43 protein-coding genes and 4 tRNA genes are annotated in these 57487 nt (G+C 55.5%); 34 read left to right on the top strand and 13 right to left on the bottom strand.

The genetic code is table 11. From position 1 onward, the window contains the following. The first annotated feature begins 357 nt into the window (after nt 1-357). The 6 genes from LIO64_RS01570 to LIO64_RS01545 all read left to right on the top strand — a co-directional run bounded on the left by LIO64_RS01570 (nt 358) and on the right by LIO64_RS01545 (nt 9674). Entirely contained in the window at nt 358-528 is a 171-nt protein-coding gene (locus LIO64_RS01570; protein ID WP_290547695.1) for a hypothetical protein, read from the top strand. 400 nt (nt 529-928) lie between these two features. Next, entirely contained in the window at nt 929-2896 is a 1968-nt protein-coding gene (locus LIO64_RS01565; protein WP_290547694.1) for a glycosyltransferase, read from the top strand. A 298-nt stretch (nt 2897-3194) separates the two neighbouring features. Further along, a complete protein-coding gene (gene dnaK / locus LIO64_RS01560; RefSeq protein WP_290547693.1) occupies nt 3195-5123 on the top strand; it encodes a molecular chaperone DnaK in 1929 nt (642 codons plus the stop codon). An 87-nt stretch (nt 5124-5210) separates the two neighbouring features. Beyond that, nucleotides 5211-5501, top strand: coding sequence for a co-chaperone GroES (gene groES, locus LIO64_RS01555; protein WP_022396241.1), 291 nt, complete (start codon nt 5211-5213; stop codon nt 5499-5501). Nucleotides 5502-5543: 42 nt separating this feature from the next. Then, nucleotides 5544-7199, top strand: coding sequence for a chaperonin GroEL (groL, locus tag LIO64_RS01550; protein ID WP_290547696.1), 1656 nt, complete (start codon nt 5544-5546; stop codon nt 7197-7199). 243 nt (nt 7200-7442) lie between these two features. Then, complete coding sequence (locus LIO64_RS01545) at nt 7443-9674, top strand: inorganic phosphate transporter (RefSeq protein WP_290547692.1); 2232 nt, start codon at nt 7443-7445, stop codon at nt 9672-9674. Nucleotides 9675-9873: 199 nt separating this feature from the next. On the opposite strand, the gene LIO64_RS01540 is transcribed toward LIO64_RS01545, so the two are convergent. After that, a tRNA-Gly gene (locus LIO64_RS01540) sits at nt 9874-9947 on the bottom strand. A 143-nt stretch (nt 9948-10090) separates the two neighbouring features. On the opposite strand from LIO64_RS01540, the gene LIO64_RS01535 reads away from it, so the two are divergent. The 10 genes from LIO64_RS01535 (at nt 10091) to LIO64_RS01490 (ending at nt 20703) form a co-directional block, all read left to right on the top strand. Further along, nucleotides 10091-10164: transfer RNA gene (locus LIO64_RS01535), tRNA-Gly, on the top strand. Nucleotides 10165-10360: 196 nt separating this feature from the next. After that, nucleotides 10361-10879: a hypothetical protein gene (locus LIO64_RS01530; RefSeq protein WP_290547691.1), complete on the top strand. Its 519-nt coding sequence runs from the start codon at nt 10361-10363 to the stop codon at nt 10877-10879. 21 nt (nt 10880-10900) lie between these two features. Beyond that, nucleotides 10901-12115 (top strand): outer membrane beta-barrel protein, encoded by a 1215-nt coding sequence (locus tag LIO64_RS01525; protein WP_290547690.1) that lies wholly within the window; start codon nt 10901-10903, stop codon nt 12113-12115. A 92-nt stretch (nt 12116-12207) separates the two neighbouring features. Next, nucleotides 12208-14415: a polysaccharide biosynthesis tyrosine autokinase gene (locus LIO64_RS01520; RefSeq protein ID WP_290547689.1), complete on the top strand. Its 2208-nt coding sequence runs from the start codon at nt 12208-12210 to the stop codon at nt 14413-14415. A 13-nt stretch (nt 14416-14428) separates the two neighbouring features. Then, a complete protein-coding gene (locus LIO64_RS01515; RefSeq protein WP_290547688.1) occupies nt 14429-15034 on the top strand; it encodes a hypothetical protein in 606 nt (201 codons plus the stop codon). Between the two features lie 582 nt (nt 15035-15616). Continuing rightward, entirely contained in the window at nt 15617-16150 is a 534-nt protein-coding gene (locus LIO64_RS01510) for a hypothetical protein (RefSeq protein ID WP_290547687.1), read from the top strand. 66 nt (nt 16151-16216) lie between these two features. Next, on the top strand, nt 16217-16810 hold the full coding sequence (gene ruvA / locus LIO64_RS01505; protein ID WP_290547686.1) for a Holliday junction branch migration protein RuvA: 594 nt from the start codon (nt 16217-16219) through the stop codon (nt 16808-16810). A gap of 225 nt (nt 16811-17035) precedes the next feature. Continuing rightward, on the top strand, nt 17036-18058 hold the full coding sequence (gene gap / locus LIO64_RS01500) for a type I glyceraldehyde-3-phosphate dehydrogenase (protein ID WP_290547685.1): 1023 nt from the start codon (nt 17036-17038) through the stop codon (nt 18056-18058). Between the two features lie 168 nt (nt 18059-18226). Continuing rightward, complete coding sequence (locus LIO64_RS01495; RefSeq protein WP_290547684.1) at nt 18227-19441, top strand: phosphoglycerate kinase; 1215 nt, start codon at nt 18227-18229, stop codon at nt 19439-19441. Between the two features lie 263 nt (nt 19442-19704). Continuing rightward, nucleotides 19705-20703: a hypothetical protein gene (locus LIO64_RS01490; RefSeq protein WP_290547683.1), complete on the top strand. Its 999-nt coding sequence runs from the start codon at nt 19705-19707 to the stop codon at nt 20701-20703. Nucleotides 20704-20794: 91 nt separating this feature from the next. Here LIO64_RS01490 and mfd read toward each other — a convergent pair whose 3' ends face one another. The 4 genes from mfd to LIO64_RS01470 all read right to left on the bottom strand — a co-directional run bounded on the left by mfd (nt 20795) and on the right by LIO64_RS01470 (nt 28815). Then, the gene (gene mfd, locus LIO64_RS01485; RefSeq protein WP_290547682.1) at nt 20795-23971 is read right to left on the bottom strand and encodes a transcription-repair coupling factor; all 3177 of its coding nucleotides are present in this window, start codon (nt 23969-23971) and stop codon (nt 20795-20797) included. A gap of 125 nt (nt 23972-24096) precedes the next feature. After that, a complete protein-coding gene (locus LIO64_RS01480; RefSeq protein WP_290547681.1) occupies nt 24097-25278 on the bottom strand; it encodes an SHD1 domain-containing protein in 1182 nt (393 codons plus the stop codon). 30 nt (nt 25279-25308) lie between these two features. Continuing rightward, nucleotides 25309-27861, bottom strand: coding sequence for an MFS transporter (locus LIO64_RS01475; protein WP_290547680.1), 2553 nt, complete (start codon nt 27859-27861; stop codon nt 25309-25311). Between the two features lie 36 nt (nt 27862-27897). Beyond that, entirely contained in the window at nt 27898-28815 is a 918-nt protein-coding gene (locus tag LIO64_RS01470; RefSeq protein ID WP_290547679.1) for a hypothetical protein, read from the bottom strand. Nucleotides 28816-29009: 194 nt separating this feature from the next. Here LIO64_RS01470 and LIO64_RS01465 point away from each other — a divergent pair, with 194 nt between their 5' ends. Further along, nucleotides 29010-29870 (top strand): hypothetical protein, encoded by an 861-nt coding sequence (locus LIO64_RS01465; protein ID WP_290547678.1) that lies wholly within the window; start codon nt 29010-29012, stop codon nt 29868-29870. A 147-nt stretch (nt 29871-30017) separates the two neighbouring features. Here the strand turns inward: LIO64_RS01465 and LIO64_RS01460 are convergent, their stop codons facing one another. Further along, on the bottom strand, nt 30018-30821 hold the full coding sequence (locus LIO64_RS01460; protein ID WP_290547677.1) for a histidinol-phosphatase: 804 nt from the start codon (nt 30819-30821) through the stop codon (nt 30018-30020). 141 nt (nt 30822-30962) lie between these two features. On the opposite strand from LIO64_RS01460, the gene LIO64_RS01455 reads away from it, so the two are divergent. Then, nucleotides 30963-32054 (top strand): phosphate acyltransferase, encoded by a 1092-nt coding sequence (locus LIO64_RS01455; RefSeq protein WP_290547676.1) that lies wholly within the window; start codon nt 30963-30965, stop codon nt 32052-32054. On the opposite strand, the gene tilS is transcribed toward LIO64_RS01455, so the two are convergent. Continuing rightward, a complete protein-coding gene (gene tilS / locus LIO64_RS01450; RefSeq protein WP_290547675.1) occupies nt 32008-33015 on the bottom strand; it encodes a tRNA lysidine(34) synthetase TilS in 1008 nt (335 codons plus the stop codon). The two genes, LIO64_RS01455 and tilS, sit on opposite strands and share 47 nt — an antisense overlap. Nucleotides 33016-33120: 105 nt before the next feature. Further along, nucleotides 33121-33396, bottom strand: a complete 276-nt coding sequence (locus LIO64_RS01445) for a type B 50S ribosomal protein L31 (RefSeq protein WP_035196558.1) — start codon at nt 33394-33396, stop codon at nt 33121-33123. A 198-nt stretch (nt 33397-33594) separates the two neighbouring features. Between LIO64_RS01445 and LIO64_RS01440 the strand changes: the two genes are divergently transcribed. The 5 genes from LIO64_RS01440 (at nt 33595) to LIO64_RS01420 (ending at nt 37330) form a co-directional block, all read left to right on the top strand. Next, nucleotides 33595-34422 (top strand): hypothetical protein, encoded by an 828-nt coding sequence (locus LIO64_RS01440; RefSeq protein WP_290547674.1) that lies wholly within the window; start codon nt 33595-33597, stop codon nt 34420-34422. 134 nt (nt 34423-34556) lie between these two features. Further along, a tRNA-Phe gene (locus tag LIO64_RS01435) sits at nt 34557-34632 on the top strand. Nucleotides 34633-34669: 37 nt separating this feature from the next. After that, a tRNA-Pro gene (locus LIO64_RS01430) sits at nt 34670-34746 on the top strand. A gap of 174 nt (nt 34747-34920) precedes the next feature. Next, a complete protein-coding gene (locus LIO64_RS01425) occupies nt 34921-35907 on the top strand; it encodes a DUF3578 domain-containing protein (RefSeq protein ID WP_290547673.1) in 987 nt (328 codons plus the stop codon). Between the two features lie 442 nt (nt 35908-36349). Further along, a complete protein-coding gene (locus LIO64_RS01420) occupies nt 36350-37330 on the top strand; it encodes an Amuc_1434 family mucin 2-degrading aspartic protease (RefSeq protein ID WP_290547672.1) in 981 nt (326 codons plus the stop codon). Between the two features lie 109 nt (nt 37331-37439). On the opposite strand, the gene LIO64_RS01415 is transcribed toward LIO64_RS01420, so the two are convergent. Next, entirely contained in the window at nt 37440-38762 is a 1323-nt protein-coding gene (locus tag LIO64_RS01415; protein WP_290547671.1) for a UDP-glucose/GDP-mannose dehydrogenase family protein, read from the bottom strand. 189 nt (nt 38763-38951) lie between these two features. Here LIO64_RS01415 and LIO64_RS01410 point away from each other — a divergent pair, with 189 nt between their 5' ends. From LIO64_RS01410 to LIO64_RS01390, 5 genes are all read left to right on the top strand, one after another. Next, on the top strand, nt 38952-39941 hold the full coding sequence (locus tag LIO64_RS01410) for a malate dehydrogenase (RefSeq protein ID WP_290547670.1): 990 nt from the start codon (nt 38952-38954) through the stop codon (nt 39939-39941). Between the two features lie 144 nt (nt 39942-40085). Then, the gene (locus LIO64_RS01405; RefSeq protein WP_290547669.1) at nt 40086-42236 is read left to right on the top strand and encodes a hypothetical protein; all 2151 of its coding nucleotides are present in this window, start codon (nt 40086-40088) and stop codon (nt 42234-42236) included. 18 nt (nt 42237-42254) lie between these two features. Continuing rightward, entirely contained in the window at nt 42255-44159 is a 1905-nt protein-coding gene (locus LIO64_RS01400; RefSeq protein WP_290547668.1) for an NPCBM/NEW2 domain-containing protein, read from the top strand. 86 nt (nt 44160-44245) lie between these two features. Then, a complete protein-coding gene (locus LIO64_RS01395; RefSeq protein ID WP_290547667.1) occupies nt 44246-46645 on the top strand; it encodes a hypothetical protein in 2400 nt (799 codons plus the stop codon). Nucleotides 46646-47192: 547 nt separating this feature from the next. Next, a complete protein-coding gene (locus LIO64_RS01390; RefSeq protein ID WP_290547666.1) occupies nt 47193-47834 on the top strand; it encodes an NAD(P)H-dependent oxidoreductase in 642 nt (213 codons plus the stop codon). Here LIO64_RS01390 and LIO64_RS01385 read toward each other — a convergent pair. Continuing rightward, nucleotides 47827-48618, bottom strand: a complete 792-nt coding sequence (locus tag LIO64_RS01385) for an RNA pseudouridine synthase (RefSeq protein WP_290547665.1) — start codon at nt 48616-48618, stop codon at nt 47827-47829. The genes LIO64_RS01390 and LIO64_RS01385 overlap by 8 nt on opposite strands. A 15-nt stretch (nt 48619-48633) precedes the next feature. Further along, the gene (locus tag LIO64_RS01380; protein ID WP_290547664.1) at nt 48634-49326 is read right to left on the bottom strand and encodes a pseudouridine synthase; all 693 of its coding nucleotides are present in this window, start codon (nt 49324-49326) and stop codon (nt 48634-48636) included. A gap of 138 nt (nt 49327-49464) precedes the next feature. On the opposite strand from LIO64_RS01380, the gene LIO64_RS01375 reads away from it, so the two are divergent. Both LIO64_RS01375 and LIO64_RS01370 read left to right on the top strand, forming a co-directional pair. Beyond that, on the top strand, nt 49465-50847 hold the full coding sequence (locus LIO64_RS01375; protein ID WP_290547663.1) for a tetratricopeptide repeat protein: 1383 nt from the start codon (nt 49465-49467) through the stop codon (nt 50845-50847). Between the two features lie 494 nt (nt 50848-51341). Beyond that, complete coding sequence (locus tag LIO64_RS01370; protein WP_345779558.1) at nt 51342-51884, top strand: cysteine hydrolase family protein; 543 nt, start codon at nt 51342-51344, stop codon at nt 51882-51884. 176 nt (nt 51885-52060) lie between these two features. Here the strand turns inward: LIO64_RS01370 and LIO64_RS01365 are convergent, their stop codons facing one another. Continuing rightward, nucleotides 52061-52555: a hypothetical protein gene (locus LIO64_RS01365; RefSeq protein WP_290547661.1), complete on the bottom strand. Its 495-nt coding sequence runs from the start codon at nt 52553-52555 to the stop codon at nt 52061-52063. Nucleotides 52556-52637: 82 nt separating this feature from the next. Between LIO64_RS01365 and LIO64_RS01360 the strand changes: the two genes are divergently transcribed. The 4 genes from LIO64_RS01360 (at nt 52638) to LIO64_RS01345 (ending at nt 55959) form a co-directional block, all read left to right on the top strand. Continuing rightward, a complete protein-coding gene (locus LIO64_RS01360; RefSeq protein WP_290547660.1) occupies nt 52638-53156 on the top strand; it encodes a hypothetical protein in 519 nt (172 codons plus the stop codon). Between the two features lie 50 nt (nt 53157-53206). Further along, nucleotides 53207-54079 (top strand): hypothetical protein, encoded by an 873-nt coding sequence (locus LIO64_RS01355; protein ID WP_290547659.1) that lies wholly within the window; start codon nt 53207-53209, stop codon nt 54077-54079. 100 nt (nt 54080-54179) lie between these two features. Beyond that, complete coding sequence (locus LIO64_RS01350; RefSeq protein ID WP_290547658.1) at nt 54180-55052, top strand: hypothetical protein; 873 nt, start codon at nt 54180-54182, stop codon at nt 55050-55052. Nucleotides 55053-55101: 49 nt separating this feature from the next. Further along, on the top strand, nt 55102-55959 hold the full coding sequence (locus LIO64_RS01345; protein ID WP_290547657.1) for a hypothetical protein: 858 nt from the start codon (nt 55102-55104) through the stop codon (nt 55957-55959). Nucleotides 55960-56117: 158 nt separating this feature from the next. On the opposite strand, the gene LIO64_RS01340 is transcribed toward LIO64_RS01345, so the two are convergent. Continuing rightward, entirely contained in the window at nt 56118-57188 is a 1071-nt protein-coding gene (locus LIO64_RS01340) for a glycosyltransferase (protein WP_290547656.1), read from the bottom strand. Between the last annotated feature and the right edge of the window lie 299 nt (nt 57189-57487).

Genomic DNA, 57487 nt, shown 5'->3' with positions numbered 1-57487 from the left:
GGGTAGGGGTTGGGGTGTCAACTGTTTCAATAGCGAATTAGGAATCCGGTTGAATCAGCTGACATGGATAAAATAGGAAGAACAGTCATTACATTCAAGAAATTATGCTTCATTCTAACAAATATGACTTAGGAAGGATCTCATTCGGGAAAATACTGGATGGAATTGGAGAAAAGAACTCGATATGAAAAACTAGTATTGACGTCGGATTCCTAAACCGTAGTGTTTAAATCAGGTTGAAGGATAGATGATAAGAGTATCAGCGCCAATGTAGGATGAAGTAGCTTGAGGCTTCCGGATTGTAGAAAAAAAAGAAAATTCTTCCGGATTCCGGTATGATGTTGCCATCTTCAAGATATGGGAGTAGTTATTATTTTTATTAAAAATATTTCTAAATATGCTTTCTCTTTTATTTCACCTGTTTTTTGTACGGGCACACAGGAAGGGATAGGAAGGTTTATGGGAGTTTGCTGGCAGCGGAGGATGAAATCTGTCCGTAATATAACACCTATTATCAAAGATTTTTAAAAATAAAAAGATCTCGTGAAGGGGATCTAGAAACGATTTTTTACATTTCTCGGGATGATGAAAATCATTATATTTCTTAAAAAAACTGGTTGACGACGGCTTTATCATGGGCAGAAGAACGCATGTGTTTGTAAAGTATTTGATATATAATGAATGATCACTTTTGAGGTAAGAATGGGTTTGACGACGTTGTCCATGGAAAAGGAAGGCGGATAAGGCTTCCGTTTTTCCCTTCTGTGGGCGCAGGGAACAAAGAAGAGGGGCAAGGGGGCGCTCTTCCGGAATTGGCCTGGTACGATTATTTGCCTGCTTATGCCACGGGGCTGGACGGCGGACTGTGACGGTTTCGTTTCTTTCCGCAGCTTGTTTGAAGGGATTTTCCCGTTCATGGTACCGGCGCATGAGAATTGATGTGGCAACGGATACGTATGAGCCTGACGTGAACGGAGTGGCCATGACACTGGGGCATCTGGTCAGGGGACTCAAGGCAAGGGGGCACTTGGTACATGTGTTGAGGGCTTCCGAACGGGACGGTATTTCCGTTCCCGGAGAAACGGCCATGCCGTCCCTTTCCTTTCCCATGTATCATGAGGTGAAAATAGGGTTGCCTTCCACTGACAGGTTCCGCACCAGATGGATGAAGAAAAGGCCGGATGTGGTATATGTTGCCACGGAAAGCCCCATGGGGGCTTCTGCCGTAAAGGCTGCCCGGGCCTTGGAGATTCCCGTGGTGATGGGATTCCATACCAATTTTCACCAGTATGTGAAGGATTACCATTTTTCCGGATTGGAAACCGCCGCCGTGAACTATTTGCGCAAGCTTCACAACCGGGCCGGAATGACGATCGTTCCCACGGAGGAAATGCGCCGCACGCTGGAGGAACTGGGATTTGAACGCCTTGCCGTGATGGGGCGCGGGGTGGATGCCGTCTTGTTTGATCCTGCCAGAAGGGATGCCGCCCTGCGGCAGTCATGGGGCGTGTGGCGGGATGAAGTAGTGTTCGGCGTGGTGGGGCGCCTGGCCCAGGAAAAGAATTTGGTGACGGTACTGGGCCTGTATACGCGCCTGCAACGGGAATTTCCGGACTGCAGCATGAAAATGGTAGTGGTGGGAGACGGTCCCATGATGAGCAGCCTGCGCAGTGAATTTCCTGACGCCGTTTTTTGCGGAATGCGCAGCGGGAAAGATCTGGCGCGCCATTATGCCGGTATGGACGTGCTGCTGTTCGGCAGTGAGACGGAGACTTTCGGAAACGTTCTTCTGGAGGGCATGGCCAGCGGTCTGGCCACGGTCAGTTACCGGTATGCCGCTTCCGCGGATGTGGTGCTGGACGGCATGAACGGTCTTCAGGCGGAGAAGGGGGATGCGGAGGGTTTTTATTGCGCCATGCGCCGCCTGCTGGAGGACAGGGAGATGATACGGAGGCTGGGCGAGCAGGCCCGCAGGACTGTGCGTGCCCGGGCATGGGATTCCATCTATGACAGGTTCGAAGAGTTGCTGGCTTCCGTAGCTCGGGAGGAGAACGGAACGGGCTATGCCCGTCCTCCGCGGGACGCCGTGCTGGAATGCCGCACGGTCTTTTTATCAGACCTCCATCTGGGGACGAAGGATTGCAAGGCCGACGAGTGCCGGAGGTTCCTGAAGCATGTACGGATGGAGAAAATAGTGCTGGTGGGGGACATTGTGGATGCCTGGGCGCTGGCCCGCGGCAGCCGCTGGCGCAGGCGGCATACGCGCTTTGTCCGTACCCTGCTGAAAAAAATGGAACAGGAGGATGTGGAAGTGCTGTATCTGCGCGGGAATCATGACGACGTTCTGGAAAAGTTTCTTCCCTTTCATCTGGGCAGCCTGAATATTGCCAAGGAGTGCGTGCACCAGGCGGCGGACGGCAGGCGCTATTTGTGCGTGCACGGGGACGGGTTCGACGCCATTTCCACGAACCATCGGTGGCTGGCGGTGCTCGGCTCCCTGGGCTACGACGTTCTGCTGATGATTAACCGTCTTTATAACAGATACCGCGCCTGGCGGGGGAGGGAATATTATTCCGTCTCCCGGGCTATCAAGGGACGCGTGAAATCCGCCGTCAATTTTATTGGAAAATATGAGGAGCAGCTTCAGAGCCTGGCAGTCAAAAGGCAGTGCGACGGCATCATCGCGGGGCATGTTCATCATCCGGCGGATACCATGGTAGGAGAGGTGCGGTACCTGAACTGCGGGGACTGGGTGGAAAGCATGAGCGCGGTGGTGGAATACGGGGACGGGCGTATGGAAACGCTGCTTTACAAGGATTTTATGAAGCGGCTGGCTTACGGCAAATGCGAAACCGGAGGCGGCGCGGGAATTTCCTCCTGCGGGGAAGCTTCCTGAAGGGTGTAGGGAAGGTTCCCGACGGTAGTGGGACAAAATGGCCTTGTGTGACATTTTGTCTCTTTTTGGTGTGACAATATGTCTCACGAGGATGGGGCGCTCAAAATGAAGCTTCAGTAGTATAATATCATAATAAAATTACTATAAACTATTTGTATGTTTTTTAAATAAGCTGTTCCTGGCTGGCATGCCATTTGCAACAAGAAAGGCAAGAATATGAGTTTGCCTGCATGACACCTCATGTTATGGGGAAATCAAATCTCAACGAAATCCATTCAAAACAATCTAACATAACGATATGGCTAAAATATTAGGAATCGACTTGGGCACGACCAACTCGTGCATGGCTGTAATGGAAGGCGGTCAGGGTACCGTTCTCGAAAACAGCGAAGGTGCGCGCACCACTCCCTCCATTGTTGCCTTCACCAAGAGTGGTGAACGCCTCGTGGGGCAGGCTGCCAAACGTCAGGCAGTAACCAACCCGAAAAACACCATATTTTCCTCCAAGCGTCTCATTGGCCGCAAGTACAGCGAGCTGACGGAAGAAGATAAGAAGGTGCCTTATGAAATTGTGGAAGCTCCGAACGGAGACGCCTATATCCGCGTGGAAGTGGGTGGGGAAAAGAAAACCTTCTCTCCCCAGGAAATCGCGTCCATGGTGCTGGCCAAGCTGAAATCCGATGCGGAATCCAAGCTGGGTGAAACGATCACGGAAGCCGTGATTACCGTTCCCGCCTATTTCAATGACGCCCAGCGCAACGCGACCAAGGCCGCCGGTGAAATCGCCGGCCTGAAGGTGCGCCGCATCATTAATGAACCGACGGCGGCCGCACTGGCTTACGGTCTGGATAAAAAGTCCAATGAAAATATTGCCGTGTACGACCTTGGCGGCGGTACCTTTGATATTTCCGTTCTGGAAATTGGAGATGGCGTGTTTGAAGTAAAGGCTTCCGACGGCGACACCCACCTGGGCGGCGACGACTGGGACAATGCGATCATCAATTGGATCATGGATGAGTTCAAAAAGGACTCCGGCATGGACCTTTCCAACCAGCCCGACGCCATCCAGCGCATCAAGGAAGAAGCTGAAAAGGCCAAGATCGCCCTTTCTTCCACCCAGAGCTATGATATCAGCCTGCCGTTCATCACGGCGGACGCATCCGGCCCCAAGCATATCCAGCTGACGCTGAGCCGTCCCAAGCTGGAACAGCTCACGGAAGACCTGCTGGACCGCACCCGCAAGCCCGTGCTGGACTGCATTTCCGCATCCGGCTTGAAAACCGGCGACATTGACGAGCTGGTGCTGGTGGGCGGCATGACCCGCATGCCTGCCGTGCAGGAAATGGCGCATACGCTGGCCGGCAAGGAACCCCACAAGGGCGTGAACCCGGATGAAGTGGTGGCCGTGGGCGCTGCCATCCAGGGCGGCGTGCTCCAGGGGGACGTGAATGACGTGCTGCTGCTGGACGTGACTCCGCTGACCCTGTCCATTGAAACGATGGGCGGTATTGCCACGCCGATGATCGAACGCAACACGACCATCCCGGTGCGTAAAAGCCAGGTGTTCTCCACCGCCGCTGACAACCAGCCCGCCGTGGACATCCGCATCTGCCAGGGCGAACGCAAGATGTTTGACGACAACAAGCTTCTCGGCAACTTCAAGCTGGACGGCATCTCCCCCGCTCCCCGCGGCGTGCCTCAGATTGAAGTGACCTTCGACATTGACGCCAACGGCATTCTGCACGTCTCTGCCAAGGACAAGGGCACTGGCAAGGAACAGAAGATTTCCATCCAGGGCTCCAGCGGTCTTTCCAAGGATGAAATTGAACGCGCCAAGCGTGATGCGGAAGCTCATGCGGAAGAAGATAAGAAGCGTGCCGAGGAAATTGACACGGTCAACCAAGCGGATTCCCTCTGCTTCTCCGTGGAACGCCAGCTCAAGGAAATGGGGGACAAGATTCCCGCAGACCTGAAGCGCGAGATCGAAGACAAGGTGATGCACCTGAAGGAAGCCATTTCCAAGAAGGAGTACACGGCGATCAAGGCTGGCAAGGAAGACCTGGAATCCCGTCTGGAATCCCTTTACAAGGCTGCGGAAGCCGCCCAGCAGTCCGCCGGAGCGTCCGGCCCCATGCCGGGAGCCGCTCCTGAAGAAGAAGCTTCCGACGGACCCCGCAAGGCGAAAGGCCGCGTGGTGGACGCCGAAATCGTCGATGACGACAAATAACCCCTTCCCGAAGGAGGGGAAGTCATTCCCCTCCTTCGGAACATTACATCCAAATATTCATCTACAACAACACAAACACAATATACTATGGCAAACATCAAACCCCTAGGACAACGTGTGCTGGTCAAGCGCATTGAAGCTGAAACCAAGACGGCCGGCGGCCTGTTCCTGCCGGATACCGCCAAGGAAAAACCCCAGGAAGCCGAAGTGATCTCCGTAGGCACCGGCGGCCGCGATGACAAGGGCGCCTTGATTGAATTTACCGTGAAGCCGGGCGACCACGTTCTTATTTCCAAGTACGGCGGCACGGAAATCAAGCTGGACGGAGAAGACTACCTCATCCTGTCTGAAAACGATATTCTGGCCATCATTGGCTAAATCACACCACACTCATTCAACATCATCTTTAAATAACCTGATATTATGGCTAAACAAATCCAATTTGACGAAACCGCCCGCCAGGCTCTGCTCCGCGGCGTGGAACAGATTGCCAAGGCTGTCAAGAGCACGCTGGGGCCTGCTGGTCGCAACGTGGTAATCGACAAGAAATTCGGTTCTCCCCTCATCACCAAGGACGGCGTGACTGTCGCCAAGGAAATCGAACTGGAAGACTCATTTGAAAACATGGGCGCCCAGCTTGTCCGGGAAGTCTCCTCCAAGACCAACGACGTGGCCGGGGACGGCACTACTACTGCTACCGTGCTTGCTGAAAGCATTTACCGGGAAGGCCTGCGCAACGTTACCGCCGGAGCCAACCCCATCTCCCTGCAGAGGGGCATCATGAAGGCCGCGGACGCCGTGGTGGAAGAACTCAAGAAGATCAGCAAGCCCGTTGACTCCAGCAAGGAAGTGGCCCAGGTTGCCACCGTTTCCGCCAACTGGGACGCTGAAATCGGCCACATCATCGCGGAAGCCATGGACAAGGTGGGCAAGGACGGCACCATCACCGTGGAAGAAGCCAAGGGCATTGAAACCACGCTGGACGTGGTGGAAGGCATGCAGTTTGACAAGGGTTACCTGTCTCCCTACTTCGTGACCAACGCGGAAACGATGGAAGCAGTGCTGGAAAACCCCTACATCCTGATCCACGAAAAGAAGATCAACAACCTGAAGGATTTCCTTCCGCTGCTTGAAAAAGTTGCCAAGAGCGGCAGGCCCTTCCTGGTTATTGCGGAAGACATCGAAGGCGAAGCCCTTGCCACCCTGGTGGTCAACCGCCTGCGCGGCGTGCTGAACATCTGTGCGGTGAAGGCTCCCGGCTTTGGCGACCGACGCAAAGCCATGATGGAAGACATTGCCATCCTGACCGGCGGCAAATGCATCACGGAAGACCTGGGCATCAAGCTGGAAAACGTGGGCATTGAAGACCTCGGCCAAGCCAAGCGCGTTGTTGTCTCCAAGGATGAAACCGTCATCGTTGAAGGCGCCGGTAAGTCCTCCGACATTGAAGCCCGCATTTCCCAGATCCGCCACCAGATCAAGGACACCACGTCCGACTATGATCGTGAAAAGCTCCAGGAACGCCTGGCCAAGCTGGCCGGCGGCGTGGCCGTCATTCATGTGGGGGCCGCTACGGAAACGGAAATGAAGGAAAAGAAGGCCCGCGTGGACGACGCCCTGCATGCCACCCGTGCAGCGGTGGAAGAAGGCATCGTTCCCGGCGGCGGCGTGGCCCTGATCCGCGCCCAGAAGGCTATCGACACCCTCAAGCTGGAAGGCGACGAAGAAACCGGTGCTCAAATCGTCTACCGTGCGGTGGAAGCCCCGCTCCGCCAGCTGGCCAGCAATGCCGGCCGCGAAGGAGCCCTCATCGTCGCCAAGGTGAAAGGGATGAAGAAAGCTGCCGAGGGCTACAACGTAGCCACGGACAAATATGAAGACCTGCTTACCGCCGGTGTGGTGGATCCCACCAAGGTTACCCGTTCCGCTCTGCAGAATGCGGCTTCCATCGCCGGCCTGCTGCTTACGACGGAATGCGTCATTGCCGACAAGCCTGAGAAGAAGGGCTGCGGTTGCGGCTCCGGCGCTCCCGATATGGGCGGCATGGGAGGAATGGGCGGCATGGGCATGATGTAAGCCCCGTCCGTTTCTGCGAGACACAGCAATCGACTTCAAGGCTCCCCGGAAAACCGGGGAGCCTTTTTGCGTGGAGGGAAACTGCGCAACAATCAGGCTTCTCGAGAAAGATAAAGGGCTGGATGGGCAGCAGAGTCGGGGGGTATCATCAGGGTACCCTACTGCCAATGTGACGGAATGTTCACGTTTTAAAACGGGCGTGCGGAAGCGGCCTCCTGTAATAGAGGGCCGTTTATTACGCATATGGACCCTATCTATTACTTCATCATAGGACTGATTCTGGTACTCTCCTGCTTTGACCTCGTTGTAGGGGTCTCCAATGACGCCGCCAATTTCCTGAACTCGGCGGTTGGTTCCAAGGCCGCACCGCGCAGGACGATTGTGCTGGTGGCGGCTCTGGGCATCATCATTGGTTCCCTGTTCTCCAGCGGCATGATGGAAATCGCCAGGAGCGGCGTTTTCATGCCGGCCCAGTTCTCCTTTCATGACATCATGCTGATATTCCTGGCTGTCATGCTGACGGATGTGATTTTGCTGGACGTCTTCAACACCTTCGGCCTTCCCACATCCACCACGGTCTCCATTGTCTTTGAACTGCTGGGAGGCGCGGTGGCTGTCGCCTTATTCAAGATCTGGTCCGGAGAGCCGGGAGTGGCGCAGGACTTGTCCAGCTACATCAACTCCTCCAAGGCGCTGGCGATCATCTCCGGCATCTTTTCCTCCGTCTTCGTCGCCTTTATCTGCGGGATGGTGGTCATGTGGATTTCCCGCCTTATCTTCTCCTTCAACTACAAGAAATCTTTCCAATACCTGGGGGCCGCCTGGTGCGGCATAGCCCTGACGGCCATCACCTACTTTGCCGTCTTCAAGGGGCTGAAAGGCAGCACGCTGGTCACCAAGGACATGATCCGGCACCTGGACGCCCATATCTGGCTGTACGTCGGCTACAGCCTGGTGTTCTGGACCATTCTGATGGCCGTGCTCCAAAACGTCTGCAAAGTCAACATCCTGAAAATATCCGTTCTGGCGGGCACCATGGCGCTGGCCCTCTCGTTTGCCGGGAACGACCTGGTCAACTTCATCGGCGTCTTCATGGCGGGGCAGTCCTCCATGGAAATAGCGTCCGCTGCCGCGGCGCAGGGAGCGGATCTTTCCACCCTCACCATGGGTGGCCTGATGGCTCCCGTTACTGCGGACTGGCGCTATCTGCTGGGAGCGGGCGTCATCATGGTGCTGGCCCTCATGTTCTCCAAAAAGGCGCGGACTGTGACTGATACGGAGGTGAACCTGGCGCGGCAGGGTGGGGGGGTGGAGCGGTTCGGCTCCGTTCCTCCGGCCCGCATGGCCGTGCGTTATGCCCTGAACGCCTCCCGTGTGGTGGAAAAAATCATGCCCGCCTGTGTGGAAAGATTCATTGAAAAGCGCTTCCGGCCCGTGCCGGAAGGACCGGATAACGGGGCCTCCTTTGACCTGATCCGCGCTTCTGTCAATTTGACGGTGGCCGCCCTGCTGATCTCCCTCGCCACCTCTCTGCGGCTCCCTCTTTCCACCACGTATGTAACGTTCATGGTGGCGATGGGCTCCTCCCTGGCGGACAAGGCATGGGGCAGGGATAGCGCCGTGTACCGTATCACGGGGGTGATTACGGTAATCTCCGGATGGTTCTTTACCGCTTTTGCCGCATTCACCATGTGCTGCATCGTAGCGGCGTGCATCGTTTACGGCGGGCTGTTCGGCATCGCCGCCATGTGTGTCCTGGCTGCCTTCCTGCTGCTGAAGAGTTCCAGGCTTCATCGGAAGAGGACCCAGGCTGCAGCGTTGGCGCAGAGCACCAATTACCGGGATCCGGCCGCCGCCCTTCGCTATAATGAAGAAATCATTGAGCTCATGAAACGCATGGCGGAAATCTATGAAATGAACCTGGAGGCCCTGAATGTAGAGGACCGGAAGCGGCTGAAAAAACTCCGGAAGGAAGCGCGCGGCATCCGCCGATCCCTGAGCGACCGGATGGCGATGGAAGTCATGCCCGTCGTCCGGGAACTCCCGGATGAGGAGGCGGACCGCGGAAAACGCTATGTGCAGATGGTAGAATACGCCATCTCCGTCTTTGAATCCCTCTCCAATATCACGACGGCCAGCCATGCCTACATCGACAACAACCACGAAGGCCTGGAAATGGACAGGATAGAGCACCTGAGGGGAATGAACAACCGCGTTTCCTCCCTGTATCCCCGTTTCCGGGAAATGATGGACAGCAATGATTATACCGGGCTGGATGAATGCCTGGCCGGAATGGACGCGCTGGACGAGGAATTTGCGGAGGCTATCAAGCAGCAGATCATTCTGCGTGCGGAAGACGATTCCGACATGAGGAGAGCGCTTCTCTACCTCAACCTTCTCAATGAAACACGGACGATGATCCGCAAGGTTCTGCTGCTGGCGAAGGTACAGAGAAAATTTGTTCTTGGCTGGTAACCACTTGCATGTTCATGACCGTACCGGAGGCAAAAGCTTCCGGTACGGAGGAAGCGATGGTTTTTCTTCCGGAATAGCCGGGGAGCAACATCTGGTAAAGGAGTTTTTCCGGAAAGCAAAGACTTCCGAATACAAGGATGTCTGAAGGGTAAATAAAAACCGCAAGCGCTGAAAACAACTGCTTGCGGTATGAAAAGTTTGGTACGGGCGATGGGAATCGAACCCACGTCTCAAGCTTGGGAAGCTCGCGTCCTACCATTGAACGACGCCCGCATGAAATGCGGGGTTTTATTTAGCGGCAGAACTCCGGGATGTCAAGACCACAGAGAAATCGTGTCTTCTTTTTTGCTATTTTGATGGAGTAATAAAAAAAAACTTGTCTTCTCCGCAAGGCGTGAACATAATGCCTCCGTTGTGCGGGTATAGCTTAATGGTAAAGCTCCAGCCTTCCAAGCTGATCATACGGGTTCGATTCCCGTTACCCGCTCCACTTTTATTAAAAAATTCACCTGCTAGATAGTTCCTTTATGAAAGCCAGGTTCATGACAAAGACGGCGCTCAGTGCGCTGGCACTTGCGTTTGCGGGCACCCTTCCCTGTGTGGCTCAGCAAACTGCTTCTCCGGCAGCCGTTCCGGCTGTTAATAAGGTTAAAGCCTCTACTTCTGAACAGGCTTTTATAAACAAAATGGCGGGTGCTGTTCAGGCCGGGCTGAAGTCCGGTTCCCTGGATATGAAGGCTGTGACCAGCATTCTGAATGCCGCCGCCAAGGCTGGCGTGTCTGATCCGGTGATGGGCTCTATGGTATCTATGGCCGCAGGCGCTTTCCCGGGCAATGCTCCCGCCATTGCATCCGCTGCTGTACGCAGCTACGGAACCCATGTGACGGAAGCTCGTGTCCGCAACGTGGTGGCCTCCACTGTCGCCGTTCAGCCCAATCCGTACGCGTCCGTTTCTCCCATTTGTGAAGCGGTCACGAAGGCTCTTGGCAACTCCATTGTCGCCAACACTGTTCCCGCTATTGCGGTGAGCGTGGCGGCCCAGACGCCTGATAATCCTCTGCAGGGAGTAACCGCTCAGCCGACGCAGACTCTGGTGAAGCCTGGTGAAGAAACTTCAGGGGGTGCCTTGGTGCTGCCCGGAGGCATGTCGGTAGGCGGCACTCCTACGAGTCCCTCTCCCGTCTCCGATCCTGCTGGAAATTAACCCGATCCATTTATCAATTGTATGAAGAGTCTTTTTTATCTCTCTCTGATGGCGGCCGGCATGCTTGCCTTCCATGCCAACGGGCAATCCCTGTATACATTGGCTGGACCGGTGGGTCTGGAAGAATCCCTTCCCCTGAAGTGGACGTTCAACCTGGCTGGCGGTTATGACGATAACGTTAACGCCTCCAATTACAACCAGCAGGAAGCGGCATTCATCAGCACGGACATCGGCGCCTCTCTGGCCAATTACGATTCCGTGACTCAGTATTCCTTCTCCGCCAAGCTTGGTGGCATCTTTTACCTGAAGGATCTTGAAGGAGACACGAATGAATCCCTTTCCAACTCCACGCTGTCGGCCAACCTTTCCCACAGCTTTGACCAGACCCTGCGCTATAACGGCAGTGTGTCCTTTGCGTGGCAGCCGGAACCCAACTATTCCAACGGTATTGCCAACTCCCGCCGGGATGGCGACTACATTTACGTGTACGCTTCCAGTTCCGTGAGCAAGGCGTGGACCTCCCGCTATTCCACCACGGTTGGCGCCAATTACTCCATGATTGATTATCAGGAGGATTCCGCCAAGACTGACAACCGTGATTACGTGGGCATGGAATTCACCAACCGTTACAAGTGGACGGAACGTTTGGCTGTTTCCCTGGGTTGGAATGGTTCCTACTGTGACCGCGAGTACGGCAACAACGAATTTTCCAACTTCGTGATGGCTGGCGCTGAATATGCAGTGGCTGAAAATACATCCGCTACGTTGCGCGTAGGCCCCCAGTTCAAATATGTGGAGACCTACGGCACCAAGACGTATCCTTCCGCTGAGTTCGGCTTGAACCACCGCTTGAGCGATCGCTTCATGATAGGCATGTTCGTCCGTTATTCCAACGAAGCGACGAATACGTACGTTCCCAATAACGGCTCCAGCTATTATTCCAATGAAACGTGGCGCCTGGGCGTGAACAGCACGTTGAAGGTGACGCACCGCGTCAGCCTGAACTGCGGTCTGAACCTGATTTCCAGCGATTACACTCATTCAAGTTCTAGTGCCAACAGTGATACGACGACGCTGACATTCAACGCTACGGCTGGTGTCAAAATGATGCTGACCAACGCTCTGGCCCTGACGGCCCAGTATTCCTACACTAACGGTTCCTACAGCGGCTATAACTACCCGATGCCCTCCTACAACCGCAACGTGTTTTCTTTCGGAATGAATTACAGCTTCTAAGTCTTGACTGACCATTAATGCTTTTACTCCTCTAATTGCGAATTTGCATTCACAATTAGAGGAGTTTTTATCTTACTACCTCACTATCTTTCATGAATGCCCAGGATCAGCAGAACGGTGATCGAATCGTACGCAACATTGATTATTTGCAAGTTTTAAAGAATCGCTGGAAGGAGGTCTTTCTGGTCTTCCTGCTGGTTATGGTCATTTCCGTAGTAGTGACTTTCCTGATGCCGCCTTCCTACCGGGCGACGAGCCAGTTCCAGATTAAGCAGCCCAGGCCTGTGATGGACATTGGCCGTGGTGGGGACGTAGTCGCCTCTTCCAATGCGACGAACAACTACATCCCCATGCAGTATTCTGTGCTCACTTCGACCGAAGTGCTAAAGGTAGTGTCCAAGAAATTGAACCTTGCCGCGGAATGGGGCATGACGGATGAGATGGCGGCGGCCAACCTGGTTGACATGATCAAGGTTGCCCCTGTGCGTGCAACGGACCTGGTGGATATTATTGTCTCCGGTCCTGATCCCAAACTGGTGCAGAATATCGCTAAAACGGTTCCCGAAGCATACAAGCAGGACCGTGAAATGCGTGAAAACCGTTTGGTGGAAACCGCTATTAAAAGTTTGAAGGACGTGCTCCGGGAACAGGAAGACACCGTCAATGAAAAGATGATGGCTCTCAGGAAGCTGATTGCAGAGAGCTCCTATCTGCCTACGACCTGGAGGAACGGCGAAAACCGGAGTACCTTGACGGCCGGCATGGAGGAGGAAGATTTCCGTAATGCCAAGGCCAAGGCCATGGATCTGGAAAAAGATGAAAAGGAACTGGCTTCCTATGTGCAGGAACTTCAGCGTCTCCCTGATGACAAGCTGCTGGATTACGTCATTAGTTCCGACCTATTGAATGCGGAATCCGTCGGGGCCAGATCCCTTCGTGAAACCTATGCTGAATTTTCCGACAAGCTTAAGGAGAAGGAAAACCTGAAAGCTCAGAACATTGGGGCCAAGCACCCCAAGATGAAGGCTCTGCTGGAAACGGAAAAGATTCTGGGGGATAAGCTGAACAAGGAATTGATTGGGCTGCGCTCCTCGTTGAAAAGCAAGCTGGAAATGGTTTCCGCAAGCCGGAAGCATTGGGAGGAGACCGTGGCGCAAAAGGAAAAAATTCTTCAGAATCATGTCTTGAAGGTGCCCATGTATGAGCAGGCCAGCCGTGATTATGACGCCGCGCTGGACCAGCTCAAGGAGCTGGACTCCCGGTACAAGGATGAAATTGCCCGTTTGCGCGTTCCTCGTGAAGCGATTGAAATGTACCAGCTGCCATCGTACCCGGCTGCTCCCTACAAGCCGAATGTGACCATTAATCTGGCGGTGGGCGCGGGCGCCGGACTGCTGCTGGGCATTGGATTGGCCCTTCTTCTGGAATTCATGGATACCTCCGTGAAGACGATGGAAGATGTGGAACGGGCCCTTCAGGTTCCGGTGCTGGGCATTATCCCCAAGAATGTTCCCATTCTCCATTCTTCCGATGTGCTGGGTCCGGATGCGGAAGCTTACCGGATTTTGCGAACGAACATAGAATTCAACAAGAAGGGGCTGGAGGAAATTTCCCTGACGTTTGTTTCCGGGAGTGCCGGGGAAGGAAAGACCACCACTCTGTGCAATCTGGCTTACATCTGCGCCCAGGGCGGCTATGCCACTCTGATGATTGACGCGGACCTGCGCCGCTCAAAGCTGCATCGTTATTATGAACTGGATAATGAAGTGGGTCTGACCTCCTACCTGCTGGAAGACTACCCGCTGGAGGAAGTAATATTCCAGACGCCCATTGAAAACCTGTATGTGATGCCTGCGGGACCCTCTCCCTTTGACCCGTCGGGCGCCTTGAATTCCCGCAAGTTCAATGAACTGCTCCAGGAAGTGAAACAGCGCTTTGACATCGTTCTGGTGGACTCCCCTCCCATCCTCGGCGTCAGTGACTCTGCCGTCATCGTAAGCGAGGTGGACATGACGCTCATGGTGGTGCAGCCGCGCAAACTCCCGCTGAAAGCCCTGCTGAGGCAGAAGCAGGTGATTGAGTCCGTGGGAGGCAATCTGGCCGGCGTAGTGATGAATAATGTGGACATTACGTCCGATCATCAGTATCAGTATTACACAACCTATTATTCCTATTATTCCGCGGATGGTACTTCCTCTGGTGAGAACGTGGATGCTTCTTCCATGAAGAAGGTTGAACGTTCCGGGAAGGCCAAGGAACTGGCGGCCAACCAGTCCCATGATAGTGAAGATCTATACTAACCCCCATTGCTCCATGAAAAAATATATCTGTTCCCTCCTTTGTCTCATCCTGGGTGCGGCGGGGATGGCGTCTGCGCAGTCCCCGGATGCGGTTCCTGAGCAAGGCACCATTGAAATTCAAGTGCGCGGCATTCCCGCTGATGACGCTACCGCTATTTCCGGCCAGTATCTGCTGGACGGCAACGGGACGATACGCATGCCCCAGCTGCCGGCAGGGCAGGATGTGCTGCGCGTGGTCGGCAAGACGGCCCGCCAGATTGAAGATATGCTGATTGCCGCCTATACCAAGGCGGAGTTGTATACGGCTCCCACCTTTTTGGTAAAGGTGCAGAGTTCCGATGTACGCCTGACGGAGCATATCGTGCTGGTGAGCGGTGGTGTGGCCATGAAGAAAAACGTCTTGTGGCGGCGTGGCATGACGCTTCTGGAAGCGATTGTGGGCGCCGGTGACATTACGGACTGGGGTTCCCGGTATGTGCAGGTGACGCGCGGCGGAAAGACCGTGACGTATGATTACTTCTCCATCCGGGACAGGGCGATTCCCATTCAGCCCAATGACCGTATTTTTGTTCCCCAGCGCGGTATTTTTGAGGGGCGGCCCTCGCAGCTTCTCCCCTGACCGCATATTCTCTTCATGCCCGGCTTTCCGCAAGAAAGCCGGGTTTTTTATTGGTCTGATTCCCGTGAAGCTCAATTTAGCGTCTGGCGGAAACACGGGATTTTGAGGACGGGGGTGAATCTCTGTTGAAGGAGACAGGCGGTTTTTCCGGCTTTCCATGGGGGTTCCCTTGCCCTTTCCCGGGAATGGATCAACATGGCTGGAACCGCATGGTAGACTAATAGCGGGAAAAGGCTTTTCCTTGAACCGTTCGACGTCAGTAAAGTGCTGCCGGAAAGAGTTTCTATCCTGTATCCCTTAGGCTTTGCCTTCATCGGAAGAGAGGCTTGAGGAGCGGAAAAAGTTGATGGACATGCACTTTTTGCCAGAGGATTAGGCCCTTTTTCCTTGGTTGGATCATACGGCTTCCGGGCATATATTGCGATGAAATGAGTTCAGCATGAATGTAAATAACAAAAAAACAAAGAAAAATGTTGAACATTCTTGGACTCAATGCATTTTTGGAATCTTCCAAAAATGTTAGAGTTTCATGTGGAATGTCTGCATGGAGCTTCGTATTTTCAATGTGAAATCTCATTAACCATGATATACCATTTTAAGAAAACATTCATCGGAGTAGGAGGGCGCGAATACATTAACAATCCCAAACTGAGTTTCCCGGACCATGTGAAAGTCCGTCGTAAGGGAACGAATCCCAAATCCGGACAGCCCTATACCCAAGCCGGAGGCGCTTTTGTGGAAACGTCCGCTATTGCGTCGCGCCTTTGCTGCAGCGCTTCTGCCGCACGCCAGTACCTGCATCGCCACGGTGTCCGTTTCCGCGTGGTCCGCAAGGACACGGGTTCTCTGGCGCTGTATTGGAGGCGGGCGGATGTGGACAGGGTACTTCTTCGCCGGGAGCCTGTGCGCCGCCGTGTACCGCTGTGTTACATGGATATGGCTGAAGCCGTCGGCATGCTGGGGGTGGTGCGCAGCTACATTTACAGGCTTGTGAAAAAAGGATTGCTGCGGGAATACAGGTGCCGGATGAAGACGGCCCGCGGGTTACGCGTCCGCTGCTTCTATCACCGGGAAGACCTGGAGCATATCAGGCTGCATGTGCTCCGGAAGAGATGAAGGCCCCGGCTGATGGCAGATGCGTTTTTGGCTTGAGCGCGGGCGGGATTGTGTCACGTTATGGGCATGATAGCTTTTCTGCGCGGCACGGTGGCGGAATCATATCCCCAGCGGTTGATTCTGGATGTTCACGGCGTGGGGTATGAGGTGATTGTTCCCCTGTCCACATTTGACAGGCTCAATCCTCTTCCCGGCAGGGAGCTGACGCTGAAAACCTACCTGCATGTCCGTGAGAACATGCAGGTGCTGTACGGTTTTGCCACGGATGCGGAACGGGACATTTTCCTGCTGCTGATTGACCGTGTTTCCGGTATCGGGCCTGCCACAGCCATCGCCATTCTGGGTTCCCTGTCTGTGGAGCAGTTCAAACAGGCGGTGGTGAGCGGGGACGTCTCCGGCATTGCCCGTGCCAAGGGCGTGGGTAAGAAAACGGCGGAGCGCATTGTTCTGGAATTGAAGGACAAGGTGGGCCTGGCCGCCACGTGGGAAGCCCAGGCCCAGGGCTCCACCTCTCAGGCTGCAGGGGATGCGGAGCTGGCGCTCATTGCGCTGGGATTCAAGCAGGTGGAATCCCGGAAAGCGATTGCCGCCCATCTGAAAGATCACCCGGATGCCGATGCGGACGAACTGATACGCGCCGCCCTGCGTTCCATGAATTGACCGTTCCCTCGGAGAGGGGACGTGATTCCGCAAGCATTTGACTTCCATGGAAGAGCATGCCCGCAGGGAATGTCTTCTCCCGACTGAGGAGGCGCGGGAGCATACTGCCATGATGGGGGAACAATAGTGTTGACGGCTGGTTGAATCGTTTTTAAACTTACGGCGTCCATGGTACTTAAATAAGTCCGGGACTAGTAATTAATCAAATCTGAAGCCCTGAATCTTATGGCCAAATATGCTATTAACGGTTTTGGACGTATTGGTCGCAACGTACTGCGTGCCATGTCCAAGGAAGAACGCAACAAGGTTGTTGCCATCAATGACTTGACCCCCATTGAAATGATCGCCCACCTGCTCAAGTATGACTCCACGCAGGGCAAGTTTGACGGCGAAGTTGCCATCGACGGCGAATATCTGGTCGTTGACGGCCACAAGATCCTCATCACCGTGGAACGCGATCCTGCCAACCTTCCCTGGAAAAAGCTGGGTGTGGACGTCGTTCTGGAATCCACCGGCCTGTTCACCAAGCGTGACGCCGCCCAGAAGCACATTGACGCCGGCGCCAAGAAAGTTCTGATCTCCGCTCCCGCTACGGATCCGGACCTGACCTTCTGCCTGGGCATCAACGACAGCGAATACGATCCCGCCAAGCACAACATCGTTTCCAACGCTTCCTGCACCACCAACTGCCTTTCCCCGATGGTGAAGGTGCTGAACGACAAGTTCGGCATTGAAAAGGGCATGATGAGCACGATCCACTCCTACACGAACGACCAGCGCATTCTGGACCTTCCCCACAAGGATCCCCGCCGCGCCCGTGCCGCCGCGATCAACATTATCCCGACCACCACCGGTGCCGCCAAGGCCATTGGTGAAGTGATTCCGACTCTGAAGGGCGCTCTGAACGGTGCTTCCTTCCGCGTTCCGACCCCGACCGGTTCCCTGACCGACTTCGTGGCCATCCTCAAGAAGAACGTGACTGTGGAAGAAGTGAACGCCGCCATGAAGGAAGCCGCTGAAGGCCCGCTGAAGGGCATTCTGGCCTATTCCGAAGAAGACCTGGTTCTCCAGGACATCGTTTCCGATCCCCACTCCTGCATCTTTGACTCCGGCTTCACGTATGTGGTCGGCGGCAACTTGGTGAAGGTTTGCGGCTGGTACGACAACGAATGGGGCTACTCCAACCGCGCCGCTGAAGCCATGAAGAAGCTGGGCGACAGCCTGAGCTGCGGCTGCTGCGGCAAGTAAGTTCTTTTGAACAACGCTTGCTCTTCAGTTGCACGACAAGTCTTGCCGGTTGCCTGTTTCAAACTTCTGGTTTCCAAGCCGGATTTGTTCAGGCGGCCGGGGATTTATCCGGGAGGGCAGAAATGCCCTCCCTTTTTTATTCCATTGAATCAAACAATATAAACCGATATGGCTAAACTTACTGTACGTGACCTTGATGCCAAGGGCAAGGAAGTCCTGATGCGCGTTGATTTCAACGTTCCCCTCAAGGATGGGGAAATCACTAATGACGCCCGCATCGTGGCCGCTCTTCCCACGATCAAGTTCCTCCTGGACCAGGGCGCACGCGTTGTGCTCACCTCCCATCTGGGCCGGCCCAAAAATGAACCTGATTCCGCTTTTTCCCTGAAACCCGTTGCGGCCCGTCTTTCCGAATTACTTGGCAAGGAAGTGAAATTCGTTCCCGCCGCCATTGGGCCGGAAGCGGAAGCTGCCCGCGCCGCCATGAAGGACGGCGACGTGGTCCTGCTGGAAAACGTCCGTTTCTATCCCGGTGAAAAGAAGAACGATCCGGAATTTGCCAAGGCTCTTCTGGGCAATGCCACGCTGTTCGTGAATGACGCGTTCGGTACCGCCCACCGCGCCCACGCTTCCACGGAAGGGGTGACGCATTTTGCACAAAAGAGCGCCATGGGCTTCCTGATCGAACGTGAACTGGAATACCTGGAAGGCAAGCTGGAAAACCCGGAAAAACCCTTCGTGGTGATCATGGGCGGTGCCAAGGTGTCCGACAAGATTGAAGTGCTTTCCAAGCTGATGGAAAAGGCTGATACGTTCCTGATTGGGGGCGCCATGGCCAACACGTTCCTGGCGGCTGAAGGGTATGAGCTGGGTGCTTCCAAGATTGAAGGAGACAAACTGGACCTGGCCCGTGAAATTCTGGCGGAAGCCAAGGCCAAGGGCGTCAAATTCCTGCTTCCGGCTGACGTGCGCGTAGCCATGAAGTTTGAAGACGGCGCTGAAACCTTCTGCACGGCTCCCTTCGCGGAAGGCGGCAAAGTGCCGGAAGGCGGCATGGCCATTGACATTGGCGACAAGGCCATTGAAGAATTCTCCGCTATCATCAAGGGTGCCAAGACCGTTCTGTGGAACGGCCCGATGGGCGTGTTTGAAATGGACTGCTTTGCCAAGGGCACCAAGGAAATTGCGGAAGCCCTGGCGGATTCCTCCGCCATCTCCATCGTGGGCGGCGGCGATTCCGTGACGGCGGCCAAGAAATTCAAGGTCCAGGACAAGCTTTCCTTCTGCTCTACGGGCGGCGGCGCTTCCCTGGAACTGCTGGAAGGCAAGGTGCTTCCCGGTGTGGGCGCCCTGACCGACAAGTGCTGTTGCTGCCAGAAATAATCATTCCTGCTGGCGGATCGTTTTTCCGCATGGCAGCCTTGAATAAATCCCTTCATTCCCTGTGCTCGTTTCCGGGTGCAGGGAATTTTTTGTTGAACTCCACGGGAGGAAGAGAGGCAGTTGGCCATCTCCCCGTATTCCATGGAGAATCCAGGCGTGCCCGGAAGGACTGGTTCCGCTTCCGGGGAAAGGGAATGGGGAAAGGCAGGAAAAGAGTCTTTTTGAGCTTGCTCTGCGGATGGCTCCCGCTAGGCTGGAAGCGTATGAAGATGCTGCGCTGTTTCCTGGCTGTTTTTCTCCTGTGTTCGCCCGTGCTTGCGGCGGATGCCTCCGCTGCGGGAAAGGAGGCTTATGAGGGGTATCCCGGGCGGTATATGCTTCTGGAATCTCTTTCCCGTGACCGCCAGTGCCTGTCTACGCCCGTGGCTTCCTATGTGGATGGCAGGGGCAGGGAGGTGGCGCTCATCGGAGCCATTCATGTAGCGGAGCCCGGATACTATGCACAGCTGAATAAGTTGTTCACCGGGTATGATGTGCTGCTGTTTGAGATGATTGGCGGGGAAGGGCTCCAGAGGGAGGAGGAACTGCGCCGCAAGCTGGACCGCAGCAAGCCTCTGGCAGGATTGACGCTGGAAGAGGCGCGGGAATGGAACCGGATGGTGGAATGGAGGAAAAAGCGCATCCAGGATGAAAAGTCCTTTTTACTGGGGCTTCTGGGGAGGGCCTATCAGGAATTGAGTGATGCGATGGGTTTGCAGACTCAGCATCAGGGCATTGATTATTCCGGCCCCCATTTTGTCCATGCGGATATGACATTGGATGAGTTCCAGCGGGCGCAGGCCGCGAAGAGGGAAAGCTTTGCCGGCTTGATGCTGAAGTCCGTCTTGTCTTCCTTGGTGGAAAAGCCCGGTAAGTACCAGCCGAATGAATTGGGGCTGATGGTGGATTTGCTTGCCGGAAACAAGGCGGGATTGAAGAATGAGTTGATGCGCATTTTAGCGGATGCCCCGAATGGCTTGGAGGATACCGTGATTCTGGAAGGCCGCAATGCCAAGTGTATGGAGGTGTTTGACCAGTGGAGCGGCAAGGATGCGCGCAAGATAGGAATTTTCTACGGGGCGGCCCATCTTCCCGGCCTGCACCGGGAATTGCTGAAGCGCGGTTACCGCCTCCGTGACGTCCGCTGGCTGCCGGCGTGGAGTACAAAAGAGAAAGCTCCCGGAGGGGAGGCTGGCGTTAAAGGAAGGGAAAAGACGCGCTAAAAACCATTTTCCCTCATTTGCAGGGTCATGGCTCCAAGCGGCCGCTGCACGGGACAGGAGAAGGTTTCCCGGAAATAAAACCGGATCCCGGCTAAATGTTTTTCAGCATATCCACCGTCTCCCGGAGCTTGTCTGCCGGAGCAACGCTTGCCAGCCGCGGGAATTTGTTGGACAGAAGAATAAAATCCCCGTTTCTGGTGAGCATCAGGCGCTGGCCGCTGATTTCCACCATGGAGATATTGGCCGCGGAGGCCAGGATCTTGATTTTATGGGAGTCCAGCAGGTGATGCACCGTTTCCGGTGCAGGGCCGAAGCGGTCTTCCCATGCGCGGAGCAGAGCGTCCGCTTCCTTGAGGGTGCGGATGGCCGCCAGGTCTTTATAAGCGGCGATGCGAAGGGCGGCGTCACTGATATAGTCCCTGGGGAGGAAGGCTCCCAGATAATCCTTGCGGGACTTGGCGGCGAACTGCGTTTCACTGTTCACGATGAAATCCGTTCTCAGGGCCGCATCCGGACGGGGGGCCGCATGTTTGCCCTGCATGTGGGCGATGGACTGCTGGAGAAGCTGGCAGTACAGGTCAAACCCGATGGCGGCAATGTGGCCGCTCTGCTGGGTGCCCAGCAGGTTGCCCGCTCCCCGGATTTCCAGGTCCCTCATGGCTATCTTAAAGCCGGAGCCCAGTTCCGTGTACTGCTTGATGGCGGAGACGCGTTTGCGGGCGTCTCCCGTAGTGGCTGCGGATCTGGGGAGCATGAGGTAGGCATAGGCCCGGTGCCCGGCCCGGCCTACGCGGCCTCGGAGCTGGTAAAGGTCCGCCAGGCCAAAGCGGTCCGCACGGTCAATGATGATGGTGTTGGCGTTCGGAATGTCTATGCCGGATTCAATGATGGTGGTGGCCAGCAGGATGTCCGCCTCCCCCTGCACGAACGTGCGCATGACTTTTTCCAGTTCTTCCTTGGGCATCTGCCCGTGGCCGATGACGATGCGGGCCTTGGGCACCAGGGCCTGAATCCGGTCCCGGAACAGCTCAATGGTCTTGACGCGGTTGTGCAGCAGGAAAATCTGGCCGCCGCGCTCCAGTTCGCGCTCCATGGCTTTTTTCATGATGCGTTCGTCATAGGGGCATACGCTGGTCTGCACGGGCTGCCGGTTGACGGGCGGCGTATCGATGGAACTCATGTCCCGCGCTCCCATCAGGGCAATGTACAGGGTGCGGGGAATGGGCGTGGCGGACAGGGTAAGCACGTCGATGCCCTTGAAGCGCTCCTTGAATTTTTCCTTGTGCCGGACGCCGAAGCGCTGTTCCTCGTCAATCACCACCAGTCCCAGGTTTTTGATGGAGACATCGTCGGAGATAAGGCGGTGCGTGCCGATGACGATGTCCACGGCTCCCGTTCTCAAGCCTTCCAGCGTGGAGCGGACGTCCGCCGCGCTGCTGAAGCGGCTGAGCATTTCAATCCGCACGGGGTATTCGCTCATGCGGGACTTGAATGTGCGGAAGTGCTGTTCCGCCAGCACGGTGGTGGGTACCAGCACGGCGGCCTGCCGTCCTCCCGTCACGCATTTGAAGGCGGCGCGGATGGCTACCTCCGTCTTGCCGAAGCCCACGTCTCCGCAGATCAGGCGGTCCATGGGGCGGGTGGTTTCCATGTCCGCCTTGGTCTGGGCGATGGCGCGGAGCTGGTCCTGCGTCTCCCGGAAGGGGAAGGAACTTTCAAACTCCCACATCCATTTGCTGTCCGGAGGGTGGCTGTAGCCTTTCCCGGTCTGGCGTTCCGCCTGTACGTTGAGGAGCTGGGCGGCGTAATCCGCTACGGAACGTTCCGCAGATTTTTTGGCGCGCTGCCATTTGGAATCCCCCAGCTTGTTGAGTTCCGGCGTCTTGCTGCCCAGGCCTATGTACCGGGAAACCAGGTGCGCCTGGCTGAGGGGGACGTGCAGGATGGTATTGTCCCGGTAGAGGATGTTCATTTCCTCGTCTCCGGAATCCGGGGAGGTGGAAATATTGATGAATTTGCCGATGCCGTAGCTGGTATGCACCACCAGGTCTCCGGGGTTGATATCCTTCAGGGAGGCCTGAGCGCGTGCCTTGCGCGCCTTGTCTTCCCGGCTGGCGCGGCGGCGCGCCGTGGCGGACTGGTATCTGCCGAACAGCTCCGACGAAGAAAGAACGGCCGTTTTTGCCCCCGGAATGCTGAATCCGGCGGGCAGGTCCCCGCGCAGGGGAGTGATGGAAAGCAGCGCAGGCGTTCCGGCGCAAATGTCCCGGAAGCGTTCTTCCTCCCCTTCATTGGGAAAGAACATGCAGACATTCCATTTCCGGTCCAGCCACTCGCGGATCTGGCGTTCCGCCAACTCCCGGCGCATCTCCTGCATCACGAAGTCCCCCGCATCGAAGCTGCCCAGGGGATTGTCATGGATGGCCAGGGAGAAATCCTCCTCGCCCTCCGCATTCTCCGGAGGTGCGGTGAGGATGCAGACGTCTCCACGTTCCTTGCAGAAGGGGGCGGTAATCACCAGGTCATCCGGTTTGATCCAGTCCCGGAGGGTTTCTACGCCCGCCGCTTCCGTCAGGACGAGGTTGACGTGTTCCACCTTCCGGAAGGAAATCTGGGAGTCCACGTCAAATTCCCGGATGGATTCAATTTCGTCGTCAAAAAACTCCAGGCGCACCGGGTAGGAGGATTGGAGAGGAAAAATGTCCAGAATGCCGCCGCGGCGGGACCACTGCCCGCGGGAAATCACCTGCGGAACGCCCTCAAACCCCGCCTCCGTGAACAGCCGTATCAACTCGTCCGGGGCATGCGTTTCCCCTGTCTTCAGCGTCATCCCCTGGTTCTGCATGCCGTGGACGGACGGCACCTCGTCATTCAGGCTGCCTTCCGTCACAACGATGGTCTGCCTGCCCGGCTGCCCGGAAGCGATGCGGTGAAGAACATTCAGCCGTTCCGCGGCAAGTTCCGGGTCGCCCACTTCCTCTCCCAGGGCCACCTCTTTTTCCGGGACGAAAAGGATGTTGCGCACTCCCCAGGTTTCCAGCTGGGCGGCGATGGATTCCTGCGCCCGCAGGTGCGGCGCAACCACCCAGGCCCGGGAGGTGTCCGGAATGGCCCTGATGCACAACGCCGCCACAAAGGGTACGCCGGGAAGGGAGGTGTGGTCGAAAACCGCCTGTTCCTCCGTTTCCGCTTTTGCCAGTTCCCTGCGGAAGGGGGCGGTGCGGGCCACCCTGTCCATCAGGGCGGATATGGAAGCGTCTTCTGCCATGCGAGTCTGATTGCCCCTGCTGAGAGGGAGTGTGCCGCCTTTCCCTGCCATGTCAACGGTTTTTCAGGGCACGGCGTGTCCTCCGGTTCCCGCCGGAAATGCTTTCCCGCACACGGGGGCGCGGTTCAGGAAGAGGCGCGGAAGTGGATTTTAACGCCGGCCTTGCGCCATTTCTGTTCAATCTCCTTGGCCAGCTCCGCATAGCTGCGCCCGTCCAGCAGGAGTTTCTGCGCTTCCTTCTCACTGGTGCCGGACTGGATGGCCTTCATGTAATTCTTGACGCGCTGGGCATCCCCCTTGCCGTCCATGTGGTAGAAATAATAAGCCATCAAGGCCGCCAGACCGTAATGCAGGTTGGCGTTTTCTCCCGTGAACTGGTCATAGGGCATGTTCATGTATGCCTCCAGGCCAGGAGCTTCGAAGTCGTCTCCCAGGGCGCGGCCTCCGGTGTTTTTCTTGCCGTATTCCGTCACGCGGGAAATGATGTGGGACCTGTTGGCTCCAAAATTGAAGCGCCCTCCGGAATAGGGCGTCATGCCCATGTATTCTGCAGACCCTTCGCAGAACCAGCTGGCCTGCTTGGCTTGCGGAGACATGAGCTGGTGCGTCAGCTCATGGATAAGGGTGGAGGAATCCTTGTCCCGGTCAATAATGTATGTGCTTCCCATGGTCTTGACGCCCAGGGATTCAAACGGGACCAGGATTTTGCCGCGGTCTCCGGGGCGTGTCGTTCCCAGAAAAATGCCTGACGTGCCTTCCCGTCCCCCGTTTTCCAGATAAGTGCTGAATTTTTCGTACAGGTAGGCGGGGAATTTGGCGGAATCATCGTGGGGAGGAATATTGCCGATGGGAAGAGTCTTGTTTGCCAGGTGCGTGGCTTCAAACAGGAGTCCCAGGCGCTTGATCATGCCGGCGCCCAGCTTGGCATCGCAGATGAAACGGAAGTGGGGCGTTTCATAAATATACTCTCCTTTTTCCTCCTTGACGGTTTCCACCTTGAAATTGTCCTGGCATTTGACGGTTCTTGGCCATGGCTGGTGGTAATTGTCCGCGGGATTGGCGGAAGAATCCCCTTTTCCCTGTCCGGCGATGAAGTCCCTGTCCTCCTGGGAAAGCTGGGCCAGTGGGATGGAGACGGTCTGGCCGCCGGAACGTTTCAGCACGGCTTTCTGTCCGTCCAGTTTGACGAATTCGGCTTCCAGGCTTTTCCCCTGAAGGTTGGTCCAGGTGCGCCCCTGGGCGAGGGGGAGGAGGGAAAGGGAGCACAGGGCTCCCGCCACCAGGTAGAGGCATGCGGGATTTTTCATCAGGCGAGAAAGTATGAAAAGTTGTAACTGTCAGTGTTTGGGACGGGGCAGCATCAGAAGAAGCAGCCCGCAGAACAGCATCAGGCATCCTGCCGCCGCGAGGGTGGTGGTCAGCGGAACGCCCTGGTCCTTGAACCATCCCCCGAAGAAGGAGATGAGGGCGCCCACGCCTGCGGACGTGAGGTTGAGGAGGCCATAGCCGGTTGCGGAATAACGCTCGTCAATATGGGAGCGTAACACAGGCATGAGGGTGGCGTCCAGAGATCCCTGCGCCAGCCCCTGCGTAGCAACCAGTCCCAGCATGACTACGAGGGGCACCGTGATGTCCCAGCCGAAAATGCCGGGAAGCAGAGCCAGCACCACCAGGGGTCCGGATATGGTGAAGGTGATGCCGGGCACCAGGGCTCTGGCACGGGCGTTGCGCCTGTACCACATGTCCGCCAGGATGGCGCCGCCCAGCACGGCGACGTATTTGGCTACGGAACTCCACAGGGTGGCGGCCGGTCCGGCCTCCGCAGAGGAAAGCTGGTATTTATCCTGCAGCAGGGTGGGATACCAGGTGAGCAGGAACCAGTTGCCTGCGCCTGCAAAGGCGACCACGGCCAGGAGCATCCACATGGGGCGGCCGCTCAGCAGGCTGGAAAGGACGGCGCCGGTGGAAAGCTTGGAAGAGGGTTCCTTGATGACCTGTTCGTCATTGTCCACGTTGATCAGTACGGTTTTTTCTTCCGGTTCAGAAGGCTTCCTGCTCCGGGCCGTATCTGCCGGAGCCTTGGCGGGGTCTTTCAGGAACAGGATCAGAACGATGGCGTACGCCACGCCGATCAGGCCGAACAGGGCGAATGTCATGCGCCAGCCCGTCCATGAAGCCATGGTGGCCCCATAGCCGGCGACGGCCATGCCCACGTAAATGCCGCTCATGTGCAGCCCCGTGGCGATGGAGCGCGTACTGCCCCGGTGGTAGTCCGTAATCAGGGCCAGGGCGGCGGGGATGTAAAAAGCCTCACTGATGCCCATGGCGCCGCGCGCGATGAGCAGGGATGTATAATCTTCCGCATGGCCGGTCCACCAGGTGACCACGGACCAGACGACAAGGGAGCAGAGAATCATCAGGCGCCGGCTGTAACGGTCCGCCAGGAAGCCCCCCACCGGACTGAGCAGGGCGTAAATCAGCAGGAAGACGGAGGTGACCATGCCGAACTGGGCCTCCGTCTGGGGAATGTCCCGGACGATGGGTTCATGCAGCGCGGAAAGAAGCTGGCGGTCAAAGTAGTTCAACATCACCACGAACCACAGCACGATGACGGCCACCCAGGCCCACAGGCCGGGCTTGGTGTTCGGATCCGTGACGGCGGAAACGTTTTTGACGCCGTTGCGCACTGCGGAAACGACGATGATCGCCACTACGAGGAGGGTCAGGATGAGAACGGCGTAGTCCACCGTGCTCATTTCAAAATGGTAGCCTGCGGTGGCGGAGGCGTTCAGGGCTGTTCTTACGCCCGGAGCGGTTTCCCCGCTGATGGTCATGATTTCATAGCCTTGGACGACGGCGGGCGCCGTGGCGATGCCCACGGGCCATTCCCCCTGGTGCGTCCATTCGTTCTTGATGACGTCATAGGCCAGAATGTCCCGGGACTGCACCACGGGCTTGGATGGGTCCGGCGTGTTGCCGCGCTTGTCCCCGCCGATTAACAGAATGGCATTTTCACGCACCGGGGCGGGGCCTGCGGCGGCGGCAACGGGCGTTCCCGGCCCGGAGAGCTGCTGTCCCTTGATGGGGCCCCATTCGGAAGGATCCTTGGTCGTCATGTCATAGCCGATCAGGTCGGAAAGGTATGTCCTGGAAGTTTCTCCGGAGGCGTTCCGGGAGAGGGTGCAGCCGCCAACGATGAACAGGGTGCTGTCACAAACGGCGGCGGTGGAAAGAATGCGGCCCGGACCGGGGAAAGGCGGCAGTTGCATCCATTTCATTTTGGCCGTATCCGGAGTGGTATCCAGCATGTAGATGGTGTTGAGCGCCGCTTCCGGCTGGTCGCTGTCTCTGCCGCCGATGACGAATAGTTTGTTCCCGTGGGCGGCGAAGGCGGCTTCCGTAATGGGGACGGGGAGGGGAGGGAGTTTTTCCACGGATCCGTCCGCCTTGATCAGCAGGGCGTCTTTCAGGATGCCTTCCGCATTGTGGCCTCCGGCCACCGCCAGCCCCTTGCCCACGCTGGCGAAGGCTGCGTAACCCAGCGGAGCGGGCAGCGTTCCCGCCTTGCTCCATTGGCCGTTGCGGAGTTTGAAAATATCCTGGTGGTATGCTTTGGGACCGCGTTCTTCCGGCGTGGAGGCTCCCGGAGCGGCCTGTGGGAAGTTGGCTCCTCCCGCGGCGATGATGGACTGGGTGCCGTCGTTTTCCGTAACGGTCCCGGCAACCATGCCTGCGCGGCCTATCGGGTCCGGCAGATCGGGAATGGTGCCGGCCGGCTGGACATCTACGGAGAACGAGGCGTTGGCGGCAGGGGATGCGATCAGCACCAGGGCGGCGAAAGCGGAGCCCCATGCTCTGGAAAATCGGGTAAGGTAACGTGAAGCGTGCATATGCTGGAAAAAGATGGATGGGATCAGGAAGAAAAATCAGGAAAGGGTGATGCTCCACACGTCATGGGAGCGCCTGCCGGGTTTGAGCTCACCGTTTACTGCTACAAAACGGCCCTGCCACGCGCAGCACGGAAGAACTGCCCTGGGAGCTGCAATGGGCCCCCCGTCATGCCATGCCATGGCGGTCGTATCCAGGCACAGGGACTGGTTGTTGAATCCGGGATTGGTCTTCGGGGTGTATTTTTTCCCGGAGCCGTCGTCCCCGCCCAACAGATAAATGACGCCGTTCCGGGAAACCGGAGCCGGGGTGGGGGCTGCGGCAATGGCGTAAGGCATGTCCGGCAGGCGCGTCCATCCGCGTTCCGGAGTAAAGCTCCATGCCTCCGTCAGCAGTTCCCTGGCCTGTTTGCCGTCCTGCTCCTTCAGCCCGATGCCGCCGAGCACGTAAAGGACTCTGTCCGCCACGGCCATCTGGTGCAGGAAGCGGCCGCGGCCCGGCAACGGGTCCAGCTCCTGCCAGCCCTGTTCCGGCGCCCGGGAGTCCAGCATGAAAACACGGTTGGTGCAGTCCTGTTCGCCTGGGCGTTCACAGCCTCCGGTAAGATAAACTTTCCCATCCAGAACAGCGGCGGCCGTATAAGCCAGGGCTACGGGAAGGGAAGGGAAGGGAGACACCGTGACGGAGCCGTCCGCCGCGCTCAACAGATAAACGTCTTTCCGGTGTCCCTCTCTGTCGCAGCCGCCGATGCACAGCACCCCTTCTTCAATGCTGGCGGAGGCTCCGTACGCATAAGGCGCGGGGAGCGTCCCGGCGTCCGTCCATGCTTCTTCCTCCGGAAGCAGCGTGAAAATGCGGTCCGTCCACGTTTTAATGCCTCCTTCCAGCATGGGCCTGTCAGGGAAATTCGTTCCGCCTGCACAAATAAGAACATGTTCATGGGTTCCCGCATACATGCCGGCAAACCCTTCCGGATCGGGAAGTGGGGGTAAAGGACTCCAGGATGACGAATGTGAATTCATAAAAGTGTAAATACTTCGCAAAACTTTAACGAAAAGGGGGCCGCTGTGCCAGTAATAACATCTGGTCATATTTTTTTGAATAAATTTCTTTCCCGGCGCCTCTTATCTAGGTAGAACCGTTGAAACACATGAAACTTGGAGCTTGTCTAATAATCTTGTGCGCCCTGCTTCCCTCCTCCTTGGCGGAGGACATGGCGTTGCGGTCCGGCAGGGTCCTGAAAGACGCCAGCGTGGTGTCCTCCGGGGATGATTTTGTCAGCGTCCAGTACACGGACGGTGTGGCGAAAGTCCCTTACAAGGAACTGACGGACGAACAGCAGAAAGCTTACAAGATGACGCCGGATGATGTGGCCGTACGGCTGGAACAGCGCCGGCGTGAGGAAGCCGCCCGCAAACAAAAGGCGGAAGCGGCCAAAAAGGCGGCTGAGGAAGAGGCCAGGAAAATGAGGGAATCCCTTTCGGAAGCGGAACGGCATCCCCGTTACCTGGAAGGGGAGGACGTTGTCCGCATGTTTTTGCTGGTAGGGGATCTTTCCAAGGTGGAGGCGGAAGTTATGGCCCTGCAATGGAATGCTCTGGAAGCGGATCGCGTGGGGCTGCCGCAGGATGCCCGTGTATTCCGGGCGAGGGCGGCAACTTATCAGGAACAGGTGAAAGCCATTCGTAAAAAAAGGGAAGATGCCGAGCTGTACTGGAAAGACATGGAAAAGAAATACCTGGCTCTGAAAGACGGCACCCAGAAGAAAATTGCTGACCTGAACAAGCAGGTTTCCCAGCTTCAGGGGGAAGTGAAGGAAGTGGCCAGCCAGCCCAAGACGGAGCGCATCATTGTCTCTCCGGTCGTCAGGCCGTGGAATTATCTGCCCCCTCCCGTCATTATCCGGCCTACTCCGCCACCGCCACCCAGGCCCCATCCCGTTCCGCCGCGTCCAGTGCCTGTGCCCGTGGGGCCGAACTCTCGCATGGGTAGTGAAAGATTGCCACGGTGAGGCCTTTTTCTTCCGGAAGAGGCGTACCGGCCTCCGCAGAAATATTGCCTCCGGGAAGGCAGGTTGGAGCGCGGTTTGACCAAGGTGCAGCCGTCATGGTCTGCGGGAGCTTTTTCTTTCCTGTAAAGGAAATGGGGAAAGTCAATATTAAGGCAGTGGAGACAGCTCCATGAGGCCTGCATGGAAGGAGGCCGTCTGTTTGAATCCGGAGCGGTGCGCCAGGTCCGCGGCCCGGTCAAAATCCCGGCCGATGTTTTCCGGAGAATGTGCGTCTGAACTGATGGTGAGGGGAATGCCCATCTCCGCGGCCATCTTCAGGAACTGTGCATCTGGGTACTGCTCAGCGCACTTATTGTGCCATCCGGCGGTATTGAGTTCCAGACAGGCTCCGGATTTCCGCATGGCTTCCAGCGCGGGTTCATAATAATGGCGCAGGTCTCCGGAGGGGCGGAAGCCGAATTTCTTAATCAGGTCCGCATGGCCCATGATCTGGAACAGGCCTGAGGCCGCCATATCCCGGAAGCGTTCCCAATACTGCGTCCAGGCATCTTCCACATCCGTCCGGTTCCAGAAATCCATCTTGTAGGGATTGTCAAACTCCTCCTTCTCTCCCAGATAATGGACGGAGCCGATCAGGTAATCCCATTCGTACAGGCTCTGCAAATGCTCGATCCATGGTTCAATGCCGGGAAACCAGTCGCATTCCAGTGCGGCGCGGACCGTCAGGCCGTGCGGAGCGGCTAATTCCCGGGCCTCCGCGATCCAGTCCAGATAAGCTGGCATGTCCGCCTGCTTCATGCGCCAATCGTCAAAAGGTTCCCCGGGCATCGGGGCGTGGTCGGAAACGCCGTATTCCCGGAGTCCGGCGCGGACGGCTGACTGCACATATTCCTGCGGGGTGCCTGCGGCATGCAGACACAGGGGGGTATGGGTGTGGTAATCGCAGTACATGGGGGAATGCCCATACTAGCACGGCGGCGCGGATGGTTCAATCCGGAGGACGCATTTGCCGATTATTTGCAGTCTTTGACTTTATGGATTGATTTTATGGACAGGATTTTTTAGAGTGCCGTTGAATAGGACACGTGACATATGAGTGATTGGCAAGGCTTTTCCCCGCTGAATGATTTCACAGGACCGCTTCTGGATAACTTGAAGCGCCATCCCAAGCGCATTGTTTTCCCGGAAGGGGAGGATGTGCGCGTGTTGCGCGTGTCCGAACGCTTTGTGACGGAACAGGCCGGCGTGCCCATTCTGCTGGGCAGGAAGGAAGTCATCCGGAGAATGGCGGAAATGAACGGCATTTCGTTGAAATTCGTGCGCATTATCGAACCGGAAAAAAGCTCCGACCTTCAAATGTTCTGCGACCGCTATGAACGTGCGGAACAAATGTTCGGAAACGGACTGCCCGTCAACACGCGTGAAATCGTTTCCGAACCGGTCCACTTTGCTGCCATGATGGTGCTTTACGGCCAGGCGGACGCTATTGTGGCCGGGAATATGAAAAGGGTGGCTTCCGTCTTCCGCGCCGTGAACAAATATCGTCAGGAGGTTGTTCCCTCCAAACCCCTGTTTGCCATTTCCATTGTCCTTGTTCCCGAATTTGCCAAAAAATTCGGAGGCCGGGGCATCTACTTCCTGGCGGATACCGGCGTGACTCCTGATCCTACGGTGGAAAACATGGCCTACTTTGCCGTGGAAACGGCCAAAATGGCCCGCCACATGCTTGGTAAAAGCGTCCGCGTCGCCATGTTGAGCGCATCCACCAGCGGATCCGTGCCGGAACTGGCGGCGGACCGCACCAGGGCCGCCACGGCGCTTGCCCGGAGCATGGTGCAGAAAGAATGCCTGAACAATGAAATCTCCGTGGAAGGGGAAATCCAGATTGACGCGGCCCTCTCAACGGATTCCTACGGTGTGCGCGTGCACCGCAACTGCATGCTGCAGCCCAGTGACGTATGGGTCTTCCCCACTCTGGATGCCGCGGACATTTCCAAAAAGCTGATCTGCATGATGCCGTCCGTATACAACTACGGCCTCATTCTGGGAGGACTGCTCTTCCCGATTGCCCAACTTCCGCGGTTGACGGATGAAGACAGGATGTTCGGCACCGCGCTGGTGGTGGGGAATGAAGCCATCAAATTCCACCTGCTGTATCCCCAGGGCGTTGCTCCCCTCTATTGACAGGGGGCGGCGCGTCCTTGATCAGCAGGCGTTTCTCCTTGCGTACGGCCAGCTTGCCTCCGGGCAGGGAAGTCCGGGAAGGTCCATCCGTCTTCAGGATGTCCATCACCCGCAGCACGGCATCCTCCGTCAGGTCCGGAACGTGTTGCCGGCGCAGGTAATCATGCACGGCGCATTGCTTCAGCTCCGCAGGGAGCTGGTTGACCTTCGGCAGGAACAGGCGCCCCTGGGGATCCGTCAGGATCATGGATTCCAGGGCCTGGGACAACGCCGTGCGTATCCGGTTCTCCATGCGGCAGGCACGTGAAAAGGAAAGGCTGGTATCGCGCTTGAACAGGGTGTTCAACTTGGGAATGATTTCATGGCGCAGGGCATTCCTGGTGTATTCAGTAGACTGGTTGCTGGCGTCCTCCCGCCACGGAATATGATGATGGTTCAGGTAGGCGGTAATGTCCTCCCTGGAAAAATCCAGCAGAGGCCGCACGACGGTCAGCCCGTTTGCCCAGGTGGAGACGGGAGACATGCCGTGAATGCCGGAAGCCCCGCGGCACAGGTGAAGAAGCGCTGTCTCCTGCTGGTCGTTCCGGTGGTGGGCCAGGGCTACGAAAGCCCCCGGACGGTCTGCGGACCATTTCAGGAATAAAGCCTGCCGTGCATGCCGTGCCGCTTCTTCAATGGAAACTTTCATGGTGCTGGCCATGCTGCGCACGTCGACTCGTTCCCAGACACAGGGGACCCCCAGGGAGGCGGCGTATTGGCGGACGAACTGCGCCTCCTCCTCCGCCTCCGGGCGCAAGCCGTGGTGGATGTGGCAGGCGATAAGGTTGCAGCCCTGCATGCCGGACAGCAGGGAAAGCAGTGCCATGGAATCCCGTCCGCCACTGATGCCGGCAAGCACGGGCCGTCCGGAGCGGAGAAATTCCGCAGACTGGCTGTCAAAATGGTCCGGTGTCAACGTCATGCTGCCGCCAGTGAAGCAGGAAAAAGAGGCAAAGAGAAGCCTTCAAATAAAAAACCCCGTTTTCCGGAAAGGAAACGGGGTTGGAAAACTGTTGGGGAACAAGCCTTACTTGTTGAGCTTGGGCTTGCCGCCGCTGCGGCGGACGGTGCCGAAACGCTTCTGGAACTTGTCGATGCGGCCTTCCGTGTCCACGAACTGGTTCTTGCCGGTGAAGAACGGATGGGAATCGGACGTGATCCCGCAGGAAACCACGAAATGTTCAACCCCGTCAATAACTTCCGTCTTGGGGGAACGAACGGTGGAACGGGTGATGAAGCGGCGTCCGGTGGTGATGTCAACGAAAACGACCGGATTATACTGGGGATGAATATCTTTCTTCATGGTGATGTATTGCGTTTCCGACGCAAGGGGAGCACCAGTATAGGTGTGTTTTATTGCATGTCAAGCATCCCTGCATAAAAATGCGGAAGTCTGCAAATGACGGTTCGGAGGCTTGCGGGGGAAACGGTTATGGGGATGATGTAACGGAAAATGGAGCAGGTGCTGAAGAGGCCCCCCTGGTGGGCGTGGTTTTCCCTGATGGGACTGGAGATCCCTTCTGCCGCCATTGCTTGGGCTTTTGCCGTCAGCCAGTCGCATCTGGTGGTAGTCTCGTCTCCCTGGCTGTACCAATTCCTGTTTGTGGCTGTTTGGTGCGTCAACATGCTGGACCGGGTGCTGAAAGTATTCCGGGGAGGGCCTTCCCTATACTCGGATGAATGTCTGTTGTTTGCCAAAAAGCACTGTTTCGTCATCTCCCTGCTCATCGCGGTGGCCGGCGTGACGGGGCTGTGGATCATGTTCTTCCAATTGGGTGTGGTGATCTTCCAGTTTGCCCTTCTGCCGGGAGTTTGCAGCCTGCTCTTCCTTTACTTTTCCACCAATCTGCGCAAAAAAGAGAATCCTTCTTCAGGATTTGTCCTGGGATCGTTCTTTGCTGCCGTTTCATTTGCGACGGGCGCCGGAATTCCTGCCTACTTTTACGGGACGATGGGAGGGGGATGGAGCGGCCAATTATCCACATCCACGTGGTATCTGGTAGCCCTGGTTATTCTGAGCATGTTCAGCCGGAAACGGTGGAATGAAGAAGAGGAGGGCGAGGGACAGGACTCCGCCGCCCGTGACATGAGGTCCCTGGTCTGGATGGGAGTGATTGTCATTTACGTTGTTTTCTGCCTGGCCGCCGCCGCGCGGGAATACACCGGGGATGCGTGGATTTACTACGGCCTTGCCATGGCGGGAGTATTGATGTTTGTGCTGGACAGGTTGAAGCGGAACATGCCTCCCCTCCTGCTGTACACCCTCTCCTGGGTGGCGCTGATCTTTCCTTTGGTGTTGAGCGGTCTTCTGGCGCAGGCCTCTTCCTGATTGACGGGGAGGTTTTTCCTTCTGAGTAACAAGGCAAAACGCAGGAAAATTGGGAAAATGATATTTTGGAGTTGCAATACCGGAGAGTTGGTGATAGATTCTGCCCCGCAAACACGTTCTGCGTGCAAGCAAGTGGCTCGGTAGCTCAGTCGGTAGAGCAGGGGATTGAAAATCCCCGTGTCGGCGGTTCGATCCCGTCCCGAGCCACCATTTTTTCTCCCAATTTTTCATCCCCCCTTTTTTTATACGGGAAGTAGCTCAGCCTGGTGGAGCGCCTGCTTTGGGAGCAGGATGTCGCAGGTTCGAATCCTGTCTTCCCGACCATTTTTTCATAGCTGTTAAAGAATTGTGGTGCTTTTTGATATAAATAGATATCAAAAAACATTGAAGGGCTTAAAAAGGAACTAAGATTAGAGAAACTTTTTCAACAAAAGAAATCGTGATATCCTGGCGGATTAATTAGTGTTTTTTGGAATTAATTTAAAATAATTTATATTGATGAGAAAACTCTTAGAATCTATACATACTTGGATGCAAGATTATTTAGAATCTTCAAAGAGTAACCAAATAAAAAATCACTCTATCGGAAATTTAGTACGTTCAAAAATACCAAATCAAATCAAGGAGTTAATTCATATTAAATACCAGAATTTTATTTTTCTTGGAAGTATAGGTCAAGGAAAATGGGCTGATATTCCTTGGGTGGCAATACTAAACCCTATAGCAACAAAAAGTCCCCAAGATGGTATCTATATTGTTTATTTATTAGATTCTCAAACAAAAAAATTATATTTATCTCTAAATCAAGGAGTAACTTGTTTCAGTGGTAAAAATAAATCACAAAAATTATTGCGTCGCTCGAAGGCTTTACGTCAATTATTAAATCAAAAAGAACTGGCAGATTTGAGAAATGAACCTCTATCTTTAACTAGTAGATCTAGCTCAAAAAAACCTGATTACTATGCAAATGCTTCGATAACAGCAAAAGAATATAGTTTAAAAGATATCGATAATTTGAAAGATGAACAATTCCTAGAAGATTTGATTAGATTTTTGTGTCTATACGATAAATTATTAATTGAAATGGCTGATAATAATATGTCTTATAGTTCCAATAATGAGTTTCTTTATGAAGAAGGAGAAGCTTATTCTGAAACTGCACCACCATCAATGATAGAAACTTTAAAATTTAGAAAGCATGTTTTGCGAGAAAGAAATGCTAAAATTAGTAATTGGGTAAAGCAACAACGAGGGTATAAATGTGAAGTGTGTGGAATAAAACTAGAGGAACGTTATGGAGATATCGGTAAAGATTATATAGAGGCACACCACCTTAGGCCTGTGGCAGAAAGAAAGAATGCCAGTGAAGAAGTTACAAAAGAAGATTTTGTCGTTTTATGTCCTAATTGCCATAAGATGATACATAAATCTTCCGAATTTATATATAATTTTAATAAATTTAAAAATAATTATATAAATATATAGATTGGTAAATAATTACAGGAATATTCATATATAATTAATTAAATATTAATGATTTCTTGATTTTTTGCTTGAGGTCTGAAAGTTGTGGGGCAGAGTAAGTGCATGAGTGAGGATAGGCAGAGGACGACATCCTTTTCCTGGCTGGCAGGGTTGCGGTAGTCATTTGCCGGGTATGTGGCGGGGACGCTACTTGCGGCGGGAGCCGGTGCGCTGGATTTTCCCGTGCTGGCGCGGGGTGTGCTTTTGTTGGCGGCGGTTTGTTTTACTGTGTCTCTTGTTTGTGCGGGAGCGTGTATCAGGAGCAGCAAAGTGGCCTGCTGGTACTTGCTTCTTGTCTTTGTGATGATGCTGGTTGCAGTGCTGTTCGGGCGTGGAGATAATTAATTAGTCATTTGTATATCTTTTGATTGACCGTATGCGCGCGTATGTATACTTTCCGGTCATGTTCCTTCGATTTTTGTCGAGTCTCTCTCTTGTGACCGGCATGGCTCTGGTCGCTCAGGCGAACGCCCAGCCTTATCCGGATTCCGATTCCTCAGACGGTTATGATACCGGGTATTATGCGGAAGCCTATTCCGGCGGCTATAACAGTGCTCCGGCCCCGGTAGGGGAAACCGCTTCCAAGCCCGTTTTTCCCACGCAGTCCTATTTTGAATTGCTCGGGCCCATGGATTCCAGGAACGGGCATGGGAGCGTGGACGTACAGAACTGGATGACAGACCTGAATCTGTGCCGTATGTCCAACGGGTCCTGGGGGTTTTCCTCCACGGCTGCCCTACGCCTGAGCTGGTTCAACGGGAAGGGCGCGGATGTGCTGGACGTAGACCGGTTGTATACGGTTTGGCTGAATATCAATGCTTCTTACAAGATCAAGGGGCAAACGCGCGTGGTTTTCGGCGTGACGCCGCAGATTTCCACGGATTTCGATACATGGACAAGCCATAATCTCTTTTTCGGCGGTCATGCCATTCTTGCAGGTCCTTTGAATGACCGCTTCAGCTACGGCATCGGCATCGGCTATTATCCCCAGCTGGGGGATTATCCCCTCCTTCCTCTTCTTCAGTTCAAATGGGAAGCCAGCCGCAACTGGACCCTTCAATTGGAAGGCACCCGCCTTTCCTATACCAATAAGGTGAGCGACGGTCTGACGTGGGGGCCTTTCGTTTCCGTGGTGTCCGGCACCTGGACGATTCACCGCGACCGCCACGTCCGGCAGTTCCAATGGGTTTCCGGCGTAGCCGGGGTAGGGGCCAATGTGGGGTTGGGCCACTGGGGAAGCGTGCGTCCCAGGCTGGTGGCGGATGTCGGCTTTTCTTTCGGGAATTCCGGCACCATCAAGACCAGCAACGGGAGCCATGAGCTGGAAAAGTACCATTACGATCCCGGTTTTTACCTGCGTGCGGGATTGCAGTTTGATTTTTGATCGGCCAACAGGATTAGCGAATACATGACAAAGGCCTCCGGAGCGCTGAATGCTCCGGAGGCCTTTTTATCCATATGTTTCCCGGAACCGGAATGGTTTCCGGTCTAGGTCAGGATTCCTCAATGGAGGGCCTGCCTACGGAATGATATTCAAATCCTACGGCCTTGATATTGACAGGGGAGAGAATGTTCCTCCCGTCAAAGATGATGCGGTTGCGCATGACGCCGGCCAGCTTTTGCAGGTCCGCATTCGCGTATTCGCTCCATTCCGTGGCGATGATCAGCACTTCCGCATCCTGGGCGCATTCGTACATGTCTTCCACCAGATTGACGCCCAAGGGTTCCAGAATGGGACGGGCGGTATGCATGGCCTTGGGGTCCGTGGCGGTAACGATGGCTCCTTCCCTGCGGAGTTTTTCGCACAGCTTGAGGGCGATGGATTCCCGGATGTCGTCCGTGTTCTGCTTGAATGCCAGGCCCCAAACGGCTATTTTCTTATCCTTGAGCACCCAGAGGCGTTCCCTGATCTGGTCCAGGAAGTGGATGTGCTGGGTGTCGTTGATATGTTCCACTTCCTCCAGCAGGGTGAAGGGGATGCCCAGCGTGCGACTGATGTTGATGAAGGCTTTGACGTCCTTCGGGAAGCAGGAGCCCCCGTAACCCAGTCCCGCGTTGAGGAAGTGGCGGGAGATGCGCTTGTCCATGCCGATGCCTTCCGCCACCAGTTCCACGTCCGCCCCCGTTTTTTCGCAGACCTTGGCGACGGCGTTGATGTAGGAGATTTTCAGGGCTAGGAAGGAGTTGGCCGCATGCTTGATGAGTTCTGCGGAGTTGACGTCCGTTTCCAGAATGGGGGCATGGACGGACTGGTAAACGCGCTTGATGACGTCCATGGCGCGTTCCGAGTTGGCGCCGATGACGATGCGGTCGGGATGCAGCAGGTCGTCCACCGCGCATCCTTCCCTCAAAAACTCCGGGTTGGAAACGATGTCGAACTGCACGTCCGGCCCCGCGTAGCGTTTGATGGTCTGGCGGACTTTTTCTCCGGTTTTAACCGGTACGGTGGATTTGTCCACAATGACCTTGTAGCCCATTTCCGGTGTCAGCACCTGGGCGATTTCCCTCGCCACTTTTTCAATGTAGGTCAGGTCCACGGAGCCATCCGTATTGGGGGGCGTGGGCACGGCGATGAAGATGACGTCGCTTTCCGGAATGGAGTCCGCAATGGATGGTGAAAATTCCAGACGGCCCACCGCCACGTTTTTCCTGACGAGATCTTCCAGCTTGGGTTCGTAAATGGGGATGGATCCGGATTGGAGAGTGCGTACCTTTTCCTCGTTGTTGTCCACGCAAATGACATGATGGCCCATTTCCGCAAAACAGGTGCCGGTGGTCAGTCCCACGTAACCACTGCCAATAATAGTTAAATTCATGGTGTTAGTACAAATTTATGGTAAAAACTTGATTGCTTTTAAGGATAAGGGTGCCCGGACTAATGTTCAAGCATAATGGGAGAGGGGATTTTTTCTGCCAAAATAAAAAGTTCCTGATTGAGCGCCTCCTTTCCGTGTGTTATAACCACGACCAGACAGAAAAGATCTGTTTATTTTTAATTTAACGTTATGAAAACACCTATCACCGTTACCGTTACAGGAGCCGCCGGCCAAATTGCCTATTCCCTGCTGTTCCGCATTGCTTCCGGCAGCATGCTGGGACCGGATCAGCCGATCAACCTGCGCCTGCTGGAAATTCCCCCGGCCATGAATGCTCTGGAAGGGGTGGTAATGGAACTGCGTGATGCCGCGTTTCCGCTGATTAATGAAATAGTTCCTACTTGTGATCCCGATGAAGCGTTCGCCGGCGCCAACTGGTGCCTGCTGGTAGGCTCCGTTCCCCGCAAGGCCGGTATGGAACGCAAGGACCTGCTGGACATCAACGGCAAAGTGTTCATCGGCCAGGGCCAGGCCATTGCCCGCAGCGCGGCCAAGGACGTTCGCGTGCTCGTCGTCGGCAACCCCTGCAATACGAATTCCCTGATCGCCATGCACAATGCGACCGGAGTTCCTGCCGACCGTTTCTTCGCCATGACCCGTCTGGATGAAAACCGCGCCAAGAGCCAGCTGGCGGAAAAGGCCGGTGTTCATGTAACGGAAGTAACCAACATGACCATCTGGGGCAATCACTCCTCCACCCAGTATCCGGACTTCACTAACGCCAAGATCGGCGGCAAGCCCGTGACGGAAGTCATCAAGGATACGGAATGGCTCAAGGGTGACTTCATCACCACCGTGCAGCAGCGCGGCGCTGCCATCATCAAAGCCCGCGGCGCTTCTTCCGCCGCCTCCGCCGCCTCCGCCGCCGTGGATACCGTCCGCAGCCTGGCTACCCAGACGCCGGAAGGCGACTGGTATTCCGTGGCCGTTTGCTCCGATGGCTCCTACGGCATTGAAAAGGGCCTGATCTGCTCCTTCCCGATCCGCACCACCAAGGATGGCGGCTGGGAAATTGTGCAGGGCCTCCCGATCGACGCGTTTTCCCAGGAAAAAATTGACGCCACCGTCAATGAACTGAAGGAAGAACGGGACGCTATTTCCTCTTTGTTGAAGCATTAAAGTTGATTTGCTCTTGCACCGGGCTTCCCGTTTTCGGGGAGCCCGGTTTTTTTATAGCCGGAAAGCCCCGTAAGCCTCATTTTCTGCGGGACAGAAATTTCTTCACGTGTTAAAAAGAAAAATGGATATAGTGTCCGTTTATTTATGGATCAAGACCGTATATTATACCGGGGGGAAGCCTTTGTTCTGACTGGAAATGCCGTGCGCCAGGATGACGCCCACTGGGCGGAAGTGCGACCGGACGGCCAGGTGAAGACCATGAAGAACGGCCGCTATTCCGAATGGCATATCCCAAAGGGGGCCGGAAATGCCCCGCATTACCGGGGGAGCTTTGAGGTATTGAATCAAGCCTACAGCCTGGCGTTGAGCGAGGCCGCTTCTCTGCTCCACGGGGAAGGAACGTTTCGGACCGGGGCCAACTGGCCCACCGTGTGGACCCGTGACGTTTCCTATGCCACTCATCTGGGGCTGGGATGGTGGAATGTTCAGGCCTGCATGAAGAGCCTGAATGCCCGGGTGCGGAACGGTGAGGTGGAGCAGGATACCGGAACGGGCGGTTCCTGGCCCATTTCTTCCGACCGCGTGGTGTGGGGAATGGCGGCCTGGGAGGTTTACTGCCTGACGGGGGATGCTGACTGGCTGTCCCGTTCCTGCCGCGTGCTGGAAAAAACATGCCTGAGGGACGAACAGGTGCTTACGGCCACGGGCGGCCTGGTGAAAGGGGAGTCTTCCTTTCTGGACTGGCGGGAACAGAGTTATCCTGCGTGGATGACTTCTGCGGATATCGGGGATTCATGCAGCCTTTCCACCATGGTTCTCCATGCGGAGGCCCGCCAGGTTCTGGCGCGGATGCTCCGGGAGCTGGGGCTGGAAGGGAAGGCGCGGGAATGGGAGGAAAAAAGCGCCGCCCTGCACGATGTCATTGAACGGTTTTTCCGTATTCCCGGAGATGTCCTGTACGGGCAGTACCTGTATGGCCGCGGATATCCCGTGTTGTCGGAAAAAGTGGATTCCCTGGGTAATTTGCTTTGCGTGCTGCTGGGGCAGGCGCATGGTTCCCATGCCTCCGGAATGGTAGCGGCTCTTCCACATTGCATTTATGGTATTCCCTGTTTCCATCCCCAGATGCCGGACGAGGTGCCTCCCTATCATAACCGTGCCATGTGGCCATTTCTGGAAGGCTATTATGCACAGGCCGCGGCAGCGGTGGAGAATGAATCGGCCCTGGCCCTGGCATTCGCCTGCATGGTTCGTGCCGCCCTGCTGTGCGGCACGAACAAGGAGAACCTGCTTTTGGAAACGGGGCTGGATGAAGGGCTGCTGCTGAGTTCCGACAGCCAGCTCTGGAGCATTGCCGGCATGCTGGGCAGTTTTTACAAGGGGCTTTTCGGCATCCGTCTCCTCGCGGATTCCCTGGAATTCCACCCCTGCGTTCCTGAGTCCTTTGAGGGCGTTCATGAACTGACCGGCCTGCAATACCGCAGCATGACGGTGGATGTGCACCTGCGCGGCCATGGCCGCCGGATAGTGCGGTGCACGGTCAACGGGCAGGAAGGCCTCCCGGTGCTTCCGGCGGACGTGAAAGGCCATGTACTGGTGGAATTGGAACTGGCTCCCGGAGAAGAAGGGGCGGGGCAGGTGAACCTGGCCCACATGGGCCGCAACCTGGCGGTTCCGCAATGGAAGGCCAGCCGCCATGGCATCTCCTGGAAGCCGGTGGAAGGAGCGGATTATTACCGCATTTACCGGAACGGCATTCCCGTGTCCCAGACGGAGTTCTGCCATTACATGCCTTCTCCCGGCCAGGGGAACGTGTCTTACCAGGTGATGGCGGTTGCGCTGGACGGCAGGGAATCCTATCTGAATGACCCCAATGATTATCCTTCCCCAGATTCCCGCATGGAAACGCGCCCCTGCGGCCTGAGCGGGGATGAAGTCTGGTTTTCCCGCGTTACGAAGTCTCCGGACGCCCTGTGCTACAACGTCAACATAGAGAAGCCCGGCGTGTACCGGGTGGACGCTTTTTTTGCCAATGGAACTTATGACGTTTCAGACGGGAACACCTGCGCCTTGCGCAGCCTGTACCTGAACGGGAGGCGCGTGGGAACGCTGGCTTTTCCCCATACTTCCCGCTCCGGCAACTGGGAGTATTTTATTTATTCCACGGCGGTGGAAGCGGTCCTGCCGTCCGGTCCCTGCCGGGTGGAGATGGTGTATGATTCTTTTTCCGGGAATATGAACCGTTTGGTGAATGACATGGTGATAAAACACCTCCGGTTCATCCGTATATCCTGACACCGGTTCATGGATCTTATGTCGAAACGCTTTTTTGTCTTGTTGCTGGCGCTGGGCGCCGGCGTGTGGAACGCCCCTGCCATGGGGGAAAATGCGGAACCTGCCCCGGATGCTCCGGCTTCCGCAGCCAGGGAGGGGGGGGATTTTACCCGCCTGCCCGTCAGCTGGACAGTGAATCCCAGGGACGCCGCCACCGCCCGTGCCGCATGGAAGACGCTGGGCGCCTATCATCAGGGCAAACCCAGGTCCTCCAGAAAATTGCATGTGGTTTATGTAACGTTCAAGGACAGGCCGGCCCTGGACGGATACCGGGAACGGTATGACCACCTCCTTAAAAACATCCAGGCTTATTATGCGGACCAGATGCAGGCCAACGGGTTTCCTCCGCTTACGTTCCAGCTGGATCTGGACGACCAGGGAAAGCTGGTCATTCATGATGCTTATGTAAATAAGTCCATGAGTGAGGTGAATGTGCAGAGTTCCGGCCCCGTCTCCCGGGAAGCCGCCAAAAAGGTGCTGGCTTCCAAAGGGATTGATATTGAAAAGGAACACGTGCTGATCGTGTGCCAGCTTCCGGACGGTGTGGGGCCTTATTACGGCGGAGGCTTCAGCCACCAGGGAACGGGCTGGACCTGCGACCAGGAAGGCCTGGACCCCGCCAGCTTCCTGGATACGGAAATGATGCAGGGAGGGCGCTTCAAGGTGACCAGGGGGAAGAACGCCACCATTTACATAGGCGGCACGGCTCATGAACTGGGGCATTCTTTCGGCCTCCCGCACACGGGCACCGGATGGGATTACCCCAATGCGGGAGAGTCCCTGATGGGCCATGGCAATTCCACGTACGGCAATGAACTGCGCAACGAGGGGAAGGGGGCCTTTCTGGCGCCTACGGACGCCCTGATGCTGGCCAGCGTTCCGTTGTTCAACGGGGTGGAAACGGAGCTGCCCTCTGACGCCTCCTACGGGCGCATGATCGGCAAGTATGTTCCGGGCTCCTTTGAGCGGCTGGAGGCCGTTCCCGTCAAGGACGGATTGCGGCTAAAAGGCCGGGTGCGCCTGACGCGGCCTGCTTATGGGATCGTGGTTCATCTGGATCCTCCCGGCGGTTCGGATTATGATTCCAATGCCGTGGGAGCTTCCCTGAATGGGGAAGGGGAGTTTGATCTCACGATCTGCCGGCCCGGATACAAGGGCGGTTTTATAGAAATGAGGGTGGCAGTCCTGAACTGTGACAGCACCCGCAGCATGATTACGTTGCCCGTGTGGATGGATGCCCAGGGCGTCCGGGTTCCTTCGCTGGCCCAGTCCGTTTACTTTGGAGACGTTCAGAACCTGTGGATACGCGGCCGCAGGGAGGAAGCCAGGAAAGCCCTGGCGGAGGTGGAATGCAAGCATGGCTCCCGTCCGGAGGTGAAAGAATGGCTTCCCATCTGGAAGCGTGCGCTGGATCGTCAGGATCCTTCCCTGGAGGCCACTCCGGCCCAGATCCCTGCGGAAGTCTCCAGCATTAGCCTGAATGACTGCAAGCCCTCCGTGGCCCAGGTGGGCTGGGCCGTTCCCTTGTGGGACGTTCTGTTCCCGTCGGACCTGGGGCCCGTGCCTTTCTTCAGGAAGATCGGAAAACCGGAACATTTTATTCTGGCGCATGCTCCGGCCGTCTTTTCCTATGACCTGGACGGCCGCTGGAAGGAATTCCGCGCTGATGTGGGCCTGCCCTTCGGTTCCCGCGGCAGCGTCAAATTCAGCGTGTACCTGGACGGCAACAAGCTCGTTGAGACTCCCGTGCTCAAGGACGGCTCCTCCGTTCCCGTCAAGGTGGCGGTGGAAGGCGGCAGGAAGCTGGAAATCCGCGTGGATGACGCCGGAGACGGCAATACCGCCGATTGGGGCATCATTGCCAACGGCATTCTGACCCGGTGAATTTCTGTTCCACTGGCGGAGAAATGTGACATTAGGCTTGTCTTTTGTCCTTTCTCATAGTGTTCTGTGGACTAGCCATGATTGGGATGAATGCAAAGCGCTGGGGTGCGGCGGTGTTGATCGCCGGGGCTCCCCTGTTTGCAGAAACGCCCGCAGAACAGCCGCCGGCGCCCGCGTCCTCTGAATCCGGGCAGGAAAATCCCCGGGAGGAATCGCAGGGAAATCTGCTTTCCGGGGCTCTTATGCCGCAGATTCCTTCCAATATTTCCATCACCAATGACGGCCCCGTCAGGGTGGAGAACTCCAAGAACTCCAAGAATGCCAGGAAGGTCTTTTTTGAGGGGCCGCGCGTGCACATGGTCACGGATACGGGGGTGGAAGTGTTTGCTGATCACGCCCGTGCGGAGCTGGGCCAGAACAAGGTTTTTCTGGAAGGCAACCTGGCCATTTACCAGAGCGACAGCAAGACGCGCACCAATAGCCTTATACGCGCCAATACCGCGGAATTCGACTGGAAGAACGAGATCCTTCTCACGGATGCCATCCGTGCGAAGATGGAAGGGCTGATCCTGCGCAGCGGGAAGTTTGAATCCCGCAAGGATGCCGCCGGAAATACCTATCTGGAAGCCCGCCAGGCTTCCGTCACGGCGGAGGACGTCAGCGAACCCCTCACCTGGATTTCCGCGGACAGGATACGCGTTTATCCGAAAGACAGGTTTTCCTTCAAGAACATGACCCTGTATTACGGGGGCATTCCCTTCTTTTACTTTCCCTATCTCAGCCATTCCTTGAATCCGGAAGTGGGTTACCTTCCCATTCCCGGGATGCGCTCCATCTGGGGGCCTTATCTCCTGAATGAATACGGCTTCCTGCTGGGGGAAAAATGGACGGACAACGGCATGCCTTCCGCAGACTATCTGGGAACCCTGCATCTGGACTACCGCGTCAGGCGCGGTTTCGCCTACGGGCTGGATATCCGTGACGTGCTGCTGGAAAAGGATTGTCCGGACATGACGGGGCTGTCTTTTTACAAAACTTATGACAAGGGGGTGAAAATCAGCGCCGGGGATGATGAATCCCGCGAACACCTTGATCCGGACCGGTGGCGCCTGGCGCTCCAGCAAATGTGGTCCCACCGGGTAAACGCCCGCACGGACTGGCGGCTGAAGGCCAATGTCAACATGCTGAGCGACGAGTACATGCTGCGTGATTTCTATCCGGAAATCTATCAGCGCAATTCTTCTCCGGATAATACGGTGCTTATTTCCCGCACGGATGACACCAATGATTTTTCATTGCTGCACCGGTTTGTTCCCAACAACTTCTACATGGCGGACCAGCGTACCGAGTTCAGTTATGAACGCATCAAGTCTCCCGTCTTCCGTTCCCCCGTCATGTATGAAAGCCGTACCAGCTTCGCTTTCCTCAAGCAGTACGTTCCTCCCTTCATGCGGACGGAAATCAGGGACATGCTGGATTACATGGAGCCTGGAACCCCTGCCCATGATTACTGGGCCCGCATGCTGATGACGGACAGTTACAGCCGTTTCCACTCCTTCCATGAAATTTCCGCTTCCCAGAAAATCATGGGGTTCCTGAACCTGACGCCCAAACTGGGCGGAGGATATACCGGCTATTACGGCGTGGATGACTACAAGCCGCTCAACCAGGGGATTTTTTATGCGGGCACGGATGCTGATTTCAAATTTTCCCGCCGTTATTCTTCCGTGTACAGTGATTCCCTGGGGCTGAACGGCATGAATCACATCGTACAGCCCCATTTTACGCTGGCGTATGTTAAGACCAACCGTCTGAGCGAGCTTTATCCACAGATTGACGGAGACACCGCTACCACCAATCCTCCTTCCCTGAGCATGGGAAGGTACACGGAGACCGATTCCCTTTCCACGGGACTGGTATTCCGGTACGGCCTGCGCAACATGCTGATGACCAGCCGGGACTCCAATTCCCACCGCTGGTTTTCCTGGGATGTGTTCATGGATGCGTACCTGTATGACCCGGTCAACCAGCGGGACTTCTCCAATCTCTTCTCCTTCATGCGCTGGAATCCCGTTCCGTGGATGGAATACCGGTCTGAAATGCAGGCCCCCATCCTGGGGAAGGATAAAATCTCCGGCTGCCATGAGTACAACAATTCCCTGCGCTTCATGCCATGGAGTTCCACGGAATTCGTCGTGGGGCACCGTTATTTGAACCAGCATTCCCTGCTGGAGGACAGCAGCCAGCTGGATTTGCGCGTGTTGCAGCGTTTTTCGGAAGCCTGGGCCTTCAGCGGCAAGTGGCGCTTCTCCCTGCTGGATGGCAAGCTGGACATTCAGGAATACAACGTGTACCACAACATGGGCTCCTGGTATCTGGGCGTAGGAGCGTTCGTACGCAAAAACGGGAATAAAAACGAATTCGGCCTGGGCATCAGCTTTACGATCCAGCAGACCGGGGACTATATGCCCGTCAAGTTCCTCTAGTTTTCGGGAAGGGGAGGGCGGTTTTTCTGCAAAGATGAACGGAGAAGTTCCGGTTCATGAAAGTCTCTTTACAAGGGCCGGGAGGCCCTTGTTCCCAATAGCCCGGCCCTTGAAGAATATGGGGAAGGATCATATATCCAGGGTTTGAACGGAACACGGCCGCCTGGGAATGAAGGTTTGATTCGTGCCTCTTTCAGATTCACTTACCCTGCGGGATTCAAGCTTGCGCTTTCCGTCCAACCGGGCAGACCGGTTTCCCGGCCTTCATGACTGAATTTCTTCCGTAGCGTAGCGGAGGGAAATTGAACATTCGTTCGCTCGCGCCCATCTTCTTTTCTGATCTGGCAAAGACTTCCCGGCTACCGGACAGGAAAAGCTTTTCACCAGGGTCCGCTGCCGCATTGGTGCCGGAACCTTGACTTGCATTCCGGATAGGAAAAAAGGAAGATGGCATGACATGGGGCAAACCATGACGGATGCCATGACGGGAGCGCTTCCGGCGTTCTGCATCCTCTGGAAACCCAACCCTCATCATTTGATAACAAATATGAACGCTCAGGAATTAATCAAGACGCTGGAATGGCGTTATGCCACCAAGGTATTCAATCCGGACCGCCGTATTCCGGCGGAAGACTGGGAGGCCCTTCTGGAATCCCTCCATCTGAGCCCGTCTTCCCTGGGGCTCCAGATGTGGAAGTTCCTTGACGTGCAGGATCCCGCCGTGCGCGCCCAGCTCCGCGAGGTTTCATGGGGGCAGGCCCAGGTTACGGACGCCTCCCATCTGGTGGTCTTCTGCGCCCGCAGGGACTTCAAGCCGGAGGATGTGCAGCGTTACCTGGAACGCATCGTGGAAGTGCGCGGCGTTACCATGGAATCCCTGGAACAGTACCGTGCCCGTATTTTTGAACTGGTGGGTTCCAAGTCCCCGGATGTGCTGAAAGCATGGCTGGAACGGCAGGTGTACATAGCCCTCGGGTTCATGATGAGCTGCGCCGCCGATCTCCGGGTGGATACCTGCGCGCTGGAAGGGATGGACCCTGCGGCTTATGACCGCATTCTGGGACTGGAAGGCTCCCCGTACTATGCGCTCTGCGCGCTGGCCCTGGGCTACCGGGATGAAGAGGCGGACAAGTATGCCCATCTGGCAAAGGTCCGTTTTGACCGGAATGACGTCATCCCTGTCATCTGACGGAATTTTCTTTCTGCACTTCAAGCAGTTTCCGCATGTCTTCCGGCAGGGGAGCTTCCGCAGTGAAAACCTTTTCATCAAAGGGAAATTCCAGCCGGCAGGCATGCAGCGCATGGCGGGGCAGGAGCAGTTGTTCTTCCAGCTCCCGGCTCCAGCCGCGCTGGATGTATTCCAGGTAGCATTCTTCGGAGGGCCCGTAAATCTTGTCCCCGATGATCGGGTGCCCCAGGTGCGCCAGATGCACGCGGATCTGGTGCATGCGTCCCGTCTCCGGAATGCACCGGACGAGGGCCAGAGGGCCGTGGGGCGTGTTCCATGCCCGTTCCGTCCGGAAAACGGTTGTGCATGCCTTTCCGGCAGGGTGGACCGCCTGTTTGACCCAGATGCGGCTTTCCGCGACGTCCCCCTGCCTCAGGATGGGGGACGTGCAGGTTGTTTCCGTCCATTCCGGCCATCCTTGCACCACTGCCAGATATTCCTTGTGCATCAGCCGCCGCTGCATGGCCCTTCCCAGCTGGCGCGCCGCCGACTTGTTCTTGGCGATCAGCGTCAGACCGCTGGTCTCCCGGTCCAGCCTGTTGACCAGGGAAAGGGAGGCTCCATTGGCTATTTCATAGCTCAACAGGGCTTCCACGCCTTCCAGCAGATTGGGCTCTTTTTTCCCGTTGGACGGATGAACGATAAGAGGCGCTCCCTTGTCCACCACGATCCAGTCTCCGGACTCCGCCGCCACTTCAAAGTGCGGAAAGCAGGAAATCGGAGCGTCGGAAATGGGAATCCACATGGCGAACGGGTAGGATTACAGCGCATCCGGACGGATGGGCGTCCACTCCCCCGGTTCCAGATTCAGGTCGTCTAGATGCAGGGCGCCGATGGAAATGCGGCACAGGGAAGCTACGGGGGCGCCTACGGCGGCCAGCATGCGGCGCACCTGGTGGTACTTCCCCTCCGTCAGCGTCAATCGGGCACGGCGCGGTTCCAGGATTTCCAGCGCAGCAGGAGCGCAGGGGCGGTCCTCCCCGTTCAGCGTAAGGGTTCCGGAAGCGAACAGTTCCACGGCATCCGCCGGAATGTCCTCTTCCGTAACGGCTTCATAAACCTTGGAAACATGATGTTTGGGGGACGTCATCCGGTGAATGAATTTCCCGTCGTCCGTGAGGAGAAGCAGTCCGGACGTTTCCTTGTCCAGGCGTCCTACGGAGGAAACCGCAGGATTCCTGTGCCTCCATTGGAAGGGCAGCAGGTCGTAGATCACATCCCCTTCTTCATCGTCATGGCTGCACGTGTACCCCAGGGGCTTGTAAAGGGCCGCATACAGGCCGTCCGGAAATTCCACCGGTTCCCCGTCCAGCAGGATGCCGTCCGCCTGCACCTTGTCCGTCGGACCGGTGCAGGGTACCCCCTTGAACGTGATGGAGTGGCGTTTGATCCAGCCCGGGGCTTCCCGCCTGGAACAGTACCCGTAGCGGGATAAAAGAGCATCCAGTCTCATGCGGCGTATTTTTTTCCTAACGGGAACAAAAAACAAGGTTGAAGTATGCCTCCCCGGCTGATAGCATTAAACTATTACATGCGGGGGCTTCCTGTTTGGGTTGCCTCCGTTGTTCACCATTTACGCTTATAGAGTTCCATGATTGAAACGATTACAGAAGAACAGTTGACCCCGCAGCAGGCCGAATTTTGGGTGCGCGCCCGCCAGGCGGTGGACATGAACAATTATCCTTACGCTGTCAGCCTGCTCAAGGCCCTGGTGAAGCAGCTTCCCGGCTTTCTGGAAGGCCGCAAGGCCTTGCGCGCCTGTGAAATCAAGCTGAATCCGGAGGCCAGGAAGGCTGGGCTGTTCAGCGGCATGAAGATCAGCACCAGCAAGCTCACTTCCTCCAAAAAGGATGCGGCCACCCAGCTTTCCGCCTTGGAAGACGAATTGGAAAATGATCCTTTCAGCATTCCGGTGAATGAAGCCCTGTACGCGGCCGCCATGGATGTGGACTTTCCCGATCTGGCCGCCTTTGCGCTGGAAACCGTCCGCCAGGGCCATCCCGGCAACAAGAAAATGCTCCACATGCTGGCCTCCCATTACGTGGCCCGGGGCATGTCGGCCAAAGCGGCGGAAGTGTACCATGACATTGTGAAGCTGGACCCCACGGACAGCCTGGCCGTCAAGAGTGAAAAGGATTGCATGGCCCGCGCCACGATGGAGCAGCAGAAGTGGGAGGAGGCCAAGAGCTTCAAGGACGTGATGAAGAATTCCGCGGAAACGAACGCCCTGGACAAGAGCGACAAGAAAGGTCTCACCCGTGCGGAACTGGAAGAACGCCTGGGGCTTCTCTCGGCCCGTTATGCCCAGAACCAGCAGGATCTGGCGGTCGTGCGCGACATTGCCGGCACCTATGAACAGATGGAAGACTGGGCAAATGCCTATTCCTTCTACAACTATGCGTTCAGCCTCAGCAATAATGACATTTCCCTGGAAAACAAGGCCACGGAAATGAATGAGCGCTACCGCAAGGCCCAGGTGGAAGACCTCCGCCGCCGCGCCGCCGCTGATCCGGACAACAAGGAGCTTCAGGAACAGATGGCCCAGTTCAGCAAGGAAGCCGCGGAACAGCAGGTGGTCCTGTGCCGCCAGCGTGTGGAAAACAACCCCACGGACCCGCAGACGCGTTTTGAGCTCGGGCAGGCCCTCTTTGAATGCGGCAATTATACGGAAGCCATTCCGGAGCTCCAGCGCGCCCGTAACAATCCCCATATCCGCATCCGCGCCATGCTGCTGCTCGGCAAATGCTATGACGCCAAGAACATGCATGACATGGCCCTGCGCCAGTTGGAGGAAGCCAACAAGGAATTGATTGAAATGAATGACACCAAGAAGGAAATTCTTTACATGATCGGCCTGCTTTATGAAAAGCTGGGCCGGAAGGAAGAATCCCTGGCGGCATTCCAGCAGATTTACGACGCCGAATACGGCTACCGCGACGTAGCCAAGCGCGTGGAATCTTCTTACAGCAATTAAGGTTCCAAGGCCTTTTGCGTCCGGAAAGGACGCCCTGTTCAAAGCCTTTGCCGTTTCCGGCAAAGGCTTTGAAGCAACAGGAGCGGCGTTTTTGTGAAGGTGCCGCTCCGGAGCAGAAACGGTCACGACCGCGGCCGTTCGCGGACATGCCGGGGCATTGGCTGACATTCCGTCGGCACCGGGCATAATCCGGACCCGCGGAATTCCGGCGATCAGGTTGACCTGGTCCTGGCCCATTTACCGAATGAGCGCCATACGCCATGGACGGGCGGAGCAGGGGGCATTTCATGCTCTTTATTAGACAAATGGAACATGCCGTCCAACTTGGCAGAACAGCCCGGCGTGCGGTGTACCAATACCATGGCGGAGCAGGATGAGCGTTTGCAGAAGGCTTGGTAAGAGGAGACCCGTATTTGACAGGAAAACTCTTTGAGAATAAAATTAAACAGATATAGGATTCGTATATTGGATAAAAAATGACGGAGAGGCAACAACTGATGCATGCGTTACTTATTATTGATATTCAGAATGATTATTTCCCCGGAGGGAAGTTTGAACTGGTCGGCGCCGTTCAAGCGCTTGAACAGGTAAAGGCCGTATTAAGCCGGTTTCGGGAGAAAAGGGCCCCGGTCATCTTTGTCCAGCATATTAACGCCAGTCCGGACGCTCCGTTTTTTGTTCCGAATACGTTCGGCGCTGAAATCCATCCTGATATTGCTCCCTTGAGTGATGAGCCGGTGGTGGTCAAGCATACGCCCAACAGCTTTTTCCAGACGAATCTTCTGGAACTTTTACGTGCCAGGAAGGTGAGTGAACTGGTCGTTTGCGGAATGATGACGCATATGTGCATCGATACGACAGTACGCGCGGCGAAAGATCATGGCATTCCCGTGACCCTGTTGTATGATGCCTGCGCTACCAGGGATTTGACGATGATGGAGAGGTTTCTGCCGGCTGCCGTCGTGCATGATGCCTACATGGCGGGATTAAATGGAACGTTTGCTGAAATTAAGCTGGCAAGCCAGCTTGAGGCTTAGAACAGCGCCTGTTGACGGGACATGCCGTCGTCAACAGGTAGATGCCATCGTGGCAGACAGAGCTCCCGGCAGAATAGGCCGGTGTATAGGATAATGGAGAGGCTGAACATGCCTGCCAGGAGCAAATCATGATGCGTGCCTGTTTTTTTGGAAGACGCTCTTCAAGGGCATTTCCATCATGTTATCCGCCATGCAAGCGCGGTTGATCGGCATGGAAATGATAGCGTCCTCTCATGGGAAGGCTTGCTGCACCAAGACCGGGACAGCCTTAAAAGAATAGTTGCTGCGGCTGCGAAGAAGTGTTCATGGGTGGAGGAATTCCGTATTTCCTCTATTCCGGAGAAAAGGAAACGGAGCAGAATTTCATGGATCTGCATTTTGCCCTTGCTCCTTGAAAGGGAAATGTTAGCGTGAATTACTATAAAAACTGCCTCTATGAATTTTTTCCCCATCATTCCCGTCCTGTGCCTCTTTGCAGGCATTTCTGCTCCGGGCGATGAAGACCCTCCGGAAAAGACGGTTTCCGCGGTTTTCCTATCGGCTTCAAGTAAAACTTCATGGGAACCCGGAATAGAAAACCCGGGGAAAAAATTTAGGATCAAGCTGGGTTTTTCCATTCCCGGCGTCGCTAAGATTATCGATTGCAGGGAGAAGGATATCCGTCTTGACATACGTGATTCCACTGGCGGTGGCGGAGCTCCTTCCGATTATGATAATCTACTGAATTCCGATGAGCCGGAACTAAGGTCGAATATGGAACATTGGATCCCCTCTCCGGAAGCACGCTGGGTAAGTATAAAAGGGAATATTCCGCTCCTGATCGCGGAAAAGGAGGTGACGTCGGAAGGGGTTCTTTTCTCCATGGATGAGAAAAAGGAAGAGAAAACTCTCGTTCTGAAAGAGAGCGCCCTGATGGATGACGGACGGCTGGAGGATGTTAAGACCAGCCTGAAAATAGAATGGTCTCTCAGCAAGGATTCCGGGAAAATAAAATTGGCAGTGACTTTGAAATCTCCTTGCATCCTGGGCATATGCGACGTGACGCTCATGAAATCCAACGGCACGCCCATTCTGGGAAAAAATTGGAACTGGGATCGCTCGTCCGCCTCCAACGGTTGCTGCATGTGGAATTGGGAATACAGTCTGGACCCCGGCGAACAAGGGAAAATAAAGGTATTGGTGAACTATATGACTGAATTGAAGCGGATCAACGTTCCTGTGGATATGAAATTTGGATTGTCCGGAATGCTTCAGGAAACTTTACAGCAGTAGGGATGATGAACACGGTATATTACTTATGGTGCGGCCTTGGCTGCTGCCTTATGAGCTGGCTGCCGTGCCACGGAGCCGGGGAGAAAAAGAAGGAGGAAAAAGTGGGCGTGATTTTTAAGGAGGCGGAATTAAGGCGCAGCCGGGAAAATGACCATTGGGGGGATGAACTTAAATGGCAATGCCGCGCCGTCCTTGTTGTCCCTGAGCCCTGGGAGCTTGGAGATCAGTCCTTTTTGGAAAGCCAGTCTCTGGGAATATGGGATGCGAATGGGACGGAGTTGTCTTCCGTGGAATTTTACTTGGGATGGCTGAATGGACGTCACGAAAAAGGGGTGTGTTTTGCAGAAATTGAAGGCACTGCGGCCAAGCTGCCTCCCGCCGGCTGCTCATGGTTCCGGATGAAGGGAAGCCTGAGAGTTCCTCTGGAGCGCCTGCTGGAAAGCCCCGTTTATGAACTGCCTTTAAAACAGGGAGCATCCTCCTTCATTCCGTTGCCGGGCAGTGAGGAAATGAATGGCGGGAATATGGACGATGTGGTGGAATTAAACGATTTTCCCATGGGGACCCTGTACGTGGAAAGATGCGAGTGGGAGGAGGAAAGCGGAGAAAAACACCTCGTTTTGAAAATTGGCCTGGATACGAATAACCTCTTTTATCTGGAAAAATTTCAGATTCTTGACGAAGAGGGAAAGGTACTGGATTACGAAAGTCCCGGCAGCTCCTCCATCGATGAAGAATCAAAGAGCTGGACGGCGAATTTTAGATTTTCGCCTCCGGAAAAAATGGATATGAATAGGTGCAGAATCCGGTTGATTTACAGGGCAGAACTGAAGTATGTTTCCTTTCCTGTGGACGCCAGGTTTGGAATTGGAGGGGAAATACGGGAAGCGCCGGAAAAGAGGAAAGAAAAAAGGGACGGATAACGTTTTGCCGGAATTGGGGCCGGTTCTTGGAGGGCTTGCCTTTTTCAACTTGTGCCACGCTAAAGAAATGTTAGGATACAAACCCCCTCCCATTAACCCTTTGCCTATGTGTTATCACTGCCTGATCTGTCTGGCTGTTTTCTGTTTCGCTCCCGTTTCCGGCGCCGTTGCCGGAAAGGAAAGCCCTGAAGAACCCGGTGTCACCGTTTCCCTGGATGAATGGCACACGAGACAGACGGACCCGGGGGAGGCCTCTTCTGCCAGCCAGTCATTTTCCATGAATTTAAAGGTCAGGGAAATCTCTCCTTCATGGAAGGTTGCTTATGAGGATGAGGACGGTTCCGAAGTGACCATGGCGGATTCGGAAGGAAGTTCTCCCTCCAAACTGTCCTGCTCTTATAATACCGCCTTCACTTTGGAAAAGAGTGATAGAGCAGGAACAATTTTTTTGAGTACGGATTCATGGCTGCCTTCTGAAGGGGCCAGATGGGTGGAAGCCAGGGGAAAGATACCCCTCATCATGTACAGCAAGGCCGCCGTATCGGAAAGTGTCACACTGAAAACGATGGTGAAGGATTTCTCCGTTCCTCTGGTTCTCAAGGATGCCGGAATAGATGGTGCGGAGGTGAAGGCGGAACTGAAAGGTTACTATGATGAAGGTGGAAATGATGAGGATGGGCATATCCTGAGGATTAGGGTATTTTCTACGGTTCCATTTGGCTTTCTGGCTATTGAACTGTATTCCGGGGATGGGACGCCGCTGCTGGAGGAGGATTATGGCTCCGGCTCCGGGCGTTCCCCGGGGAGTTATAACTGGCATCAGTTCTTCCGTGTGAAGGGAGAAAAGAAAAAGGAGGTGAAGGTCTCCGTTAACTATGCGGCGGGGTTAAGGAAGATCCTGGCCCCCTTCCATGCCCGGTGCGGCCTCTTCGGCGTTATGGAACAGCAGGATACTCAGCATAAGGAGGGCTAGGATGAACAGGCAGGGCATCATTTACGTGCGGTTTTTGTTGTGTGCTGCCATGGTTTCAGGGATGGTGGCATGGGGCGGCGTCAATCCGGAGGAAAAAAATCCGGTGAAGGCCGTTTTTACTTCCGTAGGCTTGGAAAAAGACAGAATATGGATCAACGGACAATTGCAGGAGTCTTCCCTTCATTTGGAATTTGTCGTAAATTTTACCGTTAAGGAACCATGGGGGTTTGCCACGCAACACAATAACCGTATTCAATACCTGGAGGCGACAGATTCCACCGGCAGGAAACTGGCTCCGGTAGAGTTCAGGTTAGGCAGTATGTATTCACGCAGTGAGAATGGAATGGTATGGGCGCCCGTCAATGGAGTTGCCGGAGAGCTGCCTTCTCCGGCTGCTTCCTGGATACGGTTGAAAGGAGTATTCCGCGTGCCCCTCTCCCGTTCCATGAAAAGTCTTGTTTATGAGCTCCCTCTGGAAAAAGGTGCTGAAATGAATACGCCTTTGCCTGGGAACGATGGACGGGAGGATATGGGAGACGAAGATATTGCCCTACCTGAACATGTACCCACAGGCAGGTTTTTCCTTGAAGAATGCAAATCGTTTGAAGAGGAAGGCAAAAAAATGATTGAGGTGTCATTAGGGCTGGCAGTGGAGGGCATCTTTGACCTGGAGGGCTTTGAAATCCTCAATGAGAAGGATGAACCGCTGGAGACCGATTCCCGGGGAGGAGGCTCCAGTAGTAGCTCTTCTTCCAGAGAATGGACAAAGCGCCTTCAGTTTGAAGCTCCGGATCATCTCCAAAAGCTCAGGTTCCGGATGGTTTACAAGGTCCCCTTGGAACCGGTTGCCATTCCTGTAGACGTGAAGGTGGGCATGAGAGGGGAAATCAGGGATAAGAAAAAATAAGGCGGTCCTGGCGGCGCGTTGTTCCGGAATAGGGAAAACGGGAGAACGGACTTTTGCCTGGTTCTTCTTCCCGCGTGATTTTTGCTTTTGGGAAAGCGGCCCCGTGCTTTTTATCAGAGATGGGGGAAGATGGGGAATGCCCCGGCGCGGAAATGCGTTCAGCGGACCAATTTAAGGATGACCCGGCGCAGCCTGTAGGCGATTTTTTTCAGGAGGGTGTGGCGGTTGAGCTCTCCGTAGGCTGCTGCGGCGTCATTCCGGCGCATGGCGGAAAGGAAAGCGTCATGGAGGGCCGGATAGGCTTCCTGCGCCTGGCGCCAGATGGTACTGCCATTCAGTTTTTCAAGAATCTCCGGCATGTTTCCGGCCGTCAGTTTTCCGGAAACGGCCAGGGTAGCCAGAAAACTGCGGACGTTGTTCAGGAAGGCTCCAAGTTCGCTTTTTTTCCAGTCTTCCCGGTCCGTCATGGTCAGTTTGGCGGAGTGGAGGCGCAGCATGTCGTCAAATAGGGAAATGGACAAGTTTCCGGTCACGCCGCCGAATTTGTAAATATACACCTCCTTCGCCAGCAGGGCGATTCGTTCCGCCCGCGGAAAGACCTGAAGGTTGAACAACTGGTCCTCCGCATACCTCAGTCCACTGGGAGAGGGGCGGTTGGCCAGGAGGAATTCCCTTCTGTAAAGCTTGATGCACATTTTCCCGTAGGTGTAGAACAGGCCGTGCCGGTCCCTGCCGAAAAAGCCGGAATAATAAGAGGACAGGAACTCTTCTCTCTCCACCACCCGGCTGTGTGGTATCTGCCCGTCTTTTCTGCGGAAGAGGCCGAAGCGGTCCAGGTGCCGGACGTAGTCTCCGATGACGATGTCCGCCCGTTCGCGGACAGCCATTTGGACCATGGCTTCCACGCTGTCCGGGAAAAGGGCGTCGTCCCCGTCCACAAACATGACATATTCCCCTGCCGCCCTGTCCATGCCGGAGTAGCGTGCGGCGTCTACCCCCGCGTTGTCCTGGGTGATGATCTTGATGCCGGGATTCCGGGCAGCGTAACTATTCAGAATGTCTGCCGTACGGTCTGTGGAGCCGTCATTGACCGGAATGATTTCTACCGGAGAATAGGTCTGGGCCAGCAAGCTGTCCAGGCAGGAGGAAACGCATGTTTCCAGGTTGTACACGGGAACGATGATGCTGACGAGAGGGGCCTCTGAAGCGGTTGGTAAAGGATGGTGCATGGATGCCGATAGGCCTGGTGATCTTAAAGGCTCCGCCGTCATGAAAATGGGGCCTGTCTGGAACGGAAGCAGGGAACATGACCCGGACCGGAAGGAACAATAAGTCATTCAGGGTCGTCAAACAATGCGGAAAAGTTATTTTTTGCCTTGCCGGATAGTTAGATTCATTTGCTATTTTTTTCATATTCAATATGTAATGATATATGAAATAAAAAATCGATTTTTAAGCAGCCAAATATGAAAGCGGATTATCAGTCCGATGGAAAATATGGGCGTTCAAAATTCAGTAAAATCAACCT

Source organism: Akkermansia sp., assembly GCF_020860705.1.
Lineage (GTDB): Bacteria > Verrucomicrobiota > Verrucomicrobiia > Verrucomicrobiales > Akkermansiaceae > Akkermansia.
Note: the sequence above shows the minus strand (reverse complement) of the source record. Positions and strands in the feature narration are given on the sequence as shown.

What these genes read in the sequence shown, in the direction of transcription:
- LIO64_RS01570 (WP_290547695.1), top strand. Translation starts at nt 358, where the DNA reads ATGGGAGTAGTTATTATTTTTATTAAAAATATTTCTAAATATGCTTTC.
- LIO64_RS01565 (WP_290547694.1), top strand. Translation starts at nt 929, where the DNA reads ATGAGAATTGATGTGGCAACGGATACGTATGAGCCTGACGTGAACGGA.
- dnaK (WP_290547693.1), top strand. Translation starts at nt 3,195, where the DNA reads ATGGCTAAAATATTAGGAATCGACTTGGGCACGACCAACTCGTGCATG.
- groES (WP_022396241.1), top strand. Translation starts at nt 5,211, where the DNA reads ATGGCAAACATCAAACCCCTAGGACAACGTGTGCTGGTCAAGCGCATT.
- LIO64_RS01545 (WP_290547692.1), top strand. Translation starts at nt 7,443, where the DNA reads ATGGACCCTATCTATTACTTCATCATAGGACTGATTCTGGTACTCTCC.
- LIO64_RS01530 (WP_290547691.1), top strand. Translation starts at nt 10,361, where the DNA reads ATGGCGGGTGCTGTTCAGGCCGGGCTGAAGTCCGGTTCCCTGGATATG.
- LIO64_RS01525 (WP_290547690.1), top strand. Translation starts at nt 10,901, where the DNA reads ATGAAGAGTCTTTTTTATCTCTCTCTGATGGCGGCCGGCATGCTTGCC.
- LIO64_RS01520 (WP_290547689.1), top strand. Translation starts at nt 12,208, where the DNA reads ATGAATGCCCAGGATCAGCAGAACGGTGATCGAATCGTACGCAACATT.
- LIO64_RS01515 (WP_290547688.1), top strand. Translation starts at nt 14,429, where the DNA reads ATGAAAAAATATATCTGTTCCCTCCTTTGTCTCATCCTGGGTGCGGCG.
- LIO64_RS01510 (WP_290547687.1), top strand. Translation starts at nt 15,617, where the DNA reads ATGATATACCATTTTAAGAAAACATTCATCGGAGTAGGAGGGCGCGAA.
- ruvA (WP_290547686.1), top strand. Translation starts at nt 16,217, where the DNA reads ATGATAGCTTTTCTGCGCGGCACGGTGGCGGAATCATATCCCCAGCGG.
- gap (WP_290547685.1), top strand. Translation starts at nt 17,036, where the DNA reads ATGGCCAAATATGCTATTAACGGTTTTGGACGTATTGGTCGCAACGTA.
- LIO64_RS01495 (WP_290547684.1), top strand. Translation starts at nt 18,227, where the DNA reads ATGGCTAAACTTACTGTACGTGACCTTGATGCCAAGGGCAAGGAAGTC.
- LIO64_RS01490 (WP_290547683.1), top strand. Translation starts at nt 19,705, where the DNA reads ATGAAGATGCTGCGCTGTTTCCTGGCTGTTTTTCTCCTGTGTTCGCCC.
- mfd (WP_290547682.1), bottom strand. Translation starts at nt 23,971, where the DNA reads ATGGCAGAAGACGCTTCCATATCCGCCCTGATGGACAGGGTGGCCCGC.
- LIO64_RS01480 (WP_290547681.1), bottom strand. Translation starts at nt 25,278, where the DNA reads ATGAAAAATCCCGCATGCCTCTACCTGGTGGCGGGAGCCCTGTGCTCC.
- LIO64_RS01475 (WP_290547680.1), bottom strand. Translation starts at nt 27,861, where the DNA reads ATGCACGCTTCACGTTACCTTACCCGATTTTCCAGAGCATGGGGCTCC.
- LIO64_RS01470 (WP_290547679.1), bottom strand. Translation starts at nt 28,815, where the DNA reads ATGTATGCGGGAACCCATGAACATGTTCTTATTTGTGCAGGCGGAACG.
- LIO64_RS01465 (WP_290547678.1), top strand. Translation starts at nt 29,010, where the DNA reads ATGAAACTTGGAGCTTGTCTAATAATCTTGTGCGCCCTGCTTCCCTCC.
- LIO64_RS01460 (WP_290547677.1), bottom strand. Translation starts at nt 30,821, where the DNA reads ATGTACTGCGATTACCACACCCATACCCCCCTGTGTCTGCATGCCGCA.
- LIO64_RS01455 (WP_290547676.1), top strand. Translation starts at nt 30,963, where the DNA reads ATGAGTGATTGGCAAGGCTTTTCCCCGCTGAATGATTTCACAGGACCG.
- tilS (WP_290547675.1), bottom strand. Translation starts at nt 33,015, where the DNA reads ATGACGTTGACACCGGACCATTTTGACAGCCAGTCTGCGGAATTTCTC.
- LIO64_RS01445 (WP_035196558.1), bottom strand. Translation starts at nt 33,396, where the DNA reads ATGAAGAAAGATATTCATCCCCAGTATAATCCGGTCGTTTTCGTTGAC.
- LIO64_RS01440 (WP_290547674.1), top strand. Translation starts at nt 33,595, where the DNA reads ATGGGACTGGAGATCCCTTCTGCCGCCATTGCTTGGGCTTTTGCCGTC.
- LIO64_RS01425 (WP_290547673.1), top strand. Translation starts at nt 34,921, where the DNA reads ATGAGAAAACTCTTAGAATCTATACATACTTGGATGCAAGATTATTTA.
- LIO64_RS01420 (WP_290547672.1), top strand. Translation starts at nt 36,350, where the DNA reads ATGTTCCTTCGATTTTTGTCGAGTCTCTCTCTTGTGACCGGCATGGCT.
- LIO64_RS01415 (WP_290547671.1), bottom strand. Translation starts at nt 38,762, where the DNA reads ATGAATTTAACTATTATTGGCAGTGGTTACGTGGGACTGACCACCGGC.
- LIO64_RS01410 (WP_290547670.1), top strand. Translation starts at nt 38,952, where the DNA reads ATGAAAACACCTATCACCGTTACCGTTACAGGAGCCGCCGGCCAAATT.
- LIO64_RS01405 (WP_290547669.1), top strand. Translation starts at nt 40,086, where the DNA reads ATGGATCAAGACCGTATATTATACCGGGGGGAAGCCTTTGTTCTGACT.
- LIO64_RS01400 (WP_290547668.1), top strand. Translation starts at nt 42,255, where the DNA reads ATGTCGAAACGCTTTTTTGTCTTGTTGCTGGCGCTGGGCGCCGGCGTG.
- LIO64_RS01395 (WP_290547667.1), top strand. Translation starts at nt 44,246, where the DNA reads ATGAATGCAAAGCGCTGGGGTGCGGCGGTGTTGATCGCCGGGGCTCCC.
- LIO64_RS01390 (WP_290547666.1), top strand. Translation starts at nt 47,193, where the DNA reads ATGAACGCTCAGGAATTAATCAAGACGCTGGAATGGCGTTATGCCACC.
- LIO64_RS01385 (WP_290547665.1), bottom strand. Translation starts at nt 48,618, where the DNA reads ATGTGGATTCCCATTTCCGACGCTCCGATTTCCTGCTTTCCGCACTTT.
- LIO64_RS01380 (WP_290547664.1), bottom strand. Translation starts at nt 49,326, where the DNA reads ATGAGACTGGATGCTCTTTTATCCCGCTACGGGTACTGTTCCAGGCGG.
- LIO64_RS01375 (WP_290547663.1), top strand. Translation starts at nt 49,465, where the DNA reads ATGATTGAAACGATTACAGAAGAACAGTTGACCCCGCAGCAGGCCGAA.
- LIO64_RS01365 (WP_290547661.1), bottom strand. Translation starts at nt 52,555, where the DNA reads ATGTCAAGACGGATATCCTTCTCCCTGCAATCGATAATCTTAGCGACG.
- LIO64_RS01360 (WP_290547660.1), top strand. Translation starts at nt 52,638, where the DNA reads ATGGAACATTGGATCCCCTCTCCGGAAGCACGCTGGGTAAGTATAAAA.
- LIO64_RS01355 (WP_290547659.1), top strand. Translation starts at nt 53,207, where the DNA reads ATGAGCTGGCTGCCGTGCCACGGAGCCGGGGAGAAAAAGAAGGAGGAA.
- LIO64_RS01345 (WP_290547657.1), top strand. Translation starts at nt 55,102, where the DNA reads ATGGTTTCAGGGATGGTGGCATGGGGCGGCGTCAATCCGGAGGAAAAA.
- LIO64_RS01340 (WP_290547656.1), bottom strand. Translation starts at nt 57,188, where the DNA reads ATGCACCATCCTTTACCAACCGCTTCAGAGGCCCCTCTCGTCAGCATC.